Raw genomic sequence first — 53,582 nt, forward strand, 5'->3', positions numbered from 1 at the left:
CCTGGCGCGCCGTGCGTCGCGATGCCCGCCGCCACCGCTCGCCCAATGCCGGCTGGCCGGAGGCGGCGATGGCAGGTGCGCTCGGGCTTCGTCTCGCCGGCCCGCGCGTCTACGGGGCGGTCAGGGTCGAGGATGGCTGGATGGGCGATGGCAGGGCGGAAGCGACGGCGGCGGACATAAGGCGGGCGCTCGCCCTCTACCGACGCTCCTGCCTGCTGCTCTGGGGGTTGGCGGCAGTTGCAAGCGTGGCCGCGCTCGCCCTCTAGAACTCGATCCCCTCCTGCGCCTTCACCCCGGCGGCGAAGTGATGCTTCACCAGCGTCATCTCGGTGACGAGGTCAGCCGCTTCGATCAGCTCCGCCTTGGCGTTTCGCCCGGTGACGACGATGTGGAGGTCGGGCCGGCGGGCCTGCAAGGCCGCCACGACCTCGGCGAGCGGCAGGTAGTCGTAGCGCAGCGCGATGTTGAGTTCGTCGAGCACCAACAGCCGGATCCCGTCGTCGGCCATCAATTCCTTCGCCTTGTCGAAGGCGCGCGCCGCGGCGGCGATGTCGCGGGCCTTGTCCTGCGTCTCCCAGGTGAAGCCCTCGCCCATCGAATGCCAGGAGACCTGATCGCCGAAGGCGTCCAGCGCCTTGCGTTCGCCGGTCGACCAGGCGCCCTTGATGAACTGGACGACACCGATGCGCCAGCCATGGCCGAGCGCCCGCAGGATCAGGCCGAAGGCGGCGGTCGACTTGCCCTTGCCCGGGCCGGTGTTGACGATCAGCAGGCCCTTTTCCAGCGTCTTGCCGGCGACCTCGGCGTCCTGCACCGCCTTGCGCTTTGCCATCTTCGCCTTGTGGCGGGCAGCGTCCTCAGCTTCGTTGGTCATCGTCACGTCGCGCTTCTACTTCACCTGCATCGGCAATCCGGCGACCATGAAGACCACGCGCGCGGCCTGAGCCGCAAGCCGCTGATGCAGCCGGCCGGCCTCGTCGCGGAAGCGGCGGGCGAGCGCATTGTCCGGCACGATGCCGAGGCCGACCTCGTTCGAGACCAGCACCACCGGTGCGCTCGCCTCGCGGCAGGCCGCGACGAGCTCGCCGGTGGCGATCGCGATGTCGCGTTCGGCGAGCAGCAGATTGGTCAGCCAGAGCGTCAGGCAATCGACCAGGATGGGCTGCCCGGCCCGCGCATTGCGAATCGCCTCGGGCAGCGCGACAGGCGCATCGACCGTCTGCCAGTCGCGCGAGCGCCTGGCGCGGTGCTCGGCGATGCGGGCGCGCATCTCGTCGTCATAGGCCTGCGCGGTCGCGATGTAGGTCCAGGGTGCCGGCAGCGCCTCGATCAGCGCCTCGGCATGACGGCTCTTGCCGGAACGGGCGCCGCCGAGGACGAGGGTGAGCAGGGGAAGGGTCATGTCTGGCATTCGCTTTCGGAGAGACGTCGTGCATTGCACAGCACCGCGCCTGTGGCTAATGATCATCCGTGACGGTGCCTCGACGACGAGGTGAAAAGGGAACGCGGTGAAAGGCCGCGGCTGCCCCCGCAACTGTAAGCGGCGCGTCCTGCGCCATCGGCCACTGGGTTTCCCGGGAAGGCGGAGCAGGACACCAAGCCGTGAGCCAGGAGACCTGCCGTCATTCGATGTCGTCCAGCCGGCTGCCGGTGGGGTGGCCAAGGAGAACCAGATGAATACGGCTACCGTCACCAGCCAGGCCAGCGTTTCGGAGCGAGCGAAAGCCGTCGCCGCTGCGCTGATCCTCGGCTTCGTGCTGATCTACACCGTCGGCTTCGCCGCCTCGTCCACTGTCCACAACGCGGCGCACGACACCCGTCACGGCCTCGCCTTCCCCTGTCATTGAGGGGAACCACATGGTCACGCGTGTTCTCACGGTCAGCATCCTGGCCGGGCTTCTGGCTGGGCTGCTGATCTCGGCGCTCCAGCACGTCACCACCACCCCGCTGATCCTCAAGGCCGAGACCTACGAGGCGGCGTTGCGCGCGCAGGGCGCACCGATGCAGGCCGCCTTCTCAGGCGAAGCCCGCATCCAGCTCGCTCACAACGACCCAAAGGCAGGCCCAGACCATGCCGGCGAGCATGACTGGAAGCCGCAGGACGGCTTGCAGCGCACGGCCTTCACCAGCCTGGTGACGATCGGCACCGCGATCGGCTTCGCGGCGCTGCTTCTCGCCGGGATGATCGCGGCGAACGAGCAGATCGACCAGCGCCGCGCATTGGCCTGGGCGGTGTGCGGCTTCTTCGCTTTCGGGCTCGCCCCGGCAATGGGGCTGGCGCCGGAACTGCCGGGCTCCGCCGCAGCCGAACTGCAGCAGCGCCAGCTCTGGTGGCTGCTGACGGCGATGGTCACCGCCGGCGCGCTCTTCGTCTTCCTGCGCGTCGAGGCTTCCTGGGCCCGAGCACTCGCCGTCCTCGCCTTGCTGCTGCCGCATCTGATCGGTGCCCCGCATCCGGCCGCGCCGGAAAGCAAGGTGCCGGCCGAGATCGCCGCACATTTCGCCGCGCTCTCGCTCGCCATCCAGGCCGCGCTGTGGCTCGTCACCGGCTTTGCCGTCGGCGTGCTCTGGCCCTGGGCCACGCGCCGCAGCGCCGCTCCCGTAGCGGCCTGACGCCTCGTGCGGCCGGCGACGGCCGCGCCAGCCCAAGGAGGCGTTGTCATGCTCGAAGGCGATCTCGCCCTCGCGACGCAAGTTCGGCAGCAGCCGGGCTGCACCATCCATGTCTGCACCACCTGCCGGCGCCAACGCGAGGACCTGCCGGAGGGTTATGACCAGCCGGGCATCGCGCTCGCAGCCGTACTGGACGAGCGCCTGGCGGGCAGTGGCATCGCCGTCGTGCCGGTCGAATGCCTCTCGGTCTGCAAGCGGCCCTGCACGATCGCGCTCGCGGCGGAGGGCAAATGGACCTATCTGATCGGCGATCTCGACGCCGGTCTTCATCTCGACGAGATCGTCAGCGGGGCGGAGAAATTTGCCGCCAGCGCCAACGGCATCGTTCCCTGGAAGGAAAGACCCGCCTCGTTCCGCAAGGGCGTGGTCGCGCGCGTGCCTCCGCTGCCGCGCACACAAGGATCAAACGAATGAACGCTCCTCAGACCACGACGCTCGGCAAGGTGCCGTGCACGATCATCACCGGCTTCCTCGGCGCCGGTAAGACCACCCTGGTCCGCCATCTCCTGGAGAATGCCGGCGGCAAGCGCCTCGCCGTTCTCGTCAACGAGTTTGGCGATCTCGGCTTCGACGGCTCCTTCATCGCCGGCTGCGGCATCGAGGGCTGCACGCAGGACGACATCGTCGAATTGCCGAATGGCTGCATCTGCTGCACGGTCGCCGATGATTTCGTCCCGGCGCTGGAAAAGCTGCTGAACCGGGAAAACCCGCCGCAGCACATCCTGATCGAGACCTCGGGCCTTGCCCTGCCCAAGCCGCTGGTCAAGGCCTTCAACTGGCCGGCGATCCGTTCCCGCGTCACCGTCGACGGCGTCATCGCCGTGGTCGACGGGCCGGCGGTGGCCGAGGGCCAGTTCGCCGACGATCCCGAGGCGCTGAAGGCGCAGGCGGCGCAGGACCAGGCCGTCGACCATGACAACCCGCTGGAGGAGGTATTCGAGGATCAGATCCTCTGCGCCGACCTGATCCTGCTCAACAAGAGCGACCTCGTCGACGCCGCAGGGCGCGAACGGGTCAAGGCCGAGATCGCCCAGCATTTGCCCAAGGCGATCAAGGTGGTCGAAACCGCCCATGGCAAGGTCGAGCCGGCGCTGATCATCGGTCTCGGCGCTGCGGCCGAGTCCGACCTCGCCGCCCGGCCCTCGCATCACGGCGAGGGCGAGGATCATGACCATGACGATTTCGACAGCGTGGCACTGCCGCTGCCGCAGGCCGGTTCGCCGGAAGAGCTCGTCGCCCGCGTCGCCAAGGCGGCCGAGGCCGAGGGCGTACTGCGCCTTAAGGGTTTTGCCGGCATTCCCGGCAAGCCGATGCGGCTCGTCGTGCAGGGCGTCGGCCGGCGCGTCGGCCACCATTACGACCGGGCCTGGGGCGCCGGTGAAGCGCGCGACGGCCGGCTCGTGGTGATCGGCCTCAAGGGCTTCGATCGCGCCGCAGTCGAGGCCGCGCTCGCCGGCTGATGCCATGCATCTCCTCCCGACCAGCGAGGTGAGGCTCGACGACGGCGAAGACGCCGTCGACCTCGCCTTGCCGCCGGGAGACCTCATCGTCCTCTCCTTCAGCGACAGCGACCTCTCGGCGCTGGCGGCGGCCGCCCCCGGTAGCCGGCTGGGCCTCCGTCTGGTGCCGCTGCGGCGCTTCAAGCATCCGCTCTCGATCGACCTGCTGATCGAGAAGACCCTCGCCGGCTCGCGTTTCGTGCTGCTGCGCTGCCTCGGCGGGCTCGACTATCTCCGCTACGGCGTCGAGCAGATCGCGAGCGCCTGCCGGCAGCATGACGTCGCGCTGGCGGTGCTGCCAGGCGATGACCGGGAGGACGAGCGGCTCGCCGGATATGGCACGGTGCAGCCGGAGTTCGCAGCGGACCTGCTCGGCTATTTTCATGCCGGCGGCGGCGCCGAGAACATGCGGCGGCTGCTGGGAAGAGTAGATGCCTATCTCGAAGGACAGCGCGACCCCTCATCCCCCTGCCGGGACCTTCTCCCGCAGGGGGAGAAGGGAGCTGACACGGCCGCCTCGCCCTTCTCCCCTTGCGGGAGAAGGTGGCTCGGCGCAGCCGAGACGGATGAGGGGTCGCGCGACGCGGCCGATCTGTCTCCCGTCCTACTCCCCACGCTCTTCGCCCTCGGCCCCAACGCCACGCCTCTTCCCTGGCGGGAGGCGCTCGCGACTATCCCGACAGACGCCCCGCTCGTCCCGATCCTCGTCTACCGCTCCGGCGTTGCCGCCGGCGACACGGCGATGGTCGAGGCGATCGCGGCAACCCTGGCCGAGCGCGGGCTCGGCCCGCTCCCGCTCGCCTTGACCAGCCTCAAGGACGCGAGCGTCGCCGGCGAGCTCGCCACGCTGATCGCCACCCGCAAGCCAGCGCTGATCGTCACCACCACCGCCTTCTCGGCCCGCGATGGCGACGGCTTCGTGCTCGACACCGCCGACTGTCCGATCCTGCAGGCCGTGCCGGTCGGCAGCGCGCGCGCGGCCTGGGAGGCGTCTCCGCGCGGGCTTTCCGCCGCCGACCTCGCCATGCAGGCGGCCCTGCCGGAATTCGACGGCCGGCTCGGCGCCATTCCCGTTGCCTTCAAGGAGGAGATCGCCGATCCGGCGACCGGCCTAATGCTGCGGCGGCTCACACCGGATGCCGAGGGCATCGCAGCGCTGGCCGACCTCGCGGCCAGCTGGGTGGCACTCGGCCGCAAGCCGCGCCCCAAGCGACAGCTTGCGCTGGTGATGTCTGACTATCCCGCCCGTGGCGGCCGCGCCGGCTTCGCCGTCGGCCTCGACACGCCGGCGAGCGCGCTCGCGATCCGGGAGTTGCTGGATGGAGCTGGATACGACGTTGATCCCTCCCTAGACGCGGTCATCCCGGGCGATCGGAGGGAGACCCGGGATGACCTCGCGAATTGCCATCACGGCTCGAATCTCATGCAGGCCCTCACCGAGGGCCCAGCCGACTTCTCCGTCCCGCTCGCCAGCTACCGCGCCTGGCTCGCGACCATCCCGGCCGCCGCGCGCGAGACTTTGCTCGCCAGCCACGGCCAGCCCGAGACCGACCCAGCCTGCGACGGCGAGGCCTTCCGCTTCCGGCTCGTCCGCTTCGGCAAGCTCGCCATCGCGTTGCAGCCGGCGCGCGACGCCTCGCCCGACCGCAAGGCGCGCTATCACGACCCCGATGCGCCGCCGGGCCACGCCTATCTCGCCTTCTATCTCGGCCTCCGCGAGGTGCTGCGCGCCGATGCGCTGGTCCATCTCGGCACGCATGGCACGACCGAATGGCTGCCGGGCAAGGCGGTGGCGCTCTCGGCTACCTGCTGGCCGCGGCTCGCGGTCGGCTCGCTGCCGGTAATCTACCCCTATGTCGTCGACGATCCCGGCGAGGCGGCGCCGGCCAAGCGCCGGCTCTCGGCGCTGACGCTCGGCCATCTGCCGCCGCCACTGGCGAGTCATGACGCGGCCGGCGAGGCCGCGCTGCTGCGCGACCTCGTGGAGGAATACTCGCAGGCGCAAGTGCTCGATCCGCGCCGGGCCGAATTGGTCGCGCGCGAGATCCTCGACCGCGCCGAGCGCACCGGCCTCGCCGCCGCAAGCGGCGTCACACAGGGTCAGGACATGGCGAGCGCGCTCGCGGCACTCGACGCCCATCTCTGCGACCTCGCCGAGACCGCCTTCCGCGACGGCTTGCATGTCTTCGGTTCCTCCGAAGCCGATCCAGCATCGGCGGAGAATGAGCGTCGCAACCTGCTGAAGGCGCTCGATGCCGGCTTCGTGCCGCCGGGACCTGCCGGCGCACCGCATCGCGGCCGGCCCGACGTGCTGCCGAGCGGGCGCAACCTCTCTACGCTCGACCCGCGCGCCTTGCCGACCCGCTCGGCTGCCAGGCTCGGGGCGAAGGCGGCCGAGGCCGTGATCGCCCGCCATCTCCAGGACGAGGGCGATTATCCGCGCCGGATCGTGATCGATCTCTGGGCCTCGCCGACGCTGCGCTCGGGCGGCGAGGACATCGCCCATGCCCTGCACCTGATGGGTGCCGAACCGCTCTGGGACCATGGCTCGACCCGGGTCACCGGCTTCTCGATCACCCCGCAGGCCAAGCTTGCCGCGCCGCGCGCCGACGTCACCATCCGCATCTCCGGCGCCTTCCGCGACACCTTTCCGGCGCAGATCGCCCTGCTCGATGCGGCAGCGCGCGCCGTCGCATCCCTTGACGAACCGGACGAGTGGAACGAACCGGCCGCCGCCCACCGCCGCGGCGAGGCAGGCGCGCGCATCTTCGGCGCCGCGCCCGGCCGCTATGGTGCCGCCATGGCTGACCGCGCGCTCGACGGCGACTGGCAAACGCGTGCGGAACTCGGCGAGGCCTATCTTGCCGCGACGAGCCACGCCTATGGCGGGCCGGACGGCGCAGCGTCGCCCGACGCCCGGTTTGCGAGCCGGGTCGCAGAGGCGCAGGCCTTCATCCATGTCAGCGACACGGCCGGGCGCGACATCCTGGAAGCGACCAGCGCCGCCGACGTGATCGGCGGTTTCGTCGCGGCCATGCAAGCTGAAGGCGGCAAGGCGGCGCTCTACAGCCTCGACACGTCGGACCCCGACATGCCGAGGGCGCGCACGCTGGCCGAGGACGTCTCGCGCATCGTCCATGGCCGGCTCTGCCATCCCCGCTGGATCGCGAGCCATCTCGCCCATGGCTGGCGCGGCGCGGCCGAATTGGCCGAGGCGGTCGATGCGCTCTTCGTCTATGCGGCCGCTACCGACGCGGTCTCCAACGGCCTGTTCGACGCGGTCTTCCAGGCCTATTGCGGCGATCCCGCCATCTGGCAGGCGCTGGAGCAGGCGAATGCGCCGGCCGCCGCCTCGATCCGCTCGCGTCTCGCCGAGGCGCAGGAGCGCGGACTCTGGACAAGCCGCTCGAACTCGGCGGCGATGCTCTCAGGCCGGGAGGCGGCTGAATGAGCGCCCCGGCCCGCGAGACGATGCGGCGCGGCTGGTGCCCCGGCACCTTGCGGCCGATGCTGACAGGCGACGGGTTGCTGGTGCGCCTGCATCCGCCGCGCAATGCGCTGACGCCGGACCAGCTCGCATACATCGCCGAGCTGGCGAGCCGGCATGGCAACGGCCAGATCGAGATTTCCGGCCGTGGCAACCTGCAACTGCGCGGCATCCGCGAGGAGGCGCATCCGGCGCTGGTCGACGACCTGCTGACGGCGGGCCTCGTCGACGAGGCCGAGGGCGATGGCCCGAACCGGTTGGTGCTCACCTCGCCGCTCGCCGGCCGGGCGGCCGACGAAGTGCTCGACGCGGCCGCGCTGGCTGCGGCGGTCGAGCGCGCCGGGCGCAGCGTTTCGGGCCTGCCGGCAAAGTTCTCGATCATCGTCGATGGCGGCGGCGCGCTGGCGCTCGATGCCTTCGCCGCCGATCTCAGGCTGCGGGCGGTTTCGACCGACGCAGTCGCGTTCGGGCTGCCGGGCGGGCATTGGTGCGGTCCGGTTGCAATGGATAAGGCGCCGGCACTGGTGACCCGTTTACTCGGTGCTTTCGCCGCCGTCAGCGGGCAGAGCGCGGGGCGAATCCGCCGCATGCGCGATCTTGCGGCAGACGCGGTGAACATGCTGGCGACCTCGTCCGGACTCGAATCGATGCGGGCCCCTGCGACCCGGCCGAAGCCATCACCGGTCGGCCTCGTCGCCGAGCGGAATGACAGGGTCACCGTGCTTGCGGGATTGCCCTTCGGCCGGACCGACGTTGCTGGCTTGCACCGTATGGGCAAACTCGCCCGCGACACTGGCATCCACGAGATCAGACCATCGCCCTGGCGCGGCTTCGCCTTCTGCGGCCTCTCGGCTGACGCAGCGACCAACCTGCGGGCGTCCTTCCACAATGAGGGCCTGATCGTCCAAGCGGACGATCCGCGCCTTGCGGTCTCGGCCTGCACCGGGTCCCCTGCCTGCGCCCGCGGCGAAGCACCTGCGCTGGCCGATGCCGCGGTCCTCGCACAAGCGATCGCGCCGCTCCTCACCGACGGCCTCAGCCTCCATGTCTCCGGCTGCGCCAAGTCCTGCGCCCATCCCGGCAGCGCCGACCTCACTTTGGTCGGACGCGACGGGCGCTATGACGTGATCCTCGCAGGCGGCACTGACGGCATCGCCATCGCTCATCTTTCGCTTGGGGAACTTGTGCGCCGGCTCGAACCGGGTCAGGACATCCGCGCGCGCCTGGAAGCGGCGCGCCATCAGAAGCAGGTCTTTCGAGTTTGAGCACGCGTCACGCCTATATCCGCGACGGAGCCGCGATCTATGAGCGCTCCTTCGCCATCATCCGGGCCGAATCCGACCTGTCGCGCTTTTCCGGCACGGCCGAGCGCGTTGTCGTCCGCATGATCCATGCCTGCGGCATGACCGACCTGCCCAAGGACGTGGCGATGTCGCCGGATTTCGCCGAGGCGGCCGAGGCTGCGCTGGCGAAGGGCGCGCCGATCCTCTGCGATGCCCGGATGGTCGCCGACGGCGTCACCCGCGCCCGCCTGCCGGCCAGGAACGAGGTGATCTGCACGCTGCCCGACGCTTCCGTGCCGAAACTGGCCGAGGCGATGGGCACGACGCGCTCGGCCGCGGCGATGGAGCTGTGGCGCCCGCATCTGGCAGGCTCCGTCGTCGTGATCGGCAACGCGCCGACCTCGCTGTTCCGCCTGCTCGACATGCTCGATGAGGGCGCGCCGAAGCCGGCGGCGGTGATCGGCATTCCAGTCGGCTTCGTCGGCGCGGCGGAATCGAAGGAGGCGCTGACGCAGGACGGGCGCGTGCCCTTTCTCGTGGTGCATGGGCGTCGCGGCGGCTCGGCCATGGCAGCGGCGGCCGTCAACGCGCTGGCACAGGTGAAGGAATGAGCGGCGTGAGCGTCGAGGCACCCCACACCCTCCTCTTCGGCGTCGGCCTCGGCCCCGGCGATCCCGACTACATGACGGTGCGCGCCCGCGACATCATTCTGAAGGCCGACCGTCTCGTGCATTTCTGCAAGCGCGGCCGGCGCGGCAATGCCCGGATCACTGCGGATGCCATCATCGCGCCCGACCCGGCCCGCGAGATCGAACTCGCCTTCCCGGTGACGATCGAGGTGCCGGTCGAGGACGAGGGCTATACCGGCCCGATCGCCGCCTTCTACGACCAAGCGGCCGAGCAGCTCGCCGGCGAGATGGCTGATGGCCGCAGCATCGCCGTGCTCTGTGACGGCGACCCGTTCTTCTACGGCTCCTTCATGCATCTGTGGCGGCGCCTCGCCCATCGCTTTCCGACCGAGGTGGTCCCGGGCGTCACCGGCATGGCCGGCGCCTGGTCCCGCGCCGACGCGCCGATCAGCTGGGGCGACGACGTGATGACGGTCGTGCCGGGCACGCTGGCCGAGGGCGAACTGACACGCCGGCTCGCCGACACCGATGCCGCCGTGATCATGAAGCTCGGCCGCAACCTGCCAAAAGTGCGCCGCGCGCTGCAGGCGGCCGGTCTGATCAACCGCGCCATCTATGTCGAGCGCGCCACCATGGCCGGGCAGGTGGTGACCCGCCTCGCCGAGAAGGCCGACGACGAGGCGCCCTATTTCTCGATGATCCTCGTCCCCGGCGAAGGGCGGCGGCTATGAGCGGCTCGCTCGCCATCATCGGCCTCGGCCCCGGCGAGGCGCGCTACCTCACGCCCTCGGCGCTGGCGGCGCTCGAAGCCGCCAGCGATCTTGTCGGCTACGGGCTCTATCTCGACCGCGTGCCGGCGCGTGAGGGCCAGACCAAGCATGCCTCCGACAACCGCCTCGAGGTCGAGCGCGCCCGGCATGCGCTGGCGCTGGCGGCGGAAGGCAAGGCGGTTGCGGTGGTTTCCGGCGGCGATCCCGGCGTTTTCGCCATGGCGGCGGCCGTGTTCGAGGCCCTGGAAGCCGGCGAGCCGGACTGGCGCAAGCTCCAGATCACGGTCGAGCCCGGCATCACCGCCATGCTGGCGGCCGCGGCCAAGGTTGGCGCGCCACTCGGCGGCGATTTCTGCGCGATCTCGCTCTCCGACAATCTCAAGCCCTGGGAGGTCGTCACCGCCCGGCTCACGGCCGCACTCACCGCCGATTTCGTGATCGCCCTCTACAATCCGATCTCGAAGGCGCGGCCCTGGCAACTCGGAAAGGCGCTGGAAATGGCGGCGACGATCCGCGCGGCGGAGACGCCGGTGATCTTCGCCCGCGCCGTCGGACGGCCCGACGAAAGCCTGCGCATCCTGACGCTGGCGGAGGCGATTGCGGCGGCCGGGACAGCCGACATGGCGACCCTGGTGATGATCGGCGCCAGCGCGACGCGGCTGATCGCCCGCGAGGGCGAGAACCCGATCGTCTATACGCCGCGCTCGGTGACGAAGAGTCCCTGCGTCACCAGCCAGGGCAGGACCTGATCGATATGCTCGACGGTCTCGACATCGGGCTTGGGCGGCCGCTCGACCATCACCACGGGAAGTCCGAGCCGCCGCGCCGCGACGAGCTTGCCCAGCGTCATCGGCCCGCCGGCATTCTTGCTGACGAGGATCTCGATGCCCTCCTCCCGCATCAGCTTTTCTTCGGCATCGGCCTCGAACGGCCCGCGCTGCTGCAGCACCTTGGCATGCGGCAAAGGCAGATCGCCCACCGGCTCGATCACGCGGATCAGATATTCGTGCTGCGGAGCGGCGAAAAAGTGAGGCAGTTCGAGCCGGCCAATGGTCAGGAAGACGCGGCGCGGCTCATCGCCCAGCGCTTCGACCGCAGCGTCGATGTCGGGCACGCATTTCCAACGATCGCCGTTCTGCGGCTTCCAGGATTCCCGCCTGATCGCCAGCAGCGGCACGCCTTCCGCCTTGCAGGCTGCCTCGGCATGATAAGGCATGATCGCGGCGAAGGGGTGGGTCGCGTCGATGACGGCGACGACGCCCTCGTCGAGAAGATACTGCCGGAGACCGGCAATGCCGCCAAAGCCGCCGGTGCGGGTCGGCAAGGACAGAGGGCGCGGGTCGGCGGTATGGCCCGCGAGCGAGATCACGGCGCGAATCTCGGGTGCCTGTTCAGCCAGGAGCTGATCGAGCGCAGCCGCTTCGCTGGTGCCGCCGAGGATGAGGACCGTCATGGAACAGTTTTCGCCTGAAACGACCAGACTGTCGAGCGTACCGCCCGGCCCCTGGCTTTCGCTGGTCGGGCTCGGCGAGGATGGCCGTGCCGGCCTCTGCGCCGAGGCGCTGGCGGCGCTGGAGAGCGCCGAGATCGTCTTCGGCGGCGAGCGCCACCTCAAGCTGATCGGCGACGTGCCCGGTGAAGCCAGGCCCTGGCCACAGCCTTTCCGCAATGCGCTGCCGGCGATTCTGGCCGAAAAGGGCCGGAATGTCTGCGTGCTCGCGACCAGCGATCCGTTCCATTACGGCATCGGCGCCGGGCTGACCAAGGCGGTGCCGGCGGCGGAGATGCGCGTCATCCCGCAGCTCTCCTCCTTCTCGCTGGCCTGCACGCGGATGCGCTGGCCGCAGGAGGAATGCGGGCTGGTCTCGCTGCACGGCCGTGCCCTTCAGAGGATCATCCCTTTTCTCCAGCCGGGCGCGCGGGTCCTGGCCCTGTCCTGGGACGATTCGACGCCGCTCGCCGTCGCGCAGCTCATGAGCGCTCGCGGCTTCGGCGAAAGCACGATCACCGTGCTGGAAACGATCGGCGGACCGAACGAACGCATCCGGCAGACTCGCGCCGACGCCTTCGCTCTGGATGGCATCGTGCCGCTCAACCTGCTGGCGATCGAGGTGGTCGCCAGCCGGGACGCCCGCATCCTGCCGCTGGCAACCGGTCTCTCCGACGACTGGTTCGAGCATGACGGCCAGCTGACCAAGGCCGATATCCGGGCGATCACGCTCTCGGCGCTGGCCCCGCGCGCCGGCGAACTGCTCTGGGACATCGGCGCCGGCTCAGGCTCGATCGGCATCGAATGGAGCCTGCGCCATCGACACAACCGCGCCATCGCCTTCGAGGAGCGGCCGGAGCGCGCCGCCCGCATCGCCCGCAACCGGCTCGCGCTCGGCGCGCCGCCGCTCGAGGTCGTCGAGGGCAAGGCACCGGAGAGCTTTGCCGGAAAAGCCTCGCCTGACGCCGTCTTCATCGGCGGCGGGCTGACCGATCCCGGCGTGTTCGAGGCCGCCTTCGCGGCGCTGAAGCCGCGCGGACGGCTGGTCGCCAATGCCGTGACGATCGAGGGCGAAGCCAGGCTCGCCGGGCTATTCTCGGTTCATGGCGGGAATCTGCGCCGCATCGGCGTCTCGCATCTCGATCCGATCGGGACGATGCATGGCTGGCGCGCCGCGATGGCGGTGACGCAATGGCGGGTGGTGAAGCCGTGAGCGACGTCACCGCCGGCATCGGCCTGCGCCCGGGCACATCGGAGGCCGATATCGAGGCCTGCCTGACGCAGACGCTGGCCGCCGCCAACCTGCCGGCGGATGCGCTCAAGCGCCTCGCTACCCTTGCCTCGCGCCGGGACGAGCCGGGGCTGGCGGCAGTGGCACAGGCGCATGACCTCTCCCTCGTCGCCATCCCCGACGAAGCACTAGCCGGCTTCGAGGCCGCCTGCGCGACGCGCTCGACCCGGATTTCCGGGCTCTACGGCGTCGGCTCGGTGGCGGAGGCGGCTGCGCTGGCCGCGGCCGGACCAGGCGCGACCCTGATCCAGCCGCGCATCGCCACCGCCCGCGTCACCTGCGCGCTCGCCCGGAGCGCCGCGTGACCGTCCATTTCATCGGCGCCGGCCCCGGCGCGGTCGACCTCATCACCCTGCGCGGGCGCGACCTGATCGGCGCCTGCCCGGTCTGCCTCTATGCGGGCTCGCTGATCCCCAAGGCGATGCTTGGCTGGTGCCCGCCGGGCGCGCGGATCGTGGACACCGCCCCGCTCGACCTCGACGCGATCATCGCCGAGATCGAGGCCGCCCATCACGAAGGCAAGGACGTCGCCCGTCTGCATTCCGGCGACATCTCGATCTGGAGCGCGACGGGCGAGCAGATGCGCCGGCTCGATCAGCTCGGCATCCCCTACGAGATCACGCCGGGCGTACCGGCCTTCGCCGCCGCGGCGGCGGCACTCAAGCGCGAATTGACGCTGCCGGGCGTCGCGCAATCGCTGGTGCTGACCCGCACCTCCGGCCGCGCCTCGGCGATGCCGGAGACCGAAAAGCTGACGACTTTCGCAGCCTCCGGCACGACGCTGGCAATCCACCTCTCGATCCATGTGATCGAGCAGGTCGTCGCGGAACTCATGCCCTTCTACGGCGCGGACTGCCCGGTCGCGATCGTCTTCCGCGCCTCCTGGCCGGAGGAACACATCCTGCGCGGTCGCCTCTCCGACATCGCCGATCAGGTGCGGGCAGCCGAGCTGGAGCGGACCGCGCTGATCCTGGTTGGCCCGACGCTGGCTGCCGAGGATTTTTCTGAGAGCGCGCTGTACTCCACCGGCTATGACCGCCGCTTCCGGCCGCGTGGAGGCCAGGAATGACCGCGCGGGGCCTGCTCATCGCCGCGCCGCGTTCCGGCTCCGGCAAGACCACGATCACGCTCGGCCTGCAGCGAGCACTGTCCCAGCGCGGCCTCAAGGTCCGTGGGCTGAAATGCGGGCCGGATTACATCGATCCAGCCTTCCACGCCGCCGCGACGGGCGCCCCCAGCGCCAATCTCGACAGCTATGCGATGCCGGATGCCCTGCTCGGCCAGATCGCCAACGAGGCAGCCGGGGCGGCCGACATCATCGTCGCCGAAGGCTCGATGGGACTGTTCGACGGTGTGCCCGGCCCTGACGGGCATACCGGCACTGGCGCCGACATCGCGGCGCTGCTCGGCTGGCCGGTCGTGCTGGTCATCGACGTCTCCGGACAGGCGCAATCGGCCGGAGCGGTTGCGCTCGGCTGCATGCTCTACGACAAGCGCATTCGCGTCGCCGGGGTGATCCTCAACAAGGTCGCAAGCGAGCGCCACCGAAGGCTCGCTGCTGCCGGCATGGAGCGTATCGGCTTGCCGGTTCTCGGCGCCTTACCGCGCGAGGCGAGCCTGATCCTGCCCGAGCGTCATCTCGGCCTGGTCCAGGCCGGCGAGACCGAGGACCTGCGCCAGCGGCTCGATGCGCTGGCCGAAGCTGTCGCGGCGGCGGTCGATCTCGATGAGGTGGCCGCGGCTGCGGGTGCGACCGTCTTGCCGACTTCCGGGCGGCAGGTGTCGCCGCTGCCGGTCCCGGGCAAGCGCCTCGCCATCGCCCGCGACGCCGCCTTCAGCTTCGTCTACCCGCATGTCGAGGCCGGCTGGCGGGCGCAGGGCGCCGAGCTCGTGCCGTTCTCGCCGCTCGCGGACGAACCGCCACCGGAGGGCTGCGACGCGTGCTGGCTGCCGGGCGGCTATCCCGAACTGCATGTCGGCCGGCTCGCTGCCGCCTCGCACTTTCTCGATGGCCTGCGCGATTTCGCCCGCACCCGCCCTGTCCATGGCGAGTGCGGCGGCTATATGGTGCTGGGCAGGAGCCTGATCGATGCCGACGGCACCAGCCATGCCATGGCAGGGCTGCTCTCGGTCGAGACCAGCTTCGCCAGGCGCAAGATGAACCTCGGCTATCGCAACGCCGTGCTCGCCACGGACGGGCCGCTCGGCCGCGCCGGCACGCAGCTCAGCGGCCACGAATTCCACTATGCGACCGTGATCTCGCAGGGCGAGGACCCGGCCTTCGCGGAGGTCACCGATCCGCACGGCTCGGCGCCCGCGCCAGCCGGCAGCCGCCGCGGCCTCGTCTCGGGCTCGTTCTTCCACGCCATCGCGATGCGGGACATATGAGCCACCGGCGGACAACCTCAGCCCTCATCCTGAGGAGCGCTCGCAGAGCGCGTCTCGAAGGATGCTTCCAGCGCACTCTGGAGCATCCTTCGAGACGCCGCTACGCGGCTCCTCAGGATGAGGGCTGAGAGGCGGAGGCAGGCTCATGCCACCGGTCTTCGATGACGGCTTCCGCGACAAGCTCGGCGAGCTCTTCGCCTGGCGCCGGGATGTCAGGCGTTTTCGCCGCGAGCCGGTGTCGGAGGAGCTCCTGACCAGGCTGTGCGAACTGATGCAGCTTTCGCCCTCGGTCGGCCATTCGCAGCCCTGGCGCTGGCTGACGGTCGCAGATGCCGAGCAGCGTGCCGCGGTGCAGGCCAGCTTCTCCCGCTGCAATGCCGATGCGCTGGCCGCGTATGAGGGCGAGCGCGCCGCGCTCTATGCCCGCCTGAAGCTCGAAGGCCTGCGCGAGGCGCCGGTGCAGTTCGCGGTGTTCTGCGACCACGCCACGGCGCAGGGTCATGGCCTCGGCCGCCGGACCATGCCGGAGATGCTGGACTATTCGGTCGTGGCGGCGATCACGCAGTTCTGGCTCGCCGCCCGCGCCCATGGGCTCGGCCTCGGCTGGGTCTCGATCCTCGACCCCGCTGAGATCGCAGCAATCGTCGGCGCGCCGCCTGACTGGAAGCTGATCGGCTATCTCTGTCTCGGCTATCCCGAGGAGGAGCAGGAGGTGCCGGAGCTGGTCCGCGCCGGCTGGGAGCGCGACCAGCGACTCACCGGACGCGATTAGACCTTCCGCCCGGGCGCACCGCGCAGGCCGAGGGCGGTCAGGACGGCGATCACCGCCGCACCGCCGACGAGCCCGGCCGCCGAAGGCCAACCGAACGCTTCGATGACACTGCCGATGGCGACGGGCCCGACGACCTGGCCAAGGTTGCTGCCCTGCATCAGCAGGCCGATGACGACAGGTGTCAATCCGGCCGCCGGCGCCAGCACCGGCGCAGACGACAGCAGGGTCGCTGGAATGATCCCGCCGACCATCGAGAACAGGACGCAAAGCAGGAAGGTCGCGGAATCCGGCAGCAGGCCGAGGAAGATGCCGATGGCAGACAGCCCCATGACGAGGCTTGCGGCCACGATCAGGCTGACGCGCGAGACGCCGCGCGCGAGCAACAGGCCGGCAGCGAGGTTGCCGATGATGTTGACGGCGCTGGCGAGGGCGCCGAGCAGGCCCGCCGTCGCTAGCGAGACCTGCATGCGCTGCATCAGCAGCACCGGCAGGAAATTGAACAGGGCGAAGAACATCAGCGCGTAGAGCGCGAAGATGAAGCCCAGGAGCACTGGCCCACGCGCGCTCAGCACCGCGCCGGCGTCGCCGGCAAGAGCCGTCCAGGATGGCCGCGTGCCGCCGCTGCTGTTCGGCACCGTCAGCACGGTCAGGACCATCGCGGCGACCGCGAGCGCACCGGTAACCTGCCATATCATCCGCCAGTCGGTGAGCCAGAGCCCCGCGAGCATGGCGAGCGCGATGCCGGTCGGCATGAAGCAGCTCCACAGCGCCATGGCGATGTCGCGCTGGGCAGGGCTGGCAACGCGCTGGAGGATTGCGGGGGCGGCAATGGTGATCAGCAGGAAGCCGAGCCCTTCGACGACGCGTGAGGCGAGCAGCATCGGGAAGCGCGGCGCCGCCGCGCCCAGGAAAGCGCCGAGCGCGATCGCCAGCAGGCCGAGCAGCAGAACGCGCCGGGCGCCGAACGCGATGGCGAGCGTGCCGACCGGGATGCCGCCGAGCATGCCGAGCACGGCGAAGATCGAGGCGAGCCAGCCGAGCGTGCCGAGATCGAGCCCGAACTCGGCCTGGACCAGCGGCATCGCGATCGCCGCCTTGCCGACCTGCAGCGCCGCGACGATACCGCTGGCGACGACCACGGAAACAGCGAGCCAGTCGGTCCTGGCGTCCTCTGTTGCGACCGCAGCCGTCATGAGCGCGATCTCGCGACGATGATCTCTGCGGGATAGTCGGCCATGCTCGGTTCCTTGGATGGCATTACGGCGTCGCCCGGAGATGTCGTTTTCAGTCGATCTCGAAAAGTGAGATAATTGGCATCGAGTCGATCAAGGAAATCGATCATGCTGGATGCACTCACCCTCGACCAGATGCGCACCTTCGTGACCGTAGCCGAAGCCGGCAGCTTCCGCTCGGCCGCGACGCGGCTGTCGCGGGCCCAGTCCGCCATCAGCCATGCCATCGCCAATCTGGAGGGGCAGCTCGGCCTGCAACTGTTCGACCGCTCGGGCCATCGCCCGGCCCTGACGGCGGAAGGCAAAGCCTTGCTCACCGACATCAGGGAGGTCCTGCTGCGCGTCGGCGCCTTGAAGGCCCGCGCCCATGGGCTGAGCCGGGGCGTCGAGATCGAGCTGTCGCTGACGATCGACGTGCTGTTCCCTATTCCCCTCATCGGCGCCGCCCTCGCCGGCCTGCGCGAGCAGTACCCCTCCGTCTCCATCAGGCTCGCCATCGAACCGCTCGGCGGGCCGATCGCGGCGCTTCTGGAGCGCCGCAGCGCTCTCGCCATCACGGTCGGCGAGAATTTCCGCGACCCGCGCATCGCGATCGAGGCCCTGACCAGCATCGAGGCGATTGCGGTCGTCGCGGCGGCACATCCGCTCGCCCGGGCAGGCGACGGGCGCGTCCTGTCGCGCTCCGAACTCGCCGGACATCTCCAGATCGTGCAGATCGACCCGACGCCGATCTCGGGCGCGCAGGATTTCGGCGTGCTCTCGCCGCAGACCTGCCGCGTCACCGGGCAGGATACCAAGCATGCGATGATCCTGGCCGGGCTCGGCTGGGGCCGGCTGCCGAGCTGGCTGATCGAGCGAGACCTTGCCGAAGGCAGGCTGGTCAGGGTCGCGACAAGGGCGCTCGGCCGGAACGCGCAGCTCCCGGCCGAAGCCTATCTCGCCCACCGCCTCGACGAGGCGATGGGCCCGGCCGCCCGCGCCTTCGCGCAGGCGCTGGCGCGGCTTTGCGAGGTCAGAGCGCGACCTTGAACGGCGCTTCCGTCTTGGCCTTGATCTCGTCGAGCGAAACGCCCTCAGCAAGCTCGATCAGGGTCATGCCGCCGCCATTCTCGTCGATCGTGAAGACGCCGAGATCGGTGATCACCATGTCGACGACGCCGGCGCCGGTCAGCGGCAGGTCGCAGGCCTTGAGCAGCTTCGGCGATTCCGAGCCGTCCTTGTTCTTGGCGACGTGCTCCATCACCACGACGACCTTCTTGACGCCGGCGACGAGGTCCATGGCGCCGCCCATGCCCTTCACCATCTTGCCGGGGATCATCCAGTTGGCGAGGTCGCCATTCTCAGCGACCTGCATGGCGCCGAGGATGGAGAGATCGATATGGCCGCCGCGGATCATGCCGAAGGAGTCGGACGAGGAGAAATAGCTCGTCGTCGGCAATTCGGTGATGGTCTGCTTGCCGGCATTGATCAGGTCCGGGTCCTCCTCGCCCTCATAGGGGAAAGGGCCCATGCCGAGCATGCCGTTCTCCGACTGGAGCTGCACGCTCATGCCATCGGGGATGTAGTTCGAGACGAGCGTCGGAATACCGATGCCGAGATTGACGTAGAAGCCGTCCTTCAGCTCCTTGGCGGCGCGAGCGGCGATCTGTTCACGGGTCCAGGCCATGTGCTGATCTCCTTCTCAAGCCGTTTCGCGCTTGCGCACGGTGCGCTGCTCGATGCGCTTCACCGGATTGGCGACGTGCACGATGCGCGTCACGAAGATGCCGGGGGTGTGGATCTGGTCGGGATCGATCTCGCCGGCCGGGACAAGATGCTCGACCTGGGCGATCGTCATGCGCGAGGCGCTGGCCATCATCGGATTGAAGTTGCGCGCCGTCTTCCGGTAGACGAGGTTGCCCTCGGTATCGCCCTTCCAGGCATGGACGATCGAGATATCGGCGAAGAGGCCGCGCTCCATGATGTAGCGCTCGCCGTCGAACTCGCGCTCCTCCTTGCCCTCGGCGATCAGCGTGCCGACGCCGGTCTTGGTGAAGAAGGCCGGGATCCCGGCGCCGCCGGCCCGGATGCGCTCGGCCAGCGTGCCCTGCGGGTTGAATTCGAGCTCGAGCTGGCCGGAAAGATACTGCTCGGCGAAGAGCTTGTTCTCGCCGACGTAAGAGCTGATCATCTTCCTGATCTGCTTGGTCTCGAGCAGGATGCCGAGGCCGGCGCCGTCGACGCCGGCATTGTTGGAGATGAAGGTCAGGTCCTTGGCGCCGGAGTCGCGGATCGCCTCGATCAGCGTATCGGGAATGCCGCAGAGGCCGAAACCGCCGGCCATGATGGTCATGCCGTCCTTGACGACGCCGGCGAGCGCCGCCTTGGCGTCAGGAAAAACCTTCTTCATCGGGATGCCTTCGTCGCTGGTGATCGTAAGGGAGCCTCGAAAAACAACTAGCCGAGCGCATGGTGCGGTTGCAACATCAGTCGCCGACGCGCCCGTCCTGCGGCCATGCGCAGCCGGGGGCCTCGAACGGCGAGACATGACAGCCCGGCCCGGCCGATGTTACCAAACGGCGCGCCCTGCCTTCCGGAGCCACGCCCTTGTCCGCTTCCCGCTCCATCCTGCTGATCATCGGCGGCGGCATCGCCGCCTATAAGTGCCTGGAGCTGATCCGGCGCCTGAAGGATCACGGCATCGCCTGCCGCTGCATCCTGACCAAGGCGGGCGAGCAGTTCGTCACGCCGCTGGCGGTGTCCTCGCTCGCGGGCGAGAAATGCTTCACCGACCTGTTCTCGCTGACCGACGAGGCCGATATCGGCCATATCGCCCTGTCGCGCTCGACCGATCTCCTGGTCGTCGCGCCCGCCACCGCCGACCTGATCGCCAAGATGGCGAACGGGCATGCCGACGATCTCGCTTCCACCGCGTTATTGGCAACGGACAAGCGCGTCCTGATCGCACCGGCGATGAACCCGCGGATGTGGCAGCATCCGGCGACGCGGCGCAACATGGCGACGCTGCAGAAGGACGGCGTTCTCGTCGTCGGCCCCAACTCCGGCGCCATGGCCGAGCGCGGCGAGAGCGGCCCCGGTCGCATGTCCGAGCCGCACGAACTTCTGGCCGCAATCGAGATGGCGCTCGCCGGCGACAGCAGGCAGACGCCGTCGATCGGCTTTCTGGGCCGCCTGCCCGGCGGGGCGCCATCAGGGCCGAAGCCGCTTGCGGGCAGGCGCGTGCTCGTCACCTCCGGCCCGACGCACGAGCCGATCGACCCGGTGCGCTATATCGCCAACCGCTCCTCCGGCAAGCAGGGCCACGCCATCGCGGCAGCCGCGGCGGCCGCGGGCGCACAGGTGACGCTGATCTCCGGGCCGGTGACGATTCCCGACCCCGTCGGTGTCAACACCGTCCATGTCGAGAGCGCACGCGACATGCTGGCGGCGACTGAAAGCGCGCTGCCAGCCGATATCGCAATCTTCGCCGCGGCCGTCGCCGACTGGCGGACCGCCGATGCCGCCGGCCAGAAGATGAAGAAGGACGGCAAGAGTCCGCCCAGCCTCGCGCTGGTCGAGAATCCCGACATCCTCGCCACCATCGCGGCGCGCGAGATCGACCGGCCGGCCGTGGTCGTCGGCTTCGCGGCGGAGACGCAGAACGTCGTCGACTACGCCCGCGCCAAGCTGGCGAAGAAGGGCTGCGACCTGATCGTCGCCAACGATGTCGGCGGCACCGGGGTGATGGGCGGCGACGCCAATACCGTTCACCTCGTCACAACGGACAGCGTCGAGACCTGGCCGACCTTGCCCAAGGCGGATGTGGCGACGCGTCTCGTCGCGCATTTCGCCGACCTGCTGGCGCATAAGGGCTGAGATCGATGGCGACGCTCCGCATCAGGCGCCTGCCGCACGCCCAGGGCCTGCCGCTGCCGGCCTATGAGACGGTCGGCGCCGCCGGGCTCGACCTGCGTGCCGCCCTGCCGGACGGGCCGCTGCGGCTGGAGCCGGGAGCGCGGCTGCTCGTGCCGACCGGCCTCGTGCTCGAACTGCCTGACGGAACGGAAGGGCAAGTAAGGCCGCGCTCCGGTCTGGCGCTGCGCCATGGCGTCACCCTGCTCAACACACCCGGCACGATCGACGCGGACTATCGCGGCGAGGTCGGCATCATCCTGATCAATCATGGCCGGGAGGCCTTCACCATCCAGCACGGCGACCGTATCGCACAGCTCGTCATCGCTGCCGTGCTGCAGGCGGACATCGCCGAGGTCGGGGAACTCAGCGAGACCGAACGCGGCGACGGCGGTTTCGGCTCGACCGGGATAAGCGATCCGGCGCTGCGGCAAGCGGCCGGAGACAAGGCATGATCCAGCTCTCGCGCCGCAGCCTGCTCGCCGTCACCGCGGTTGTCGACATCGCCCTGCACGCCCGCCCAACCCCGGTCGCGGCCAAGGCGCTGGCGGCCCGGCACGAACTGCCGCCGCGCCATTTAGAGACCGTGCTGCAGGCGCTGGTCAGGGTCGGCATCCTCAAGGGCGTGCGCGGCCCACGCGGCGGCTATGAGCTCGCCAAGGAGCGCCGCCGCATCACCGCCGGCGAGATCGTGCGCGCCGCCATGCAGGCCAATGCCGACGAAGCCCTGCCGCCGCTGCCGCAATCCGCGCTGGTCGATGTGGTCATCGACCCGATGATGCAGCAGGCCATGGAAGCCTGGCTCGCCAAGCTCGACGCCGTCACCGTCGCCGATCTCTGCCGCGAGGCGGAAGGGCGCGCAGCGACGGGGAAGCCAGCGATCGATACGGATTTCACAATCTGATCTGTTTAATCTACCATTTCTCGACAGATTCTGTGATTTGATGCTACGCTGACCAAAGGTTCTCGCTTCGGATCACCCGCTCGTCACCAGCAAGGAGGCCGCCATGGCCGATGCAGCCCAGAAGCCCGCCCATGTCCCCGGCCGCGGCCGCGTCTACGATTCGATCACCGATACGATCGGCGATACCCCGCTGGTGCGCCTGAACCGCCTGCCGGCCGAGCGCGGCGTCAAGGCGACGATCCTGGCCAAGCTCGAATTCTTCAACCCGATCTCCAGCGTGAAGGACCGCATCGGCGTCGCCATGATCGACGCGCTCGAAGCTTCCGGCGCGCTCAAGCCTGGCGGCACGCTGATCGAGCCGACCTCGGGCAATACCGGCATCGCGCTCGCCTTCGCCGCCGCCGCGCGCGGCTACCGCCTGATCCTGGTGATGCCCGAGACGATGTCGCTCGAGCGCCGCAAGATGCTGTCCTTCCTCGGCGCCGAGCTGGTGCTGACTCCCGGCCCTGGCGGTATGCGCGGCGCCATCACCAAGGCCGAGGAGCTCAAGAACGAGATTCCCGGCGCGATCATCCCGCAGCAGTTCGAGAATCCGGCCAATCCGGCGATCCACCGCAAGACCACCGCCGAGGAGATCTGGAACGACACGAATGGCGCGGTCGACATCGTCATCTCCGGCGTCGGCACCGGCGGCACCATCACCGGCGTCGGCCAGGTGCTGAAGGCCAAGAAGCCTGCGGTGAAGATGGTCGCGGTCGAGCCGGAAGATTCACCGGTCCTGTCGGGCGGCCAGGCCGGCCCGCACAAGATCCAGGGCATCGGCGCCGGCTTCGTGCCGGGCATCCTCGACCGGAGCGTCATCGACGAGGTCGTCACCGTCGGCAACCAGACGGCGTTCGAGACGTCGCGGGCGCTCGCCAAGGCCGAGGGCATCCCGGCCGGCATCTCCTCGGGCGCGGCGATTGCCGCGGCGCTGGAGGTCGGCGCCCGGCCGGAGAACGCCGGCAAGACAATCGTGGTGATCATCCCGTCCTTCGCCGAGCGCTACATCTCCAGCGCCCTGTTCGAAGGCCTTTGATCCCAACGAACCTACAGATTGTCCGGGTCGGCGAAGCCCTGCCGGACGACCTGCCTGCCTTGCAGGACGAGGCGGCGGCCGAAGGCTACCGCTTCGTCGAGGGCATCCTGGAGGAATGGGGTGCTGGCCTCTACCAGACCGGCGACGAGCGCAACACCCTGCTCGCGGTGTATCGCGAAGGCGTGCTGGCGGCGATCGGAGCGGTGACGCCTGATCCTTATGACCCGGCGCCCGATCTGCTGCGCATCCGCCATGTCTATGTCCGGCCGGCGAATCGACGTGAAGGCGTCGGCCGTCTCCTCGCGAGCGCCTTGATCCAGCAAGGGCTCGCGCTGGCGCCGCGGCTTTCGCTCAACGCCGCCGATGCCGGCGCTTCCGCTTTCTGGGAAGCGATGGGCTTCCGGCCGGATGCCGGCGAGACGCGCCGGACCCATCTGCTGATGCGCTGAGCCTCTCAGGGCCGGAGCGTGATCCGGTTGCCCCAGGGATCGACGACCGACCCGTCATCGCCACCAGCGGCCGCCATGCGCCGGCTGAGCGCGGCATGAGCTTCCGCATCGCGCGCGACCAGCTCGAAACTCGACAAGCCCGCCTCATTGTCCCGGCGAGGGCCGGCGCCGCGGCTGTGCCAGGTATTGGCGGCGATGTGGTGGTGATAGCCGCCGGTCGCCATGAAGCTCGCGCCGGGATAGTGCACCATCACCTCGAAGCCGAGTGCATCGCGATAGAAGCCCTCGGCCTGCTGGACGTCACCGACACACAGATGGACATGGCCCATCACGGTACCGTCCGGCATGCCGGCATAGGCTTGCGGCTCGGCATCGCGCAGGAGCGCGTCGAGATCGAGCCGCTCGGTCGCCATCTTGATCCGGCCGCCATCGAGCCGCGGCCATTCCGGACGGCTGCGGTCGCGATAGATCTCGATGCCGTTGCCCTCGGGATCGGAGAGGTAGAGCGCCTCGCTGACGAGATGGTTCGAGGCACCTTCCAGCCCGGTGCGCGTCTCGGCGGCGTGCCGCAGCCAGTTGCCGAGGTCGCGGCGCGAGGGCAGCAGGATTGCCATATGGAACAGGCCGGCGGCCGAGGACGGGTGCTGCGCGCCGGCTTCCAGCTTGACCAGTGGCTCGCCTCCGGCGCCGAGCACGGCGTGGTCGGCATCCTGCTCGAGGACCGAAAGCCCGATCGCATCGCGATAGAACGCCGTCAGCCCGGCGAGATCGCGCACGCGCAAGCTCACCGCGCCGATATGGACGGGCGCGTCGAGTGCCTCGTTGCGATGGGCCAAGGTCTCTGTGGCTGCGGACATGGGGGCTGCTCCAAACTTGCGGGCGGCATCGCCACCTGGCCACAAGATGGGGTTTTCAGCGGCGCTTGTCGCCCCAGGGCAGGACAAGCCGGGTATTGCATTGACGCAATGAAGGGGCGCCCGGGAGCGATGCGACATGGCTTCGGCGAGCCGTGATGTCAGCGCTGCTGCCTCAGCGCCCCGACGAATTCGGCGACCGGGTGGATGCCCGGGGTCTCGGCCGCCAAGGCATCGAGCGCCTCGGCGATATCACCACAGCCCGCAGGCGTCAGCGCACGCAAGCTGGACGAAACCTTGTTGTAGGACGACGTTCCGCGGCTTGCGAGCGAGCGATCGACCACGAAGGTCTCGATCGTCCCGTCCAGGCGCTCGACGAAGAGGGCGAGCGAGCCGCCATCGGCCGCCGTGGCGCTGTCCGTCACAGCCTTGAACATTCGCCCTCCGGGAATCGCTGCGTGCTACGCCCGCTCCGCCAGGGCCCGCGCGATCGCTGCCCGGAACTCGGGAATGCCAAGGCCCTTCTCGCTGGAGGTCAGCAGCACCTCGGGGAAGGCGGCGGGGCGGCGCTTGATCTCGTCATAGGTCGCCTCGGCCATGAAGGTCTGGTCGGCCTGCTTCAGCGCATCGCCCTTGGTCAGCACGACCTGATAGCTGACGGCGGCCTTGTCGAGCGTCTCCAGCACGGCGCCGTCGACATCCTTGATACCGTGGCGGGCGTCGATCAGCACATAGACGCGCATCAGATTGGCGCGCCCTCGCAGATAATCGTGGATCAGCTTCGTCCAGGCCGCGACCTTCTCCTTGCCGACGGCGGCATAGCCATAGCCGGGCATGTCGACGATGGTCAGAGCATGGCGCGAAAAAGTGGGAACCGGTTTTTCGCCGAAGCCATGCTCCGAACTTTGAGTGTCGATCACGTTCTTCGCAGTCGGGCGATCTCGCCCGCCTGCGACGTGATCGATGCGCTCATCATGATCGACCTGGCGGAAGAAGTTGAGCTGCTGGGTGCGGCCCGGCGTATGCGAGGTCCGCGCCAGGGCGTTGCGGCGGGTCAGCGCGTTGATCAGACTCGACTTGCCGACATTGGAGCGGCCGGCGAAGGCGATCTCCTGCCCGACCATGGGTGGCAGGTCGTCGATCTTGGTCGAGGCCCAGACGAAATCCCAGGGACCCTCGAACAGTTTCCGGGCGGATTCGAGCTCGTCGGCGGTAAAGGGCGTGGTTGTGCTGGCGGTCATGGTCCTTGCCTACACGGCCGAGCGCAGCGCGTCGATGTCCGCGCCGGCGATCAGGGGCAGGTTGCGCGCGATCTTGTCCGGCCCCCAATCCCACCAGCGGATCTCGAGCAGCGCCGTGACCACCTCGGGCGGGAAGCGCGTCTTCACGACGCGGCCGGGATTGCCGACCACGACGGCGTAAGGCGGCACGTCGCGGGAGACCTGGGCCCGCGTGCCGATGATGGCGCCGTCGCCGACCGTGACGCCCGGCATGATCACCGCCTCGCGGCCGATCCAGACATCGTTGCCGATCACGGTGTCGCCCCGCAGGCCCAGCCCGTCGCGGGTGAAGTCCGGCACGGTCTCGAAGCCGAACATGCCGAACGGATAGGTCGAGAAGCCGCCCATGGGATGGTTGGCGCCATTCATGATGAACTGGGCTGCCTGGGCGATCGCGACGAATTTGCCGATGATCAGCCGGTCGCCGATGAAGTCGAAATGATAGCGCACGCAGCGGGCGAGGAAATGCTCGGGCCCGCGCGAGTCGTCATAGTAGCTGTAGTCGCCGACCTCGACGAGCGGATGATCGACGATGGCCTTGAGGAAGGCGGTGCCCTTCCAGCCGGCGATCGGATGGCGGGTTTTCGGATCGGGAAGAGGCATGGCGCGGCACTAAGCACATCGCCATGATCGGGGACAAGCCGCGAAGCGGTGCAAAAAGCAAAACGCCGGAGCCCCAAGAGGCGTCCGGCGTTCGATTTTTCTCACATGCAAGGCTCTCGCCCGGCTACTTCACTTCTTGTTGCTGTTTGCCGGCTTGCCTGGCGCGGGCACGGCCGGGGTCGCAGCCGCGGCAGCCGGCTTCTTGCCGAACATGGCCTTGATGTTGTCCCAGAGCTCGATCTTAACGCCGTGCTTCTTCATGATGAAGCCTTGCTGCGTCACCGAAAGCAGGTTGTTCCAGGTCCAGTAGATCACCAGGCCGGCCGGGAACGAGCCGAGCAGGAAGGTGAAGAACACCGGCATCCAGGTGAACATCATCTTCTGGACCGGATCCGGCGGCTCCGGATTCATCTTCATCTGCACGAACATCGTGATCCCCATCAGGATCGGCCAGATACCGAGATGGAGCATGGCCGGCGGCGTGAACGGCAGCAGGCCGAACAGGTTGAAGAGGTTTGTCGGATCGGGCGCGGCGAGGTCCTTGATCCAGCCGTAGAACGGCGCGTGCCGCATCTCGATGGTGATGAACAGGATCTTGTAGAGCGCGAAGAAGACCGGGATCTGCACCAGCACCGGCCAGCAGCCGGCGAGCGGATTGATCTTCTGCGTCTTGTACAGCTCCATCAGCGCCTGCTGCTGCTTCATCTTGTCGTCAGCATAGCGCTCGCGGATCGCCATCATCTCGGGCTGAACCGCCTTCATCTTCGCCATCGAGGCGTAGGACTTGCTGGCGAGCGGGAAGAACAGGGCTTTCAGCAGGACGGTCACGACCAGGATGGCGATGCCGAAATTGCCGACATGCTTGTAGACCCAGTCCATCACGTAGAACATCGGCTTCGTGATGAAATAGAACCAGCCCCAGTCGATCATCAGCTCGAAGCGCTTGATCCCCTGGTTCTTCTCGTAGCCGTCGATCGCCGCCACTTCCTTGGCGCCGGCGAACAGGCGCGAGGAGGCGCTGGCGGAGGCGCCGGGCGCGACGTTGACGGCTTCGCCGAGGAAGTCGGCCTGGTAGGTGCGGACCGAACCGGTCTGGACCGAGGAGTAGCGGCCCTCGTATTTCTTGCCCTGGTCAGGAATCGCGGCCGCAGCCCAGTACTTGTCGGTGATGCCGACGAAGCCGCCGAGCACGTCCTTCCAGACCTTGCCATGCGCCGCCGAGCCGAGCGCCGGTTCCTTGTCGATGGCGTCGTAGGTGTATTCCTGAAGGCCCTGCTCGCCGAGCGAGCCGATCATGCCCTCGTGCAGCACGTAGTAGCCGAGCGTCGCCGGCTTGCCGACGCGCACGACCTGACCATAGGGATAGAGCGAGACGGCGCTCGTGCCCTTGTTCTCGACCTCGTCGCGGATCGAGAACATGGCGTTGTCGTCGACCGCAATGGTGCGCTTGAAGGTCAGGCCCTGGCCGTTGTCCCAGGTCAGCACCACCGGCTTGGCCGAAGTCAGGACCTGGCTGTCGGCGGTCCAGACCGTATTGGCGTTCGGCAGCGCGACATTGGCGCCCGGCCCGGCGACCCAGCCGAAATCGGAGTAATAGGCATTCGGCCCGCCGGCCGGCGAGAGCAGCACGATGATCGGGCTCTTCGGATCGACCGTCTCGTGATAGGCCTTGAGCGAGACGTCATCGATGCGCGCACCGGTCAGCGAGAGCGAGCCGGCGATCTTGGGCGTGTCGATCCTGATGCGTGGCCCGGCGGCGAGCGCCGCCTCGCGGGTCGCAGCAGGAGCAGCCGTGACCGGAGCCTGGCCGGGCTGCGCCGGGGCGCTGCCCTGGGCCGGAGCCGGAGCGGTGCCGGAAGCGGTCGGCGCGCCGGAGGGCTGCGTCGCCTGCTGGCTCTGCGTCTGCTGATTCTGCAGGGCGATCTGCTTCTGCTTTTCCGCCTGCGGCAGGCCGTAGAAATACTGCCAGCCGAGCAGCACGACGACCGAGAGCGTGATCGCCAGCAACAGATTGCGGTTGTCTTCTTTCATCATCCGTCTCGGAGGCAGTCTCGCGGGCCCGGAAGGGGCCCTAAGAGGCTTTGCGGGGGGCGGAGCGGCGCTTGCCGCCACTGGCTGGGCGGGCGCGGTCGAACGCGACCGAAAGGTCGGCGACCATCGCGGTAAAATCGGCCTGGACGGTCTCGGGCCGGGCGACGATCACGAGATCGCAGGGTTTGCCGATCTGCTCTGCGAGCGCAAGTGCAGCAGCAGCGCGCAGGCGGCGGCGGATGCGGTTACGCACCACGGCGTTGCCGGTCTTGCGTGAAGCGGTCAAGCCGAGACGCAGATCATCCTGGCCCGGCTTGTCGAGCACCTGCACGGTGAAAGCGGACGAACGAAAACAGCGGCCGTGCTCGGCCGCCGCGAGAAAGTCCTTGCGTTGCGTCAGACGGGCGAGGCGCATGGCGGTTGGCCAGTCTTCCGGAACAGGCGCGCCTACAACGCGCGCCTTTGGGCTCATCAGGCCGACAGGCGCTTGCGGCCGTGGGCGCGACGAGCGGCAATGACCTTGCGGCCACCCGTGGTCGCCATGCGGGCGCGGTAGCCGTGACGGCGCTTACGCACCAGCTTGCTGGGTTGATAGGTTCTCTTCACGGTCCGTCTCCGGGGCCTTGTTCGGCAGGGCGGGCGCAGCTTTCGCGGGAAAGCCAATGCCAGCCAGGCCTGTCATGCAAAAAGGGCCGCGCCGCCCGGTAGGCAGCGCAGGTCGCGGGCTTATGGCGGATGGGGAGACCTGAGTCAATGCCGAAACGGCTGCGCCGTGCCGTCGCAGCGGCGCTTTTTGCCTCGGTTCGTTTGCCTCGGACTTGCGCTCGCGCGCCGAAGCGCCGATATAGCGCCCGGGAGGTTGGCGAGGGACGTCTCACTCGCCAACCCGGTCAGGTCCGGAAGGAAGCAGCCGTAACGAGACCGAACGGGTCTTCGTCCAACCTCCTACTTCACGCGCGAATCCTTCAGCGCGGATCTGGCTGCGTGCGAATGCGCGAGCCTTGGCTTCCCTCACATTCCTGACGCGTTCGCGCGCTGCTATGGCAGAGCGGCGTTGACCGGGACGTTGCGATTGGCGAAAGCAGGGGCATGACCGACGAGACCGTCCCCGCCGACGAGCCGGGTTTCCCCGGCATGGCCCCCGTGCCAGCTCCGGCCGCCGCAGCGCCGGCGGGTTATCGCGTCCTGGCGCGCAAATACCGGCCGGCGCATTTCGGCGACCTGATCGGCCAGGACGCCATGGTCCGGACGCTGACCAACGCCTTCGCCGCGGGCCGCATCCCGCAGGCCTGGATGCTGACCGGCGTGCGCGGTGTCGGCAAGACCACGACGGCTCGCATCCTAGCGCGCGCCCTGAACTACCAGAACGCCGACGGCACGGGCGCCCCGACCACCGACCTCTCGCAATTCGGCGTGCATTGCCAGGCGATCGTCGAGGGCCGGCACATCGACGTGATGGAGATCGACGCCGCCTCGAACAACGGTGTCGACAATGTCCGCCAGATCAACGACGCGGTGCGCTACGCCCCGGTCTCGGCGCGCTACAAGGTCTACATCATCGACGAGGTCCACATGCTCTCGGGAGGCGCCTTCAACGCCTTCCTGAAAACGCTGGAGGAGCCGCCGCCGCACGCCAAGTTCATCTTCGCCACTACCGAGATCCGGAAAGTGCCGGTCACGGTGCTGTCGCGCTGCCAGCGCTTCGACCTGCGCCGCGTCGATGCGGCGCTGCTGGTCGGGCATCTCGACAAGATCTGCCGGGCGGAAGGGATCGAAGCCGAGGAGGAGGCGCTCGCCGCCGTGGCGCGCGCCGCCGAGGGCTCGGTGCGCGATTCGCTCTCGATCCTCGACCAGGCGATCGCCCATGCCGGCGGCAAGATCACGCTGGACGAGGTCCGCAGCATGCTCGGCCTCTCCGACCGGGCACGCGTGATCGACCTGTTCGAGCTCACGATGAAGGGCGACATCGCCGGCGCCCTGACCGAGCTCAGGGCACAATACGACGCCGGCGCCGATCCGGCGGTGGTGCTCTCCGACCTCGCCGAGTTCAGCCATCTCGTCACCCGCCTCAAGCTCGTGCCGGAGGCGGCCAAGGATAACAGCCTGTCCCAGGCCGAGCGGGTGCGCGGCGCCGATTTCGCCCAGCGCTTGTCGATCCGCGTGCTGGCGCGGGCCTGGCAGATGCTGCTGAAGGCCGTCGGCGAGGTCCGCCAGGCCGACCGGCCGGTGATGGCGGCCGAGATGGCGCTGGTGCGCCTCGCCCATGCCGCCGATCTACCGACGCCGGACGAGGCGCTGCGCATGCTGCGTGACGGCAGCGGAGCCATAGGCGGAAACGGTTCTCCTGCCCCACGTCCACCTGCGGGCGGCGGCGCGACCGCGCTCGCGGCCCGGCCGGTGCTGGCCAGCGCCAACCCGATGCCCGCCGCGGCGCCGGCGGCCCAGGTTCGGGCCAGCGCCCTGCCGCAACCGCAGAGCTTCGAGGAGGTCGTCGCGCTCGCCTCGCGGCATCGCGACATCACCATGAAGCTGGCGCTGGAGCGCGATGTCCGCCTGGTGCGCTTCGAGCAGGGCCGGATCGAGTTCGCACTGGCGGAGCACGGCAACCGCCTGCTCGCCAACGATCTGTCGAAGCGGCTGAAGGAATGGACCGGCCAGACCTGGCTGGTGGCCATCGTCAATGCCGAGGGTTCGGCGACCCTGCGCGAGCAGGCGGTGGCGGCCCGCGACAAGCGCGAGAACGATGCCGCCAACCACCCCACCGTGCGCGCCGTGATGGAGCGCTTCCCGGGGGCGCGCATCGTCGATGTCCGTGATCCCCGTGCTGCTGAGGCCGAGGCGTCCGCCACCGCCACGAGCGGCGACGAGGACCTGCCCGAATTCGAGCCGCTCTTCGACGACAGCGAGCCCGATTTCGACGGTATCGAATTCTTGACCGACAACTGACCGCGAAGGGAGCACCGCCATGCGCGACATGATGGGCCTGATGAAACAGGCGCAGGACATGCAGAAGAAGATGGCCGAGATGCAGGCCCAGCTCGATACCCTCGAATTCGAGGGTTCGGCCGGCGGTGGCCTGGTCAAGCTGGTCATGACCGCCAAGAACGTGCTGAAGTCGGTGAAGATCGACCCGAGCCTGATGGTCCAGGGCGAGGAGGAGATCCTCGAGGACCTCGTCATCTCCGCCAGCAACGACGCCCGCAACAAGGCGGAGCGCGCCGTGCAGGAGCGGATGGCCGAGATGACCAAGGGACTGCCGCTGCCGCCCGGCATGCCGAAGCTGTTCTGACGATCCATTTTCGCGAGTCATCCCGGGCGATCGCAGATCGACCCGGGATCCATTCCGGAGCCTTTCCGACAGAGGTCCAGGAATGGATCCCGGCTCTCCGCTTCGCTAAGGCCGGGATGACAGCGCGGCAGCGGCAAAGCTCACTTTAACACCCATGTCCCGCACCATCGCCGGCCCCGAGATCGAGCGCCTGATCCAGCTCCTGGCCAAACTGCCGGGCCTGGGTCCGCGCTCGGCGAGGCGCGCTGCGCTCCACCTCGTCAAGAAGCGCGAGCAGTTGCTCGGCCCGCTCTCGGAGGCGATGGCGGTGGCGCGCGAGCGCATCGTCGTCTGCTCGACCTGCGGCAATGTCGACACCAGCGATCCCTGCGGGCTCTGCCGCGATCCGCGCCGCGACGACAGCCTGATCGTCGTCGTCGCCGATATCGCCGATCTCTGGGCGCTGGAGCGCTCGGGCGCGGTCGGCGGGCGCTATCACGTGCTTGGCGGCGTGCTTTCGGCGCTCGACGGCATCCGGCCCGAGAACCTCTCGCTCGACGCGCTGGTGGCGCGCGCCTCGGAACCAGCGGTGAAGGAAGTGATCCTGGCGCTCAACGCCACGGTCGAGGGCCAAACCACGGCGCACTTCATCACCGACCTCTTGGCGCATCTCGAGATCAAGGTGACCAAGCTCGCCCATGGCGTGCCGGTCGGCGGCGAGCTCGACTATCTCGACGACGGCACGCTGGCGGCGGCGATCCGCCAGCGCACGGGGTTTTGAGTTCGCCTCAATCGTCCCAGGGCGAGGCGCTCTTGCAGCGGTAGCCGACGAAGCATTGCGGCGTGTCGCGGGCCGGCACCCACGCTGGAAAAACCGTCTCGTCGAACTGACAGAAGCTGCGGTCGCGCACGAAGCGGTCGTAGGTATAGCCGCCGGTGCCGAGCACCATAGCGCCATTGGCGAGGACGCTTTGTCGGTTGGCTGCACAACTCAGCGTCGGCGATTGGGGCCGCCCCTGCGCCTGCGCCGCTCCAGTGAGACCAAGGACGAGAAGAGCAATCAGGGTCCGGGTCATCGTCCGCCTCCACAGCGTTAAGCCTGTTTGCATTGTAGCATGGATGAATTGCCCGCGGCCCCGCTTTGCCTTGACGTCGCCGCGGGCTTCCGCCATCGCTCACCCCGTCACGCCCGGGCCCGTCCCGAGCCGCCACGTCTTCCCCTTTTCATCCGCGCCCGCAAGGCGTGGATGGTCGGCACAAGGCCGGCCATGACGAGAGAGAGCCGCTCCATGTCCCTGACCGACCTCGCCGCCACCATCGACGCCGCCTGGGAGAACCGGGCCGAGATCGGCCTCAACACCAAGGGCGCCGTGCGCGATGCTGTCGAGCAGGCGATCGAGCTGCTCGATTCCGGCCAGGCGCGCGTCGCCGAGAAGGTCGGCGGCGAGTGGGTGACGAATCAGTGGCTGAAGAAGGCGGTGCTGCTCTCCTTCCGGCTCGCTGACAACGAGATCATGGCGCACGGCCCCGGCGAGGGCGTGTTCTGGGACAAGGTGCCCTCGAAGTTCGCAGGCTGGGGCGAAAACCGCTTCCGCGCCGCCGGCTTCCGCGTCGTGCCGCCGGCGGCTGCGCGCAAGGGCTCCTATCTCGCACCGAACGTCATCCTGATGCCGTCCTTCGTCAACATCGGCGCCTATGTCGACTCCGGCACCATGGTCGACACCTGGGCGACGGTCGGCTCCTGCGCCCAGATCGGCAAGAACGTCCACCTCTCGGGCGGCGTCGGCATCGGCGGCGTGCTCGAGCCGCTGCAGGCCAACCCGACGATCATCGAGGACAACTGCTTCATCGGCGCCCGCTCCGAGGTGGTCGAGGGCGTCGTCGTCGGCGAAGGTTCGGTACTCGCCATGGGCGTCTTCATCTCGGCGACCACCAAGATCGTCGACCGCGCCACCGGCCAGGTTCATGTCGGTAAGGTGCCGCCCTATTCGGTCGTCGTGGCCGGCTCGCTGCCGGGCAAGCCGCTGAACGACGGCACTCCCGGCCCCTCGCTCTACTGCGCCGTGATCGTCAAGACGGTCGACGCCCAGACCCGCGCCAAGACCGGCATCAACGAATTGCTGCGCGACTGAGGATGGCGGGGCGGAGCCGATGAAGACGCTTCTGAGCGCCGCTTTCCTCTCACTATTCTCGTTGGCATCGACAACTGCGCAGGCCGAACCGGTCGCGTTGACGCTGAAGCTCGTCGACGAAGCCGGCAAGCCGCTGGCCGGCCTCGGCGTGCGCGTCGCGATCGGCTCGGACGCCGAGATCAGCGCTCCCGGTGCAGGGCAGCAGCTCGCCACCGATGCGGGCGGCGTCATCCGCATGCGGGCCGAGGCGACGATCGATCGCCGCAGCGTCTCCTCGACCGGCATCTACACGCGTCACCCGGCCGAGCATCTCCTCGTCGGGGTCGAGCTCGACCTGATCGGCCGGCGCGCGCTCTACAGGGTCAGGCTCGACCAGACCAAGGCCGGCACGGTCGGCCAGATCAACGCCTTCCTGGCCAGTGCAGGCGGCCGCTTCGACCTGCCACTGGCTTTCCATGCCGACACGCAGAGCTGGAGCCTGCCCGACGATCCCGCGGGCCTGCGCCTCACCGGCATCGGCGCCGAACTCGAGGCGCAAAGCATGACAGGTTCGGCCGAGACCGGCCGCGCCATCGCCCTCACCATCGCCAAGCAGAGCTTCAAGCGGCGGTGAGCAGAAGCCTCAGACGCCCGGCAGCGGATTCGGCGTCGGCTCGGTCGAACCGGTCGCCAGCTCCTGCCGCTGCGCAGCCGGCGAGGCGGCAAGCGCATCGCGCAGGGCCTGCTCCTGCGAATGGTCGAGCGAGGTCTTGAGCACGACGCCGCCGGTGCCCTTGATCGCCTCGAGCACCTTGTCGCCGGTCATCTTCTGGATCAGCACGAAGAGCGCGGCATTGCCCGGCTGCAGATTGGCGGCGAGCTCCTTCATGAAGCCGTCATTGACGCCGTAATCGGTCAGCGCCCCGCCGAGCGCACCGGAAGCCGCGCCGATCGCCGCGCCGAAGATCGGCATCAGGAAGATCGCGCCGATCAGCAGGCCCCAGAAGCCGCCGGAAGCCGCTCCGAGCGCGGTGGTATTGAGCAACTGGTTGAGCTTGACCTTGCCGTCCTCGTGCATCACCGCGATCGCGGCGTCGCTGATCTGGATCAGGTATTCCTTCTGCAGGCCGAAGAGCTTCTGCCGCATTTCCTCGGCCCTGGCTTCGGTCGGATAAACGATGACGACGAGATCGGACATGGCGCACTCCTCTGACGCGACGAGACAAGCTGCCGCCGCTCTGTGACGGGCTTGCGGCAAACGCGCGACGAATGCGGGCGTTCCGCTACTCGCCCGCCACCTCCTTCGCAGCCGCGAGGGCAGAACCCCGCAGCGGCAGCTCCTTCATGCGTAGCAGGAAGATGAGCGCGAATGCGAATCCGGCGAAGGTCGCGGCGAAAACGTACTGGAAAAGACGGATCATCGTCTCGCGATCGACCGCTCCGGCCTTGAGCGTCTCGGCCGAAAGGCCGGCACCGCTCGCGCCGATGCCCCCCAGCACGATCGCGCCGAAGATCGCGACGATCAGCGCTCCGCCGATCTGGCGGAAGAAGTTCGCAGTCCCGGTCGCGGTGCCGAGCTGGTGCGGAGCGACGGCGTTCTGGATCGAGACCGTGGCGACCGGCAGCAGCGTGCCGAAGCAGATGCTGATCAGGCCGAGCAACAGGGAAAAGGGTATCAGCGGCAGGCGGCCGGCGGTTGCGATCAGGATCGCGGTGCCGACGAGCGCCAGAGCAAGCCCGATCACCGGCACGCGCTTGTAGTGATTGAGCCGCGTCATCGCCCGCCCGGACGCCGTGGCGCCAAGCACCGTGCCGCAGGTCAGCGGAAGCAGGCCCATGCCGGAATTGGCTGCCGAGAGCCCGGCGACGGTCTCGAAGTAGAGCGGCAGATAGATGGTCAGGCCGATGAACGTGCCCATGCCGAAACCGGCGGCGATGGTGCCGTCGCGAACCACGGGGTTGGCGAGCAGCGCCAGCGGGATGAGCGGCTCGGCAGCGGTGCGCAGGCGCCAGGCGAAGCAAAGCCAGAGCAGGACCGAACCGGCGACCAGCCCGAGAATCGGCGGCGAGCCCCAGGGATAATGCGTACCGCCCCAGGACAGCGCCAGCAGCAAGGTCATCGTCGCGCTGGTCATCAAGAGCGCGCCGAGCACGTCGAGCTTGTGCGGCCGCTCATGCCGCGGCAGGCGTTTCAGCGCGGTATGCGTCATCCAGTAGGCGCCGAGACCCAGCGGCAGGTTGATCCAGAAGATCACCGACCAATGCAGCGCCTCCGAGATCACCCCGCCAAGCACCGGGCCGAGCAACGAGGACGAGAAGAACACGCTGGCGATGTAGACCTGGTACTTGCCGCGCTCCTTGGGCGGGACCATGTCGGCGATGATGGTCTGCGCCATGGCGATCAGTCCGCCGCCGCCGAGCCCCTGCACGAACCGCGCGACCACCAGCAGCCAGAGCGACGGCGCGAGCGCGCAGGCGAGAGAGCCAAGTACGAAGATGGCGATTCCGCCAAGCAAGGTGACACGGCGTCCATGGATGTCGGCAAACTTGCCGTAGAGCGGCGTCACCGCGGTCGAGGCCAGCAAATAGGCGGTCACGACCCAGGGCAGGTGGGCGACGTCTCCGAGCTCGCGGCCGATCGTCGGCATCGCGGTTGCGACGATGGTCTGGTCGAGCGCCGCCAGGAACATGGCGAGCATGATTCCGATCAGGATCGACCGAATGTCGGCATGAGAAAGCGGTGCCTGCGTCGGCGGCGTCTCGACCCGCTTGTCCATCGGCACCTGTCCGTCCTGTGCTTGGGGAATGCCCGAGGATAAGGCTCGGCTTGGCCATGCGCCAGAGTTCGGGGACGCAAGGCCGCCGCGAAGTGGGTGCAGCCCTGGATTGGCGCGAGCCGCAGGCTGCGGCTAGCATGGCGCCTTCCGTTGCGAGGGACCATGCGCGCGCATCTGCTCCTTGTCCTGCTGCCGATGCTGCCGACGCCGGCCACGGCGCTCGAGCTGACCGGCCGCTATGGCTATGCCGGCGAATGGGCGCTGACGGCGACACTCGCCGAGGCGGAGCCTTCCGCCTCCAAGCGCAAGCGCGATTTCGCCGGCCCGATCCAACTGAAGCATCTCGCCTTGTGCGGGCCGGGCGAGGTCGCCGAGAAAACCGGCACGCTCAACCTGCGGCGCGATGGCCGGCGCTATGCCGCGATGCTGGCGATCGGCGAAGAGAATTGCGCGGTGACCGGCACCCTGACCGAGGACGGCGTCGCCTTCGCCGATTGCGGCAAGGCCGGAAAGATTCCGCTCAGGCTCTGGCTGAAATAATGCTTTCGCGCCTTCCGGCCGCCCTCCTCGCCACCCTCATCTGCAACGCCGCCCGAGCCGATACGCGCCCTTCGCTGTGCCAGGCTAGCGAGGTCGCGATCTTCTCCTGCGCGATCGGCAGCAAGATCGCCTCGCTCTGCGCTTCCCCAGACCTCGGCCCGAGCCAGGGCAGCCTCGCCTATCGCTTCGGCCGCAAGGGCGCGATCGAGCTGATCCATCCGGAGGCGCCGATGCCGCCGGATCAGGCCTTCAGCACCGCGGTCGTCGGCGATGCCGGATTCGCCGGCGATATCGTCCGCTTCAGCCGCGGCGAGACCCGCTACACGCTCTACTCGATCAGCGTCAGGGGCCAGGGTGACCGCGACGGCATTCTCGTCTCCAGAGCCGGCCGCAAGCTCGCCGACCTCAAATGCAAGGATTTCGCGCTCGGGACGGACGCCTGGAAGCTGCTCTATCGCGCCAAGCTGCCCAAGGCGGAGCCGGCCTCGCTCGACTAGAGCAATTCCGCAACTCTTCGAATCGCGGAATTGCTCCAAGTCCTTGTTTTATTGCATTTTATTCAAGCGAACCGGTGTCCACTTCGCTCGAAAATGCTCTAGGATGGAGAACGCTGCTTCTCCGACTCCGGCACCTTCAGGATCATCGCGCCATCGGCATCGATCGGGCGGCCATCGTCGGTCTGCACGGTCAGGGTGACCTTGCGGCCGCTGTCGCGCTCGATCAGCGAGGAGTGGCGCTCGCCGGGCGCGAACAGGTGCTGCTCGCCCCATTGCCGAAGCGCCACCATCACCGGGAAGAGATCGCGGCCCTTAGCGGTCAGCCGGTATTCCTGGCGCGCGCCTCCAGCCGCAGCCGGGACGGCTTCGAGGATGCCGCGGGCCGTCAGCGTGCGCAGCCGCTCGGAGAGGATGTTGCGGGCGATGCCGAGGCTCTTCTGGAACTCGCCGAAGCGGGTCATGCCGTCGAAGGCGTCGCGCACGATCAGCAGCGACCACCAGTCGCCGATCGCATCCAGCGCCCGGGCGCTCGGGCAATAATCGCTGACCAGGCTGCGGCGCTTCACCATCGCTGCGATGCTCTCCTCAAGGCTGCGTGATCGATCTTTCAGTTGCAAGATAAAACCGATACCACTACACCACAATAAGTTTCATTATGAAACTTATCTAGCGGAGCTTCACCATGCGACTGGACCTTGAGGCGGCGCCGGCCGGCGCCGCGAGCGTTGACGCACGCCCATCGCCTACTCCGGCAGTGCGGCTTTCAGCCGGCATGATCCTGCTCTTTGCAGTGGCGAGCGGGCTCGCCGTCGCCAACGCCTATTTCGCGCAGCCGCTGCTCGACATTATCGCCGACGATCTCGGGCTCTCGCGGGCCATGGTCGGCCTGGTCATCGGAGCGACGCAGCTCGGCTACGGGCTCGGGCTGATCCTGCTGGTGCCGCTCGGCGACCTCCTCGACCGCCGCAAGCTCGTCGTGCTGCAATCGCTGCTTTCGGTCGCGGCGCTGATCTGCGTCGCCGTCTCGGTCTCGGGCGCGATGCTGCTGGCGGCGATGGCGGCGATGGGCTTCCTCGCCGTCGTAACGCAGGCCTTCGTCGCCTATGCCGCGAGCCTCGCAAGGCCGGAAGAGCGCGGCCAGGTCGTCGGCTCGGTCACCAGCGGTATCGTGCTCGGCATCCTGCTTGCCCGCGCCATCGCCGGCGCGATGGCCGATCTCTCGGGCTGGCGAGCGGTCTATCTGCTCTCGGCGGGAGCGACGCTCATCATCGCCATCGTCCTGTCCAGGGCCTTGCCGCCCGAGCGAAAGGCATCGACGCCGCTCTCCTATCCGCGCCTGATCGGCTCGCTCTTCACCCTGTTTCGCGACGAGAAGGTGCTGCGCATCCGGGCGGTGATCGGCATGCTGATCTTCGCCGACGTCACGACGCTGCTGACGCCCCTGGTATTGCCGCTCGCGGCCCCACCTTTCTCGCTGTCGCATACGGCGATCGGCCTGTTCGGCCTCGCCGGGGCGGCCGGCGCGCTGGGTGCGGCGCGGGCCGGAGCCTGGACCGATCGCGGCCATGGCCAGCGCCTCACCGGCATCGCGCTCGCGCTGATGCTCATCGCCTGGCTGCCGATCGGGCTTCTGCCGCAGTCGATCCTGTTCCTGATCGCCGGCGTGCTGATCCTCGATTTCGGCCTGCAGGCGGTGCACGTCACCAACCAGGCGATGATCTATCGCGTGCGGCCGGAGGCGCAGAGCCGGCTGACCGCCGGGTACATGGTGTTCTACTCGATCGGCAGCGCGCTGGGATCGTCGGGTTCGACGCTGGTCTATGCGCAAGCCGGCTGGACCGGCGTCAGCCTACTCGGTGCGGCGATCGCCGCGATCGCGCTGGCGTTCTGGGCTGCGACGCTGAAGGCGATGCCGAGCGCGGCAACGCGTGCCGTCGCGACGAAACCTGCCGCCTGACACGATCAGGGCCGCTGCCTTGCGGCAACGGCCCCGAGGCCCCCTCACAGAAGACCGGTCACGTCAGCTTGGCGGCGAGCGCCTGCAGGCCGGCATTGGCGCATTCCTCGTCGAGATGGCCGCCCGGGGCGCCACCGACGCCGACCGTGGCGGTGACCTCGTCACCGGCCTTAACCGGCACGCCGCCGCCGAGCAGCAGGAGGCCGGAGATGTGGACGAGATTGTGGGCGCCGGCATTGTTGGCGGCAGCCTCGGTCATGGCGCCAGTGTTGTTCTTGGCCGAAACCAAGGTGAAGGCCTTGGCCCGGCTGGCGTCGATGGTGTGCGGGCCGGCACGGTCGGCAAAGCGCGGACCTGGGCGACCTCGGGCCGCGGCTCGCTAGCTTTCCGACAGCGCCGCGGTCGGCGCATCGAGCGAAAGTATGATGCCATCGGGCGCGAAATCGATCTTCGCGGTGCCGCCCAGATAGCTGCCGAGCACTTTCTCGATCATTTGCGAGCCGAAGCCGCGCCGCTGCGGCGCCGTCACCGGTGGCCCGCCGCTTTCCTGCCAGCGGAAGTGGAATGCGCCGCCCTGGTTGCTCCAGGAAACGTCGACATGGCCGCCATCCTGCGAGAGCGCCCCGTATTTCACCGCATTGGTGCCGAGTTCGTGCAGAGCAAGCGCCATCGCCAGCGCGCATTTCGAGGAGAGCGTCACAGAGGGGCCGTCGACTGCGAGCCGCTCGCCGGAGCGATGCGGCGACAGCACGACTTCGACCAGTTGCCTGAGATCGGCGCCGTGGCGGCTCGCCATCATCAGCACATCCTGCGCCGCCGCCAGCGCCTGCAAACGGTCGGAGACGCGGCGCTTGACCATGTCCAGCGGCTCGTTGGAGCCGCGCATCGACTGGTTGACGATGCCGGAAACCATGGCGAGCAGGTTCTTGATGCGATGGTTCAACTCGCCGGCGAGCAGGCGATAGCGCTCCTCACCGGCATGCATCTGCGTGATGTCGCGCGAAACCGAGAGGATCGCTTCGGGCTTGCCGTCCGGCCCGACGATCGGCGAGACCTGAACGTCCCAATAGCGCGGATTGCCCGCAGCAGTATCGGCCGGGCCCTGGAAGCGGTAGCTGCGGCCGGCCCGCGCCGCGGCGAGCGCCGCCTCAGCATCGGCATGACCGTCTCCCTGCCAGAACTGAATCCAGGGACAGCCCCGAATCTTCTCGAAATCCTGGACTTCCATCACGCGTTGGCCGCCCTCGCTCATGAATTCGAGCGTGCCGTCGAGGCCGATGACCTTGATGCAGTCGTCCGACGCGGACAGCACGGCACTCAGGAAACGGGCATCCTTGTTGAGCTGTGTCGGCACAAGCGGGCTTTCGAGTCGGGATGAAGACGCTACAATTCGACCGCTAGCGCAGTGCCTGTCAAACGCCCATGTCTTTTGACATGCGCCCGGAGTCATGGCGGCGTCGAGTCCGCAGAATCCCTTAGCCGCCGAACCATGAGCGGTTGACGCTGTCGGGCAGCCCGGTCAGCTTGGCGCCACGTCACGAGGAGCCCGACATGGAGAGCATCACGCCACGCCAGCGCGAGATCGTGGCGCTGGCCCGGGCTCAGGGGCGGGTCAATGTCGAGGATCTCGCGGCGCGCTACGAGGTCAGTGCCCAGACCATCCGCAAGGACCTCAACCAGCTCTGCGACCAGCGCATCATGTCGCGCGTGCATGGCGGGGCGGTGGTGGCGTCCGGGGTCGAGAACCTCGCCTATGAGGCGCGCCGCTTCATCGCCCGCGAGGAGAAGGCGGCGATCGGCCAGGCCGCGGCGGCGCTGATCCCGAACGACGCCTCGTTGTTCATCAATATCGGCACGACGACCGAGGAGGTGGCGCGCGCGCTCTCCGACCATCACGGCCTGCTCGTCATCACCAACAACCTGCATGTCGCGACGCTGCTCTACCCGCATGAGAATATCGAGGTGATCGTCGCCGGCGGACCGGTCCGGCGCTCCGATGGCGGCGTGATCGGAGCCGCCGCCGTCGACCTCATACGCCAGTTCAAGGTCGACTATGCCGTGATCGGCACCTCCGCCATCGATGAGGAGGGGGCGCTGCTCGATTTCGACTATCGCGAGGTGCGCGTCTCGCAAGCGATTATCGAGAACGCCCGGCAATGCCTGCTCGTCGCCGACAGCACCAAGTTCGAGCGTTCCGCCCCGGTGCGTATCGGCCATCTGCGCGATGTCGACGTCTTCGTCACCGATCGGCTCGGCCCGCCGCCCTTGCGCGAGCTCTGCCGCAGCGAGGGCATCAGCGTGGTCGAAACCGAAACGCTAAATGGGGCAACCCTTCATGCCGAAAGTGAAAGCTAGGATTTTCGCTTTCGCTTTCGTTTTCCCGTTGCACGCAAGAAAATCACGCTCTACCGTGCGTTGAAGAGGCACTCGCAGGAGTGCCTGCGGGAGGGATCGCGTGACGGCTCCGGTGTTCGACATCGCCATCATCGGCGGCGGCGTGAACGGCTGCGGCATTGCGCGCGATGCGGCGGGGCGCGGCGCCTCGGTCGTGCTGTTCGAGCAGGGCGATCTTGCCAGCGCGACCTCCTCTGCCTCGACCAAGCTGATCCATGGCGGCCTGCGCTATCTCGAGCACTACGAATTCCGGCTGGTGCGCGAAGCGCTGACCGAGCGCGAGGTGATGTGGCGCGCCGCGCCGCACATCATCCGGCCCTTGCGCTTCGTCTTGCCGCATCATGCAGGCCTCAGGCCCTGGTGGATGCTGCGGCTCGGCCTCTTCCTCTACGACCATCTCGGCGGCCGCAAGCTGCTGCCGGCGACCCGTTCGCTCGACCTCAGGCACGACGCGGCCGGCGAACCCTTGCAGCCGCGCTTCGGCCGCGCCTTCGAATATTCCGATTGCTGGGTCGAGGATGCCCGCCTCGTCGTGCTCAACGCCCGCGATGCGGCCGAGCACGGCGCCAGGATCCTGCCGCGGACCAAGGTCATCGGCGCGCGCCGCCAGGGCGATCTCTGGGTCGTGACGACGGAAGCCGCGGACGGAACACGAGCCGAGACCAGCGCGCGCGTGCTGGTCAACGCCGGCGGCCCCTGGGTCGCCGACGTGCTCAACGGCATCGTCGCCAGCAACCGCCCGGCTTCGGTGCGGCTGGTCCAGGGCAGCCATATCGTGGTGCCGCGCCTGTTCGAGCACGAGCGCTGCTACATCTTCCAGAACGCCGACGGCCGCATCATCTTCGCCATCCCCTATGAGGGCGATCTGACCCTGATCGGCACGACAGACAAGGATTATGACGGCGATCCGGCCAAGGTCGCCGCCAGCGAGGACGAGATCGCCTATCTCTGCGCCGCGGCGAGCGAATATTTCCGCAAGCCGATCCAGCGCGAGGACGTGGTCTGGACCTATTCCGGCGTGCGCCCCCTCTATGACGACGGCGCCAGCAAGGCCCAGGAGGCGACGCGCGACTATGTGCTGACGCTGGACGAGCCGGCCGGCTCCGCGCCGCTGCTCTCGGTCTTCGGCGGCAAGATCACCACCGCGCGGCGGCTTGCCGAGGCGGCGGTCGAGAAATTGTCCGCCGCCGTACCGGCGCTGCGCGCGCCCTCCTGGACGGCCGTAGCGCATCTGCCCGGCGGCGATTTCCCGGTCGAGGGCTTCGAGGGGCTGGTCGAGCGCATCGCCGCCGCCCGCCCCTGGCTCGACCGCAAGCTGGCGCGCCGGCTCGCCCGGGCCTACGGCACCCGTGCCGAGACGCTGCTCGAAGGCGCCAAGGCGATGGCCGATCTCGGCCGGGTCTTCGGCGCAGACCTGACCGAGCGCGAGGTCGCCTGGCTGATGAACCAGGAATGGGCGGTCAGCGCCGAGGATGTGCTGTTTCGGCGCAGCAAGCTCGGCCTGCGCTTTTCGCCCGAACAGCGCCGGGCGCTCGACGATTATATGGCCGCGAAGGCTGCGCCACCCGCTTCCGCCCGGATGGAGGCGCGCGGATGAGCCTGACACTCGACAGTCTCAGCCTGACGCGCGGCGCGCAGACCCTGCTCGCCGACATCTCGCTGACGCTGGAGAAGGGATCGCTCAACGTGCTGCTCGGCGCGACGCTCGCCGGCAAGACCTCTCTGATGCGCCTGATGGCCGGGCTCGACGCACCCAGCAGCGGCAAGGCCCTGGTCGAGGGCCGCGACGTCACCGGACTGCCGGTCCAGAAGCGGAATGTCGCGATGGTCTACCAGCAGTTCATCAACTACCCCGCGCTGTCGGTCTACGAGAACATCGCCTCGCCCCTGCGCGTCGCCGGCCTGCCGGCGAGCGAGATCGACGCTCGGGTGAAGAGCGCGGCGGCGCTGCTGCGGCTCGAGCCCTATCTCCAGCGCAAGCCGCTCGAACTCTCCGGCGGCCAGCAGCAGCGCACCGCGATCGCCCGCGCCCTGGTGAAGCGCGCCGAGCTCGTGCTGCTCGACGAGCCCCTCGCCAATCTCGACTACAAATTGCGCGAGGAGCTGCGCGAGGAACTGCCGCGCATCTTCGCCGAATCCGGCGCGATCTTCGTCTACGCCACCACCGAGCCGAGCGAGGCCCTGCTGCTCGGCGGCAATACCGCCACCCTGTTCCAAGGACGGGTGACGCAGTTCGGCCCGACGGCGCAAGTCTATCGCCAGCCGCATGACCTTGTGACCGCGCAGGTCTTCTCCGACCCGCCGCTCAACACGCTCTCTGGGATCAAGCAGGGCAGCGAGGTCAGGCTCTCGACCGGCCAGACCATCCCGGCGAGCGGCGCCTTCGCCGGCGTGCCCGATGGCGCCTATACGATCGGCTTCCGTGCCCATCATCTCGCGCTCGACGCGCTGCCGACAGCGGCGATCGAACTGCAAGCGAACGTCTCGGTCTCCGAGATCACCGGCTCGGAATCCTTCGTCCATCTCGATGTCGGCGACCACCGCCTGATCGCGCTGGTGCCGGGCGTGCGCCGCCTGGAGCCGGGTACGACCGTGACCGCCTGGCTCGCCCCTGACCGCATCTTCCTGTTCGACGCCGCCGGCAGGCTGGCGGCGGCAGCTCCGGCAAAGGCGGCGTGAGATGGCCAGGATCACGCTCGACAAGCTGGCGCATTCCTACAAGCCCGATCCGCAGGGGCCGCAGGACTATGCGCTGCGCGAGGTCGACCATGTCTGGCGCCAGGGCGGCGCCTATGCCCTGCTCGGCCCGTCCGGCTGCGGCAAGACCACGCTGCTCAACATCATCTCCGGCCTCGTTGTGCCGACGCGCGGGCGCATCCTGTTCGACGACAAGGACGTGACGAAAGCGCCGACCGAGGCGCGCAACATCGCCCAGGTCTTTCAGTTCCCCGTCGTCTACGACACGATGACGGTGCGCGAGAACCTCGCCTTTCCGCTGAAGAACCGCGGCGTCCCGAAGGCACAGATCGAGGCCCGCGTCGCCGAGATCGCCGGCCTGCTCGATCTGACATCGGCGCTCGACCGCAAGGCGAGCCGTCTCGGGGCCGACGCCAAGCAGAAGATCTCGCTCGGGCGCGGGCTGGTGCGGCCCGACGTCGCCGCGATCCTGTTCGACGAGCCTTTGACCGTCATCGACCCGCATCTGAAATGGCAGTTGCGCTCGATGCTGAAGGAGCTGCACCGCAAGCTCGACCTCACCATGATCTACGTCACCCACGACCAGACGGAGGCGCTGACCTTCGCCGACACGGTGGTGGTGATGCATGATGGCGGCGTCGTGCAGACCGGCACGCCGGAGGAGCTGTTCCAGCACCCCGCCCACACCTTCGTCGGTCATTTCATTGGTTCGCCCGGCATGAACGTGCTGCCCTGCAAGGTTGAGGGCGCGCGGGCCAGTCTCGCCGGGCAGGAGATCGCATTGGCGAGGCACTATCCGGCCCTTGCCGGCAAGGTCGAGCTCGGCATCCGGCCGGAATACGCGACGCTTGCCCCGCGCGGCGCAGGGCTGCCGGTCAGGATCGCCCGCATCGATGATATCGGCCGCGCCCGCATTGCCCGCGTCGAGCTCGATGGCCTCAAGCTTGCCGCGAGCGTGCCGGAGGGCGCGAGCTTCGACGGCGATCAGGCCATCCTCGCGCTGCAGTCAGGCCAGATCCACATCTACAGCGACGGCCATCTGGTGAAGGGGCAAGCGCTGCCGGGAGGCCAGCCATGAAGCCGGTCAACCAGAAGGCCTGGCTGCTCGTCCTGCCGGTGCTGCTGATCGTCGCTTTCTCGGCGGTGATCCCGTTGATGACGGTGGTGAACTACTCCGTCCAAGATTCCTTCGGCAACAACCAGTTCTTCTGGAACGGCGTCGGCTGGTTCGCCGAACTGCTCGACCCGAAGAGCGATCTCGGCTCGCGCTTCTACGACTCGCTCTGGCGCAACCTCGCCTTCTCGGCGATCATTCTGGCCATCGAGATCCCGCTCGGCATCCTGGTGGCGCTGTCGATGCCGCGCGAAGGCTGGACGGTCTCGGCGACGCTGGTGCTGATGGCGTTGCCGCTGCTGATCCCGTGGAACGTGGTCGGCACGATCTGGCAGATCTTCGCGCGCGGCGACATCGGCCTGTTCGGCGCGGCGGTGAACGGCCTCGGCATCGACTACAACTATGTCGCCAACCCGGTCGCCGCCTGGTTCACCATCGTCGTAATGGATGTCTGGCACTGGACCTCGCTGGTGGCGCTGCTCTGCTATGCCGGCCTGAAGTCGATCCCCGACGCGTATTACCAGGCGGCGCGCATCGACGGTGCCTCGCGCTGGGCCGTGTTCCGCACCATCCAGCTGCCGAAGATGAATCGCGTGCTTCTGATCGCCGTGCTGCTGCGCTTCATGGACTCGTTCATGATCTACACCGAGCCCTTCGTCGTCACCGGCGGCGGCCCCGGCAATTCGACGACCTTCCTCTCGATCGAGCTGGTCAAGCTCGCTCTCGGCCAGTTCGACCTCGGCAAGGCCGCGGCGCTCTCGATCGTCTACAACCTGATCATCCTTGCGGTCTGCTGGGTGTTCTACACGGTGATGACAACAGCCGATGCGCGGGCCGACTCCGAAGCGGGGAGGGGCTGATGCGCGGCGGCCGACTGATCCTTGCCCTTTATCTCATTGCGCTGATGTTGCCGATCTACTGGCTCGTCAACATGAGCTTCAAGACCAACACCGAAATCACCAACGCGCTGACGCTCTGGCCGCGGACCTTCACTCTCGACAACTACGCCAAAATCTTCACCGATCCGAGCTGGTACAACGGCTACATCAACTCGCTGCAATATGTGGCGCTGAACACAGCTCTCTCGCTCGCCTTCGCGCTGCCGGCGGCCTACGCCTTCTCGCGCTACCGCTTCCTCGGCGACAAGCACCTGTTCTTCTGGCTGCTGTCGAACCGGATGGCGCCGCCGGCGGTGTTCGCGCTGCCCTTCTTCAACCTGTATTCGGCGATCGGGCTATTCGACACGCCGCTCGCGGTGGCGCTGGCCCACTGCCTGTTCAACGTGCCGCTGGCGGTCTGGATTCTCGAAGGCTTCATGTCCGGCGTGCCGCGCGAGATCGACGAGACCGCGGCGATCGACGGCTATTCCTTCCCGCGCTTCTTCGTGAAGATCTTCATGCCGCTGATCGCCTCCGGCATCGGCGTCGCCGCCTTCTTCTGCTTCATGTTCTCCTGGGTCGAATTGCTGCTGGCGCGCACGCTGACCAGCGTCAGCGCCAAGCCGATCGCCGCGACCATGACCAGAACAGTCTCGGCCGCCGGCATGGACTGGGGCGTGCTCGCGGCAGCCGGCGTGCTGACGCTGATCCCCGGCGCGCTCGTGATCTGGTTCGTCCGCAACTACATCGCCAAGGGCTTCGCCCTGGGGAGGGTGTGATGGAACTTAACTGGATGGCCTGGACCTGGCAGACCGGCGTCTTCTTCGCCGGCATCGCCAGCCTGCTCCTGATCCTGACGCTGCTCGCGATCTTCCGGCCCGAGACCGAGCGCGTCGGCGTGCTCGGCATCGCCACCACGCGCGGCGACCGGCTCTTCATTTCGCTGCTCGGCAGCGCCTTCATTCACCTCGCCTGGCTCGGCATCGTCGGCCAGCCGCTGTGGTGGGCTTCCGGCCTCGCACTCCTCTATGCCGCGGCGGTGTTCCGCTTCGTCTGAGGAGGCAAGCCCAAGAACAAGAAACGACCGAACCCGGAGAACGGGCGGCATTCCAAAGGGAACATCGGAGGACAACGATGACGACGCTCAAGACACACCTCTCCTGCCTCGCCGGCGCCAGCCTGTTCGCGCTGACGCTCGCCGCCGGACCGGCCCTCGCCGGCCCCGAAGAGGCACGCAAATGGATCGACAGCGAGTTCCAGCCTTCGACGCTCTCCAAGGACGAGCAGATGAAGGAGATGGAATGGTTCATCAATGCCGCGAAGCCCTTCGCCGGCATGGAGATCAACATCGTCTCGGAGACGATCACCACGCATGAATACGAGGCCAAGACCCTGGCCAAGGCCTTCAGCGAGATCACCGGAATCAAGCTGACGCACGACCTGATCCAGGAAGGCGACGTGGTCGAGAAGATCCAGACGCAGATGCAGTCCGGCAAGAACATCTATGATGGCTGGATCAACGATTCCGACCTGATCGGCACGCATTTCCGCTACAAGCAGGCGACCAACCTGACCGACTGGATGGCCGGCCCAGGCAAGGACGTCACCAACCCGAACCTCGACATCGACGACTTCATCGGCAAGTCCTTCGGCACCGGGCCGGACGGCAAGCTCTATCAGCTGCCGGTGCAGCAGTTCGCGAACCTCTACTGGTTCCGCTACGACTGGTTCCAGCGCGCCGACCTCAAGGAGAAATTCAAGGCCAAATACGGCTACGATCTCGGCGTGCCCGTGAACTGGTCGGCCTATGAGGACATCGCCGAGTTCTTCACCAACGACGTCAAGGAGATCGACGGCACCAAGATCTTCGGCCATATGGATTATGGCAAGAAGGACCCCTCGCTCGGCTGGCGCTTCACCGACGCCTGGCTCTCCATGGCCGGCAATGGCGACAAGGGCATCCCGAACGGCCTCCCCGTCGACGAATGGGGCATCCGCATGGAGGGCTGCCGTCCGGTCGGCTCCGCAGTCGAACGCGGCGGCGACACCAACGGCCCGGCTGCGGTCTACTCGATCACCAAATATGTCGACTGGCTGAAGAAATATGCCCCGCCGCAGGCGCAGGGCATGACCTTCGGCGAATCCGGCCCGGTGCCGGCGCAGGGCACGATCGCCCAGCAGATCTTCTGGTACACCGCCTTCACCGCCGACATGGTCAAGCCCGGCCTGCCGGTGATGAGCTCGGACGGCAAGCCGAAATGGCGCATGGCGCCCTCGCCCAAGGGTGCCTACTGGAAGGACGGGATGAAGCTCGGCTACCAGGATGCGGGATCGGCGACCCTGCTGAACTCGACCCCGGTCGAGCGCCGCAAGGCGGCCTGGCTCTATCTGCAGTTCATCGTCTCGAAGACGGTCAGCCTGAAGAAGAGCCATGTCGGCCTGACCTTCATCCGCGAGAGCGACATCTGGGACAAGAGCTTCACCGAACGCGCTCCGCAGCTCGGGGGGCTGATCGAGTTCTACCGCTCGCCGGCGCGCGTGCAGTGGACCCCGACCGGCAACAACGTCCCGGACTATCCGCGCCTCGCCCAGCTCTGGTGGCAGAACATCGGCGACGCCTCCTCCGGCGCCAAGACGCCGCAGGCGGCGATGGATGCGCTGGCAGCGGCGCAGGACTCCGTGATGGAGCGCCTGGAACGCTCCGGCGTGCAAGGCGATTGCGGGCCGAAGCTCAACCCGCGCACCACGGCGGAAGAGTGGTTCGCCAAGGCCGAGAAGGCCGGCACGCTGGCGCCGCAGCGCAAGCTCGCCAACGAGAAGCCGAAGGGCGAGACGATCGACTACGACACGCTGATCAAGAGCTGGCCAGCGTCTCCCCCTAAGCGCGGCTGAGCCCCCTCCTCCCGGCTCGGACGTGCAAAAGGGGCGCGGCAGCAATGCCGCGCCCCCGATTGTTTGATGGGCCTTGCCAGACGGGTTATTGCTGCGTCGCGCTCTCGTCCATCCACATCACCTCCCAGACATGGCCGTCGAGATCCAGGAAGCCATGGGCGTACATGAAGCCGTAATCCTTCGGCTCGCTGAAGGTCGTGCCGCCGGCCCCGAGTGCCGCCGCGACGATCGCATCGACCGCCTCGCGACTGTCCCGGGAGAGCGCGATCAGGACCTCCAGCGACTGGCTGGTATCGGCGATCGGCTTCGGCGAGAAGCTCGCGAATTTCTCATGGGTTAGCAGCATCGCGAAGATCGTGTCGCTGATAACCATGCAGGCGGCGGTCTCGTCCGTGAATTGCGGATTGAAGGAAAAGCCGAGCGCCGTGAAGAACGCCTTCGACGCCTCGAGGTCCTTCACCGGCAGGTTGACGAAGATCATCTGGGGCATGCCTTGCTCCTTGCGTCGGGATCATCTGTCGGAAGGCCCGCCATTGAGCCGAGGTGATGTGGCCCGGCTATGACACGGCCTGAAGCGCCTGCCTGAGCCTGGCCGGTTCGAAGTCGCCGAGACGGGCATCGACCTCGTCATGCGTGCGCTGCCAGATCGGCATGGCTCGCGCGAGCAGCGCAATTCCCTCCGGCGTAATTGCCAGGAGCCGGCTGCGGCGGTCCTTCTCGCCGGTAGTCACGACGACGAGGCCACGGCGCTCGAGCGGCTTCAGCGCCGCGGTCAGCGTCGTCCGGTCCATGCCGAGCAGAGTCGCGACCGGGCCGAGCGGCGGCGGCTCCGGCCGGTTCAGCGACATCAGGAGGGAGAATTGCTGATTGGTCAGGTCGACCGGCCGCAGCGCCTCGTCGAACAATCGCGCCAGCGTCCGCGCCGCGCGCTGGATGTGCAGGCACAGGCAATGGTCGCGCACATGCAGCGTCGTGGCGAAGGGGACGAGGGATTCGATGGGTGCTTCCAGTGATTTTGACATCGTTCAGATATGTTGATATCAACTAATTAAGAATAGGCTGAAGGGTTGGGTGCTGCAAGGAGGCGATGATGGAGCATCAGGTGGTTTCCCGGTCCGACTGGCTGGATGCGCGCAAGGCCCTGCTCGCCCGCGAGAAGGAGTTCACGCGGCTGCGCGACGAGATCAATGCCGAGCGGCTGGCCCTGCCCTGGGTCAGGGTCGACAAGACTTACGTCTTTGACACGCCCGCGGGCAAGAAGACACTGGCCGAGCTGTTCGACGGCCGCAGCCAGCTGGTTGTCTACCATTTCATGTTCGGGCCGGACTGGGAGGCGGGATGCCCCGGCTGCTCCTTCATGGCCGATCATCTCGGCGGTACGCTGGCGCATCTCAACAACCACGACGTCACGCTGGTGATGATCTCGCGGGCGCCGCTCGCCAAGATCGAGGCCTACAAGACGCGCATGGGCTGGAGCGTGCCCTGGGTCTCGTCCTTCGGCGGCGATTTCAACTTCGACCACCACGTCTCCTTCACCCAGGAAGAGCTGGCCGAGGGCGCGGTGCTCTACAACTTCACACAGACACCGTCGGAGCAGGCCCATGACGAATTGCCCGGCCTCAGCTCCTTCATCCGCAACGAGGCGGGCGAGGTGTTCCACACCTATTCGGGCTATTCCCGCGGCGGTGAGGAAATGCTGGCGACGCTGATGATCCTCGACCGCGCGCCGAAGGGCCGCAACGAGACCTCGACGCTGAGCTTCGTGAAGCGCCACGACGAATACGAGGACAGGCCGAAGGCTCACAGCTGCTGCGCTGCCTGAGGCGGCGCAGGCAAGACCACGCGCATAGGGTCGGTGGGATGCCCGCTCCCGGCAGGGAACGGGCTTGGGGCGCGTGTTTTTCGATGACCGTCGCGGCCGGGCTGCGAGCGGCCGCCAGCAGCAAGGGATTTCAACCGGCGCCGAGCCGCTCGCCGCGATAGACGCCGGAGCGGATCCGGCCCCACCAGTCGCGGTTCTCCAGATACCAGGCGACCGTCTTCCGCAAACCGCTCTCGAAGCTCTCCTGTGGCCGCCAGCCGAGCTCGCGCTCGATCTTGCTGGCATCGATCGCATAGCGCTGATCATGGCCGGGACGGTCGGCGACGAAACGGATCAGGTTGTCGCGCGAGCCGAGCGCTGCATCGGGCGCAAGCTCGTCCATCAGCGCGCAGATCGCCTTGACCACCTCGAGATTGCTGCGTTCGGCCGAGCCGCCGACATTGTAGCTCTCGCCGACCCGCCCGCCTTCGGCGATCAGGGCGAGTGCGCGGGCATGGTCCTCGACATGCAGCCAGTCTCGGATCTGGGCGCCGGAGCCGTAGACCGGCAGGTCCTTGCCCTCGAGCGCGTTGAGGATCATCAGCGGGATCAGCTTCTCGGGGAAGTGATAGGGCCCGTAATTGTTCGAGCAGTTCGAGAGCACGACCGGCAGGCCGTAAGTGTGGTGCCAGGCTCGCACCAGCTGATCGGAGGCTGCCTTCGAGGCCGAATAGGGCGAGTTCGGCTGGTATGGCGAGGTCTCGCTGAACAGCCCGTCCTCGCCGAGCGAGCCGAAGACCTCGTCGGTCGAGATCTGATGAAAGCGGAAGCTGGCCTGCTCGGCCGGCGGCAGCGCGCGCCAGTGCCGCAGCGCCTCCTGCAACAGCACGAAGGAGCCGACGACATTGGTCTCGATGAAGGCGGCCGGCCCATCGATCGAGCGGTCGACATGGCTCTCGGCCGCCAGGTGCATGACGATGTCGGGTCGGAACTCGGCAAAGGCCTGCCGCATCGCCGCGACGTCGCCGATATCGGCCTGGAGGAAGGTGAGCCGCGGATCGTTCGAGACAGGTTCGAGATTGTCGCGATTGCCCGCATAGGTCAGCTTGTCGACGACCAGCACCTGGTGCGGCGTCTGCCGGATCAGGTGGCGCACCACGGCCGAACCGATGAAGCCGGCCCCGCCGGTGACGAGATAGCGCTTCACGGCCGGGCCTCGTAGCGGAACGGGCTGGCAAAACCGGCAAAGCCGGGCAGGGCGGCGTCCTTGCCCGAGAGCTGCGCCTCGGCGGCTGCGACCGGCCAATCGATCGCGAGATCAGGGTCGTTCCAGGCGATGCCGCCCTCGGTCTCCGGCGCATAGGGTCCGTCGACCTTGTAGACGACCTCGGTATTGGGCTCGAGCGTGCAGAAGCCATGCGCGAAGCCACGCGGCACGAAGAGCTGCTCGGCGCCTTCGGCGGTGAGCGTCGTCGCGCACCATCTGCCATAGCTCGGCGAGCCCACGCGGATATCGACGGTAACGTCGAAGATCGCGCCCTTCAGCACCCGGATCAGCTTGGCCTGCGGCGCCGGCGGCCCCTGGAAATGCAGGCCACGCACCACGCCAGGTGTCACCGAAAGCGACTGGTTGTCCTGGACGAAGACAGCATCGATGCCGGCTGCCGCGAAGGCCTCGACGCTATAGGTTTCCAGGAAGTAGCCGCGCGCATCGCCGAATTTCTTCGGCTTGATCAGCACGACGGCCGGGATGGCGAGGGGCTCGAAGGCGAACTTGCTCATGCCGCCCTTGAACCCTCGCTGGCGCGCGCCGTCAACGTCCGCGGGAGTGCGTTGCGATCAGATTGCTTCAATCCAAGCCGGACCCGGCTCTTGCGATCCGCCCGCCCGTCATCGGCTCCGAGACGCCGGTGGTGAGCGGGAAGGAGATCGGCAGGCCGGCCTTGCGGCGCATGGCCAGGAAGGCGAAGCACTCCGCCTCGATCGCATCGCCGCGCCAGCCGACCGTCTCGGCCGGAACCGCCTGCGTGCCCGTGCGGGCATTGAGCGCCGC

Annotated in this window: 61 protein-coding genes, 1 other RNA gene, 1 pseudogene and 1 riboswitch (1 of these 64 running past the window's edge); of the genes and pseudogenes, 39 read left to right on the forward strand and 24 right to left on the reverse strand. The window is 68.0% G+C overall.

The genetic code is table 11. The features are described from left to right. On the forward strand, positions 1-266 hold a 266-nt coding region (locus CXY91_RS25685; protein WP_199777571.1), incomplete at its 5' end, for a cobalamin biosynthesis protein. Here CXY91_RS25685 and cobO read toward each other — a convergent pair. Next, the gene (cobO, locus tag CXY91_RS25690) at positions 263-874 is read right to left on the reverse strand and encodes a cob(I)yrinic acid a,c-diamide adenosyltransferase (RefSeq protein WP_100964547.1); all 612 of its coding nucleotides are present in this window, start codon (positions 872-874) and stop codon (positions 263-265) included. The two genes, CXY91_RS25685 and cobO, sit on opposite strands and share 4 nt — an antisense overlap. Positions 875-889: 15 nt before the next feature. Continuing rightward, positions 890-1,411 (reverse strand): bifunctional adenosylcobinamide kinase/adenosylcobinamide-phosphate guanylyltransferase, encoded by a 522-nt coding sequence (cobU, locus tag CXY91_RS25695; protein WP_100964549.1) that lies wholly within the window; start codon positions 1,409-1,411, stop codon positions 890-892. Positions 1,412-1,458: 47 nt separating this feature from the next. Next, positions 1,459-1,638: riboswitch (cobalamin riboswitch) on the forward strand. Between the two features lie 35 nt (positions 1,639-1,673). On the opposite strand from cobU, the gene CXY91_RS25700 reads away from it, so the two are divergent. From CXY91_RS25700 to cobJ, 9 genes are read left to right on the forward strand one after another with little or no spacing between them, the layout of a single operon-like run. Continuing rightward, positions 1,674-1,847 carry a CbtB domain-containing protein gene (locus CXY91_RS25700; protein WP_082613285.1) on the forward strand — a complete coding sequence of 58 codons (174 nt, stop codon included), beginning with the start codon at positions 1,674-1,676 and terminating at the stop codon, positions 1,845-1,847. A gap of 10 nt (positions 1,848-1,857) precedes the next feature. Beyond that, positions 1,858-2,613, forward strand: a complete 756-nt coding sequence (locus tag CXY91_RS25705) for a CbtA family protein (RefSeq protein WP_100964551.1) — start codon at positions 1,858-1,860, stop codon at positions 2,611-2,613. A gap of 48 nt (positions 2,614-2,661) precedes the next feature. Beyond that, positions 2,662-3,087, forward strand: coding sequence for a DUF1636 family protein (locus CXY91_RS25710; RefSeq protein ID WP_100964553.1), 426 nt, complete (start codon positions 2,662-2,664; stop codon positions 3,085-3,087). Continuing rightward, positions 3,084-4,133, forward strand: coding sequence for a cobalamin biosynthesis protein CobW (gene cobW, locus CXY91_RS25715; protein WP_091834637.1), 1,050 nt, complete (start codon positions 3,084-3,086; stop codon positions 4,131-4,133). Before CXY91_RS25710 ends, cobW begins: the two co-directional genes overlap by 4 nt. 4 nt (positions 4,134-4,137) lie before the next feature. After that, positions 4,138-7,623, forward strand: a complete 3,486-nt coding sequence (cobN, locus tag CXY91_RS25720; RefSeq protein ID WP_100964556.1) for a cobaltochelatase subunit CobN — start codon at positions 4,138-4,140, stop codon at positions 7,621-7,623. Next, a complete protein-coding gene (gene cobG / locus CXY91_RS25725; protein WP_100964558.1) occupies positions 7,620-8,924 on the forward strand; it encodes a precorrin-3B synthase in 1,305 nt (434 codons plus the stop codon). The genes cobN and cobG overlap by 4 nt, the downstream gene beginning before the upstream one ends. Next, positions 8,921-9,553: a precorrin-8X methylmutase gene (locus tag CXY91_RS25730; protein WP_100964560.1), complete on the forward strand. Its 633-nt coding sequence runs from the start codon at positions 8,921-8,923 to the stop codon at positions 9,551-9,553. The genes cobG and CXY91_RS25730 overlap by 4 nt, the downstream gene beginning before the upstream one ends. Continuing rightward, positions 9,550-10,302 (forward strand): precorrin-2 C(20)-methyltransferase, encoded by a 753-nt coding sequence (locus CXY91_RS25735; protein ID WP_100964562.1) that lies wholly within the window; start codon positions 9,550-9,552, stop codon positions 10,300-10,302. The genes CXY91_RS25730 and CXY91_RS25735 overlap by 4 nt, the downstream gene beginning before the upstream one ends. Further along, complete coding sequence (gene cobJ / locus CXY91_RS25740) at positions 10,299-11,090, forward strand: precorrin-3B C(17)-methyltransferase (RefSeq protein ID WP_100964564.1); 792 nt, start codon at positions 10,299-10,301, stop codon at positions 11,088-11,090. The genes CXY91_RS25735 and cobJ overlap by 4 nt, the downstream gene beginning before the upstream one ends. On the opposite strand, the gene CXY91_RS25745 is transcribed toward cobJ, so the two are convergent. Continuing rightward, the gene (locus CXY91_RS25745; RefSeq protein WP_100964566.1) at positions 11,033-11,794 is read right to left on the reverse strand and encodes a cobalt-precorrin-6A reductase; all 762 of its coding nucleotides are present in this window, start codon (positions 11,792-11,794) and stop codon (positions 11,033-11,035) included. The genes cobJ and CXY91_RS25745 overlap by 58 nt on opposite strands. On the opposite strand from CXY91_RS25745, the gene cbiE reads away from it, so the two are divergent. From cbiE to bluB, 5 genes are all read left to right on the forward strand, one after another. Further along, positions 11,793-13,043, forward strand: a complete 1,251-nt coding sequence (gene cbiE, locus CXY91_RS25750; protein WP_100964568.1) for a precorrin-6y C5,15-methyltransferase (decarboxylating) subunit CbiE — start codon at positions 11,793-11,795, stop codon at positions 13,041-13,043. The genes CXY91_RS25745 and cbiE overlap by 2 nt on opposite strands. Then, the gene (locus CXY91_RS25755) at positions 13,040-13,426 is read left to right on the forward strand and encodes a cobalamin biosynthesis protein (RefSeq protein ID WP_248307642.1); all 387 of its coding nucleotides are present in this window, start codon (positions 13,040-13,042) and stop codon (positions 13,424-13,426) included. Before cbiE ends, CXY91_RS25755 begins: the two co-directional genes overlap by 4 nt. Further along, positions 13,423-14,190, forward strand: a complete 768-nt coding sequence (cobM, locus tag CXY91_RS25760) for a precorrin-4 C(11)-methyltransferase (protein WP_100964572.1) — start codon at positions 13,423-13,425, stop codon at positions 14,188-14,190. The genes CXY91_RS25755 and cobM overlap by 4 nt, the downstream gene beginning before the upstream one ends. Then, a complete protein-coding gene (locus CXY91_RS25765; RefSeq protein WP_100964575.1) occupies positions 14,187-15,509 on the forward strand; it encodes a cobyrinate a,c-diamide synthase in 1,323 nt (440 codons plus the stop codon). Before cobM ends, CXY91_RS25765 begins: the two co-directional genes overlap by 4 nt. A 145-nt stretch (positions 15,510-15,654) precedes the next feature. Further along, positions 15,655-16,281, forward strand: coding sequence for a 5,6-dimethylbenzimidazole synthase (gene bluB / locus CXY91_RS25770; protein ID WP_100964578.1), 627 nt, complete (start codon positions 15,655-15,657; stop codon positions 16,279-16,281). On the opposite strand, the gene CXY91_RS25775 is transcribed toward bluB, so the two are convergent. Then, on the reverse strand, positions 16,278-17,474 hold the full coding sequence (locus CXY91_RS25775; RefSeq protein WP_100964580.1) for an MFS transporter: 1,197 nt from the start codon (positions 17,472-17,474) through the stop codon (positions 16,278-16,280). The two genes, bluB and CXY91_RS25775, sit on opposite strands and share 4 nt — an antisense overlap. A 147-nt stretch (positions 17,475-17,621) precedes the next feature. Between CXY91_RS25775 and CXY91_RS25780 the strand changes: the two genes are divergently transcribed. Further along, on the forward strand, positions 17,622-18,542 hold the full coding sequence (locus CXY91_RS25780; protein WP_100964582.1) for a LysR family transcriptional regulator: 921 nt from the start codon (positions 17,622-17,624) through the stop codon (positions 18,540-18,542). Here CXY91_RS25780 and CXY91_RS25785 read toward each other — a convergent pair. After that, complete coding sequence (locus CXY91_RS25785; RefSeq protein WP_091834679.1) at positions 18,526-19,179, reverse strand: CoA transferase subunit B; 654 nt, start codon at positions 19,177-19,179, stop codon at positions 18,526-18,528. The two genes, CXY91_RS25780 and CXY91_RS25785, sit on opposite strands and share 17 nt — an antisense overlap. 15 nt (positions 19,180-19,194) lie before the next feature. Next, complete coding sequence (locus CXY91_RS25790; protein WP_100964584.1) at positions 19,195-19,902, reverse strand: CoA transferase subunit A; 708 nt, start codon at positions 19,900-19,902, stop codon at positions 19,195-19,197. 197 nt (positions 19,903-20,099) lie between these two features. Here CXY91_RS25790 and CXY91_RS25795 point away from each other — a divergent pair, with 197 nt between their 5' ends. The 5 genes from CXY91_RS25795 to CXY91_RS25815 all read left to right on the forward strand — a co-directional run bounded on the left by CXY91_RS25795 (position 20,100) and on the right by CXY91_RS25815 (position 23,835). Beyond that, complete coding sequence (locus tag CXY91_RS25795) at positions 20,100-21,368, forward strand: phosphopantothenoylcysteine decarboxylase domain-containing protein (RefSeq protein ID WP_100964586.1); 1,269 nt, start codon at positions 20,100-20,102, stop codon at positions 21,366-21,368. 5 nt (positions 21,369-21,373) lie between these two features. Next, positions 21,374-21,859 (forward strand): dUTP diphosphatase, encoded by a 486-nt coding sequence (gene dut, locus CXY91_RS25800; protein WP_100964588.1) that lies wholly within the window; start codon positions 21,374-21,376, stop codon positions 21,857-21,859. Further along, entirely contained in the window at positions 21,856-22,308 is a 453-nt protein-coding gene (locus tag CXY91_RS25805; RefSeq protein ID WP_091834704.1) for an RrF2 family transcriptional regulator, read from the forward strand. The genes dut and CXY91_RS25805 overlap by 4 nt, the downstream gene beginning before the upstream one ends. Before the next feature lie 103 nt (positions 22,309-22,411). Beyond that, complete coding sequence (gene cysK / locus CXY91_RS25810; RefSeq protein WP_100964590.1) at positions 22,412-23,386, forward strand: cysteine synthase A; 975 nt, start codon at positions 22,412-22,414, stop codon at positions 23,384-23,386. Further along, on the forward strand, positions 23,383-23,835 hold the full coding sequence (locus CXY91_RS25815) for a GNAT family N-acetyltransferase (protein ID WP_100964592.1): 453 nt from the start codon (positions 23,383-23,385) through the stop codon (positions 23,833-23,835). The genes cysK and CXY91_RS25815 overlap by 4 nt, the downstream gene beginning before the upstream one ends. A gap of 5 nt (positions 23,836-23,840) precedes the next feature. Here the strand turns inward: CXY91_RS25815 and CXY91_RS25820 are convergent, their stop codons facing one another. The 7 genes from CXY91_RS25820 to rpmH form a co-directional block, all read right to left on the reverse strand. Beyond that, a complete protein-coding gene (locus tag CXY91_RS25820) occupies positions 23,841-24,692 on the reverse strand; it encodes a VOC family protein (protein WP_100964594.1) in 852 nt (283 codons plus the stop codon). Between the two features lie 158 nt (positions 24,693-24,850). Beyond that, a complete protein-coding gene (locus CXY91_RS25825; RefSeq protein WP_100964596.1) occupies positions 24,851-25,126 on the reverse strand; it encodes a hypothetical protein in 276 nt (91 codons plus the stop codon). Positions 25,127-25,150: 24 nt separating this feature from the next. Beyond that, a complete protein-coding gene (locus CXY91_RS25830; protein ID WP_100964598.1) occupies positions 25,151-25,930 on the reverse strand; it encodes a GTP-binding protein in 780 nt (259 codons plus the stop codon). A 9-nt stretch (positions 25,931-25,939) separates the two neighbouring features. Next, a complete protein-coding gene (locus CXY91_RS25835) occupies positions 25,940-26,572 on the reverse strand; it encodes a CatB-related O-acetyltransferase (RefSeq protein WP_100964600.1) in 633 nt (210 codons plus the stop codon). 129 nt (positions 26,573-26,701) lie between these two features. After that, a complete protein-coding gene (gene yidC, locus CXY91_RS25840) occupies positions 26,702-28,603 on the reverse strand; it encodes a membrane protein insertase YidC (RefSeq protein ID WP_100964602.1) in 1,902 nt (633 codons plus the stop codon). Positions 28,604-28,643: 40 nt separating this feature from the next. Then, positions 28,644-29,018 carry a ribonuclease P protein component gene (gene rnpA / locus CXY91_RS25845; RefSeq protein ID WP_100964604.1) on the reverse strand — a complete coding sequence of 125 codons (375 nt, stop codon included), beginning with the start codon at positions 29,016-29,018 and terminating at the stop codon, positions 28,644-28,646. Between the two features lie 56 nt (positions 29,019-29,074). Beyond that, positions 29,075-29,209, reverse strand: coding sequence for a 50S ribosomal protein L34 (gene rpmH, locus CXY91_RS25850; RefSeq protein WP_057189143.1), 135 nt, complete (start codon positions 29,207-29,209; stop codon positions 29,075-29,077). Between the two features lie 247 nt (positions 29,210-29,456). Between rpmH and ffs the strand changes: the two genes are divergently transcribed. The 4 genes from ffs to recR all read left to right on the forward strand — a co-directional run bounded on the left by ffs (position 29,457) and on the right by recR (position 32,652). Next, positions 29,457-29,553: signal recognition particle sRNA small type (ffs, locus tag CXY91_RS25855), an RNA gene on the forward strand. A 139-nt stretch (positions 29,554-29,692) separates the two neighbouring features. Next, entirely contained in the window at positions 29,693-31,549 is a 1,857-nt protein-coding gene (locus CXY91_RS25860) for a DNA polymerase III subunit gamma/tau (protein WP_100964606.1), read from the forward strand. Between the two features lie 19 nt (positions 31,550-31,568). After that, positions 31,569-31,892 carry a YbaB/EbfC family nucleoid-associated protein gene (locus CXY91_RS25865; RefSeq protein ID WP_091834743.1) on the forward strand — a complete coding sequence of 108 codons (324 nt, stop codon included), beginning with the start codon at positions 31,569-31,571 and terminating at the stop codon, positions 31,890-31,892. Between the two features lie 154 nt (positions 31,893-32,046). Next, on the forward strand, positions 32,047-32,652 hold the full coding sequence (gene recR, locus CXY91_RS25870) for a recombination mediator RecR (protein WP_091834744.1): 606 nt from the start codon (positions 32,047-32,049) through the stop codon (positions 32,650-32,652). A gap of 7 nt (positions 32,653-32,659) precedes the next feature. Here recR and CXY91_RS25875 read toward each other — a convergent pair whose 3' ends face one another. Beyond that, positions 32,660-32,947: a hypothetical protein gene (locus CXY91_RS25875; RefSeq protein WP_100964609.1), complete on the reverse strand. Its 288-nt coding sequence runs from the start codon at positions 32,945-32,947 to the stop codon at positions 32,660-32,662. A gap of 213 nt (positions 32,948-33,160) precedes the next feature. Here CXY91_RS25875 and dapD point away from each other — a divergent pair, with 213 nt between their 5' ends. Further along, positions 33,161-34,003 (forward strand): 2,3,4,5-tetrahydropyridine-2,6-dicarboxylate N-succinyltransferase, encoded by an 843-nt coding sequence (gene dapD, locus CXY91_RS25880; protein ID WP_091834750.1) that lies wholly within the window; start codon positions 33,161-33,163, stop codon positions 34,001-34,003. 19 nt (positions 34,004-34,022) lie between these two features. Further along, the gene (locus CXY91_RS25885) at positions 34,023-34,616 is read left to right on the forward strand and encodes a hypothetical protein (protein ID WP_091834751.1); all 594 of its coding nucleotides are present in this window, start codon (positions 34,023-34,025) and stop codon (positions 34,614-34,616) included. Positions 34,617-34,625: 9 nt separating this feature from the next. On the opposite strand, the gene CXY91_RS25890 is transcribed toward CXY91_RS25885, so the two are convergent. Together CXY91_RS25890 and CXY91_RS25895 are read right to left on the reverse strand one after the other, a co-directional pair. Next, on the reverse strand, positions 34,626-35,180 hold the full coding sequence (locus CXY91_RS25890) for a DUF1269 domain-containing protein (RefSeq protein ID WP_091834752.1): 555 nt from the start codon (positions 35,178-35,180) through the stop codon (positions 34,626-34,628). Between the two features lie 85 nt (positions 35,181-35,265). Then, a complete protein-coding gene (locus tag CXY91_RS25895; protein WP_100964611.1) occupies positions 35,266-36,759 on the reverse strand; it encodes an MDR family MFS transporter in 1,494 nt (497 codons plus the stop codon). Between the two features lie 162 nt (positions 36,760-36,921). Here CXY91_RS25895 and CXY91_RS25900 point away from each other — a divergent pair, with 162 nt between their 5' ends. Both CXY91_RS25900 and CXY91_RS25905 read left to right on the forward strand, forming a co-directional pair. After that, the gene (locus CXY91_RS25900; RefSeq protein WP_100964613.1) at positions 36,922-37,299 is read left to right on the forward strand and encodes a hypothetical protein; all 378 of its coding nucleotides are present in this window, start codon (positions 36,922-36,924) and stop codon (positions 37,297-37,299) included. Further along, positions 37,299-37,796: a hypothetical protein gene (locus tag CXY91_RS25905; protein ID WP_100964615.1), complete on the forward strand. Its 498-nt coding sequence runs from the start codon at positions 37,299-37,301 to the stop codon at positions 37,794-37,796. Before CXY91_RS25900 ends, CXY91_RS25905 begins: the two co-directional genes overlap by 1 nt. 98 nt (positions 37,797-37,894) lie before the next feature. Here CXY91_RS25905 and CXY91_RS25910 read toward each other — a convergent pair whose 3' ends face one another. After that, complete coding sequence (locus CXY91_RS25910) at positions 37,895-38,365, reverse strand: winged helix-turn-helix transcriptional regulator (protein ID WP_100964617.1); 471 nt, start codon at positions 38,363-38,365, stop codon at positions 37,895-37,897. Positions 38,366-38,478: 113 nt separating this feature from the next. On the opposite strand from CXY91_RS25910, the gene CXY91_RS25915 reads away from it, so the two are divergent. Then, positions 38,479-39,753, forward strand: coding sequence for an MFS transporter (locus CXY91_RS25915; RefSeq protein ID WP_100964619.1), 1,275 nt, complete (start codon positions 38,479-38,481; stop codon positions 39,751-39,753). Positions 39,754-39,811: 58 nt separating this feature from the next. On the opposite strand, the pseudogene CXY91_RS25920 reads toward CXY91_RS25915, so the two are convergent. Next, positions 39,812-40,081 (reverse strand): annotated as a pseudogene (locus CXY91_RS25920) (heme-binding protein); the annotation flags it as partial. Positions 40,082-40,132: 51 nt separating this feature from the next. Next, complete coding sequence (locus CXY91_RS25925) at positions 40,133-41,107, reverse strand: sensor histidine kinase (protein ID WP_158673585.1); 975 nt, start codon at positions 41,105-41,107, stop codon at positions 40,133-40,135. A 197-nt stretch (positions 41,108-41,304) separates the two neighbouring features. Between CXY91_RS25925 and CXY91_RS25930 the strand changes: the two genes are divergently transcribed. From CXY91_RS25930 to CXY91_RS25965, 8 genes are all read left to right on the forward strand, one after another. After that, the gene (locus CXY91_RS25930) at positions 41,305-42,108 is read left to right on the forward strand and encodes a DeoR/GlpR family DNA-binding transcription regulator (protein WP_100964627.1); all 804 of its coding nucleotides are present in this window, start codon (positions 41,305-41,307) and stop codon (positions 42,106-42,108) included. 100 nt (positions 42,109-42,208) lie between these two features. Beyond that, a complete protein-coding gene (glpD, locus tag CXY91_RS25935) occupies positions 42,209-43,744 on the forward strand; it encodes a glycerol-3-phosphate dehydrogenase (protein ID WP_100964629.1) in 1,536 nt (511 codons plus the stop codon). After that, positions 43,741-44,826, forward strand: a complete 1,086-nt coding sequence (locus CXY91_RS25940) for an ABC transporter ATP-binding protein (RefSeq protein ID WP_100964631.1) — start codon at positions 43,741-43,743, stop codon at positions 44,824-44,826. The genes glpD and CXY91_RS25940 overlap by 4 nt, the downstream gene beginning before the upstream one ends. Before the next feature lies 1 nt (position 44,827). Next, complete coding sequence (locus tag CXY91_RS25945) at positions 44,828-45,922, forward strand: ABC transporter ATP-binding protein (protein ID WP_100964633.1); 1,095 nt, start codon at positions 44,828-44,830, stop codon at positions 45,920-45,922. After that, positions 45,919-46,818, forward strand: coding sequence for a carbohydrate ABC transporter permease (locus tag CXY91_RS25950; protein WP_100964635.1), 900 nt, complete (start codon positions 45,919-45,921; stop codon positions 46,816-46,818). The genes CXY91_RS25945 and CXY91_RS25950 overlap by 4 nt, the downstream gene beginning before the upstream one ends. Beyond that, positions 46,818-47,615 carry a carbohydrate ABC transporter permease gene (locus tag CXY91_RS25955; RefSeq protein ID WP_091834791.1) on the forward strand — a complete coding sequence of 266 codons (798 nt, stop codon included), beginning with the start codon at positions 46,818-46,820 and terminating at the stop codon, positions 47,613-47,615. The genes CXY91_RS25950 and CXY91_RS25955 overlap by 1 nt, the downstream gene beginning before the upstream one ends. After that, on the forward strand, positions 47,615-47,893 hold the full coding sequence (locus CXY91_RS25960; protein WP_100964637.1) for a DUF2160 domain-containing protein: 279 nt from the start codon (positions 47,615-47,617) through the stop codon (positions 47,891-47,893). The genes CXY91_RS25955 and CXY91_RS25960 overlap by 1 nt, the downstream gene beginning before the upstream one ends. 77 nt (positions 47,894-47,970) lie before the next feature. Next, the gene (locus CXY91_RS25965) at positions 47,971-49,728 is read left to right on the forward strand and encodes an ABC transporter substrate-binding protein (RefSeq protein WP_100964639.1); all 1,758 of its coding nucleotides are present in this window, start codon (positions 47,971-47,973) and stop codon (positions 49,726-49,728) included. 85 nt (positions 49,729-49,813) lie between these two features. Here CXY91_RS25965 and CXY91_RS25970 read toward each other — a convergent pair whose 3' ends face one another. Beyond that, complete coding sequence (locus CXY91_RS25970; protein WP_091834801.1) at positions 49,814-50,218, reverse strand: VOC family protein; 405 nt, start codon at positions 50,216-50,218, stop codon at positions 49,814-49,816. A gap of 67 nt (positions 50,219-50,285) precedes the next feature. Further along, positions 50,286-50,750 carry a MarR family winged helix-turn-helix transcriptional regulator gene (locus CXY91_RS25975; protein WP_100964641.1) on the reverse strand — a complete coding sequence of 155 codons (465 nt, stop codon included), beginning with the start codon at positions 50,748-50,750 and terminating at the stop codon, positions 50,286-50,288. A 68-nt stretch (positions 50,751-50,818) separates the two neighbouring features. Here CXY91_RS25975 and CXY91_RS25980 point away from each other — a divergent pair, with 68 nt between their 5' ends. Continuing rightward, entirely contained in the window at positions 50,819-51,550 is a 732-nt protein-coding gene (locus CXY91_RS25980) for a DUF899 domain-containing protein (RefSeq protein WP_100964643.1), read from the forward strand. Positions 51,551-51,680: 130 nt separating this feature from the next. On the opposite strand, the gene rfbB is transcribed toward CXY91_RS25980, so the two are convergent. From rfbB to CXY91_RS25995, 3 genes are all read right to left on the reverse strand, one after another. After that, entirely contained in the window at positions 51,681-52,736 is a 1,056-nt protein-coding gene (gene rfbB / locus CXY91_RS25985) for a dTDP-glucose 4,6-dehydratase (protein ID WP_100964646.1), read from the reverse strand. Then, positions 52,733-53,311 (reverse strand): dTDP-4-dehydrorhamnose 3,5-epimerase, encoded by a 579-nt coding sequence (gene rfbC / locus CXY91_RS25990; protein WP_100964648.1) that lies wholly within the window; start codon positions 53,309-53,311, stop codon positions 52,733-52,735. The genes rfbB and rfbC overlap by 4 nt, the downstream gene beginning before the upstream one ends. Positions 53,312-53,378: 67 nt before the next feature. Beyond that, positions 53,379-53,582: the 3' end of an anhydro-N-acetylmuramic acid kinase gene (locus tag CXY91_RS25995; RefSeq protein WP_100964743.1), read on the reverse strand. The gene runs 927 nt beyond the window's last position; the window shows 204 of its 1,131 coding nt (coding positions 928-1,131); its start codon lies beyond the right edge, outside the window; it ends in the stop codon at positions 53,379-53,381.

The sequence above is a fragment of the Allobosea sp. FBZP-16 genome, from assembly GCF_002831785.1.
GTDB lineage: Bacteria > Pseudomonadota > Alphaproteobacteria > Rhizobiales > Beijerinckiaceae > Allobosea > Allobosea lupini.

Excerpts from the sequence above, each read along its gene's own strand:
- cobO (WP_100964547.1), bottom strand. The coding sequence starts at position 874 with ATGACCAACGAAGCTGAGGACGCTGCCCGCCACAAGGCGAAGATGGCA.
- cobU (WP_100964549.1), bottom strand. The coding sequence starts at position 1,411 with ATGCCAGACATGACCCTTCCCCTGCTCACCCTCGTCCTCGGCGGCGCC.
- CXY91_RS25700 (WP_082613285.1), top strand. The coding sequence starts at position 1,674 with ATGAATACGGCTACCGTCACCAGCCAGGCCAGCGTTTCGGAGCGAGCG.
- CXY91_RS25705 (WP_100964551.1), top strand. The coding sequence starts at position 1,858 with ATGGTCACGCGTGTTCTCACGGTCAGCATCCTGGCCGGGCTTCTGGCT.
- CXY91_RS25710 (WP_100964553.1), top strand. The coding sequence starts at position 2,662 with ATGCTCGAAGGCGATCTCGCCCTCGCGACGCAAGTTCGGCAGCAGCCG.
- cobW (WP_091834637.1), top strand. The coding sequence starts at position 3,084 with ATGAACGCTCCTCAGACCACGACGCTCGGCAAGGTGCCGTGCACGATC.
- cobN (WP_100964556.1), top strand. The coding sequence starts at position 4,138 with ATGCATCTCCTCCCGACCAGCGAGGTGAGGCTCGACGACGGCGAAGAC.
- cobG (WP_100964558.1), top strand. The coding sequence starts at position 7,620 with ATGAGCGCCCCGGCCCGCGAGACGATGCGGCGCGGCTGGTGCCCCGGC.
- CXY91_RS25735 (WP_100964562.1), top strand. The coding sequence starts at position 9,550 with ATGAGCGGCGTGAGCGTCGAGGCACCCCACACCCTCCTCTTCGGCGTC.
- cobJ (WP_100964564.1), top strand. The coding sequence starts at position 10,299 with ATGAGCGGCTCGCTCGCCATCATCGGCCTCGGCCCCGGCGAGGCGCGC.
- cbiE (WP_100964568.1), top strand. The coding sequence starts at position 11,793 with ATGGAACAGTTTTCGCCTGAAACGACCAGACTGTCGAGCGTACCGCCC.
- CXY91_RS25745 (WP_100964566.1), bottom strand. The coding sequence starts at position 11,794 with ATGACGGTCCTCATCCTCGGCGGCACCAGCGAAGCGGCTGCGCTCGAT.
- CXY91_RS25765 (WP_100964575.1), top strand. The coding sequence starts at position 14,187 with ATGACCGCGCGGGGCCTGCTCATCGCCGCGCCGCGTTCCGGCTCCGGC.
- bluB (WP_100964578.1), top strand. The coding sequence starts at position 15,655 with ATGCCACCGGTCTTCGATGACGGCTTCCGCGACAAGCTCGGCGAGCTC.
- CXY91_RS25775 (WP_100964580.1), bottom strand. The coding sequence starts at position 17,474 with ATGACGGCTGCGGTCGCAACAGAGGACGCCAGGACCGACTGGCTCGCT.
- CXY91_RS25780 (WP_100964582.1), top strand. The coding sequence starts at position 17,622 with ATGCTGGATGCACTCACCCTCGACCAGATGCGCACCTTCGTGACCGTA.
- CXY91_RS25785 (WP_091834679.1), bottom strand. The coding sequence starts at position 19,179 with ATGGCCTGGACCCGTGAACAGATCGCCGCTCGCGCCGCCAAGGAGCTG.
- CXY91_RS25790 (WP_100964584.1), bottom strand. The coding sequence starts at position 19,902 with ATGAAGAAGGTTTTTCCTGACGCCAAGGCGGCGCTCGCCGGCGTCGTC.
- dut (WP_100964588.1), top strand. The coding sequence starts at position 21,374 with ATGGCGACGCTCCGCATCAGGCGCCTGCCGCACGCCCAGGGCCTGCCG.
- CXY91_RS25805 (WP_091834704.1), top strand. The coding sequence starts at position 21,856 with ATGATCCAGCTCTCGCGCCGCAGCCTGCTCGCCGTCACCGCGGTTGTC.
- cysK (WP_100964590.1), top strand. The coding sequence starts at position 22,412 with ATGGCCGATGCAGCCCAGAAGCCCGCCCATGTCCCCGGCCGCGGCCGC.
- CXY91_RS25820 (WP_100964594.1), bottom strand. The coding sequence starts at position 24,692 with ATGTCCGCAGCCACAGAGACCTTGGCCCATCGCAACGAGGCACTCGAC.
- CXY91_RS25825 (WP_100964596.1), bottom strand. The coding sequence starts at position 25,126 with ATGTTCAAGGCTGTGACGGACAGCGCCACGGCGGCCGATGGCGGCTCG.
- CXY91_RS25830 (WP_100964598.1), bottom strand. The coding sequence starts at position 25,930 with ATGACCGCCAGCACAACCACGCCCTTTACCGCCGACGAGCTCGAATCC.
- CXY91_RS25835 (WP_100964600.1), bottom strand. The coding sequence starts at position 26,572 with ATGCCTCTTCCCGATCCGAAAACCCGCCATCCGATCGCCGGCTGGAAG.
- yidC (WP_100964602.1), bottom strand. The coding sequence starts at position 28,603 with ATGAAAGAAGACAACCGCAATCTGTTGCTGGCGATCACGCTCTCGGTC.
- rnpA (WP_100964604.1), bottom strand. The coding sequence starts at position 29,018 with ATGCGCCTCGCCCGTCTGACGCAACGCAAGGACTTTCTCGCGGCGGCC.
- CXY91_RS25860 (WP_100964606.1), top strand. The coding sequence starts at position 29,693 with ATGACCGACGAGACCGTCCCCGCCGACGAGCCGGGTTTCCCCGGCATG.
- CXY91_RS25865 (WP_091834743.1), top strand. The coding sequence starts at position 31,569 with ATGCGCGACATGATGGGCCTGATGAAACAGGCGCAGGACATGCAGAAG.
- recR (WP_091834744.1), top strand. The coding sequence starts at position 32,047 with ATGTCCCGCACCATCGCCGGCCCCGAGATCGAGCGCCTGATCCAGCTC.
- CXY91_RS25875 (WP_100964609.1), bottom strand. The coding sequence starts at position 32,947 with ATGACCCGGACCCTGATTGCTCTTCTCGTCCTTGGTCTCACTGGAGCG.
- dapD (WP_091834750.1), top strand. The coding sequence starts at position 33,161 with ATGTCCCTGACCGACCTCGCCGCCACCATCGACGCCGCCTGGGAGAAC.
- CXY91_RS25885 (WP_091834751.1), top strand. The coding sequence starts at position 34,023 with ATGAAGACGCTTCTGAGCGCCGCTTTCCTCTCACTATTCTCGTTGGCA.
- CXY91_RS25890 (WP_091834752.1), bottom strand. The coding sequence starts at position 35,180 with ATGTCCGATCTCGTCGTCATCGTTTATCCGACCGAAGCCAGGGCCGAG.
- CXY91_RS25895 (WP_100964611.1), bottom strand. The coding sequence starts at position 36,759 with ATGGACAAGCGGGTCGAGACGCCGCCGACGCAGGCACCGCTTTCTCAT.
- CXY91_RS25900 (WP_100964613.1), top strand. The coding sequence starts at position 36,922 with ATGCGCGCGCATCTGCTCCTTGTCCTGCTGCCGATGCTGCCGACGCCG.
- CXY91_RS25905 (WP_100964615.1), top strand. The coding sequence starts at position 37,299 with ATGCTTTCGCGCCTTCCGGCCGCCCTCCTCGCCACCCTCATCTGCAAC.
- CXY91_RS25910 (WP_100964617.1), bottom strand. The coding sequence starts at position 38,365 with ATGGTGAAGCGCCGCAGCCTGGTCAGCGATTATTGCCCGAGCGCCCGG.
- CXY91_RS25915 (WP_100964619.1), top strand. The coding sequence starts at position 38,479 with ATGCGACTGGACCTTGAGGCGGCGCCGGCCGGCGCCGCGAGCGTTGAC.
- CXY91_RS25930 (WP_100964627.1), top strand. The coding sequence starts at position 41,305 with ATGGAGAGCATCACGCCACGCCAGCGCGAGATCGTGGCGCTGGCCCGG.
- CXY91_RS25940 (WP_100964631.1), top strand. The coding sequence starts at position 43,741 with ATGAGCCTGACACTCGACAGTCTCAGCCTGACGCGCGGCGCGCAGACC.
- CXY91_RS25945 (WP_100964633.1), top strand. The coding sequence starts at position 44,828 with ATGGCCAGGATCACGCTCGACAAGCTGGCGCATTCCTACAAGCCCGAT.
- CXY91_RS25950 (WP_100964635.1), top strand. The coding sequence starts at position 45,919 with ATGAAGCCGGTCAACCAGAAGGCCTGGCTGCTCGTCCTGCCGGTGCTG.
- CXY91_RS25955 (WP_091834791.1), top strand. The coding sequence starts at position 46,818 with ATGCGCGGCGGCCGACTGATCCTTGCCCTTTATCTCATTGCGCTGATG.
- CXY91_RS25960 (WP_100964637.1), top strand. The coding sequence starts at position 47,615 with ATGGAACTTAACTGGATGGCCTGGACCTGGCAGACCGGCGTCTTCTTC.
- CXY91_RS25965 (WP_100964639.1), top strand. The coding sequence starts at position 47,971 with ATGACGACGCTCAAGACACACCTCTCCTGCCTCGCCGGCGCCAGCCTG.
- CXY91_RS25970 (WP_091834801.1), bottom strand. The coding sequence starts at position 50,218 with ATGCCCCAGATGATCTTCGTCAACCTGCCGGTGAAGGACCTCGAGGCG.
- CXY91_RS25975 (WP_100964641.1), bottom strand. The coding sequence starts at position 50,750 with ATGTCAAAATCACTGGAAGCACCCATCGAATCCCTCGTCCCCTTCGCC.
- CXY91_RS25980 (WP_100964643.1), top strand. The coding sequence starts at position 50,819 with ATGGAGCATCAGGTGGTTTCCCGGTCCGACTGGCTGGATGCGCGCAAG.
- rfbC (WP_100964648.1), bottom strand. The coding sequence starts at position 53,311 with ATGAGCAAGTTCGCCTTCGAGCCCCTCGCCATCCCGGCCGTCGTGCTG.